This is a genomic window from Pseudomonas sp. BNK-7 (genome assembly GCF_048072025.1).
Taxonomy (GTDB): Bacteria; Pseudomonadota; Gammaproteobacteria; order Pseudomonadales; family Pseudomonadaceae; genus Aquipseudomonas; species Aquipseudomonas danubii.
In genome coordinates this window covers 4555057-4611930 of sequence record NZ_CP182252.1, presented here as the reverse complement: position 1 = coordinate 4611930, position 56874 = coordinate 4555057, and the positions used below count along the sequence as shown (strand labels likewise).

49 protein-coding genes and 1 pseudogene (2 of these 50 cut by a window edge) are annotated in these 56874 nt (G+C 63.5%); 16 read left to right on the top strand and 34 right to left on the bottom strand.

The genetic code is table 11. The features are described 5' to 3' along the window. The 12 genes in view from ACMGF8_RS20905 to ACMGF8_RS20850 are tightly spaced (at most 57 nt apart) and all read right to left on the bottom strand, a layout consistent with a single transcriptional unit that may run on beyond the window. A protein-coding gene (locus tag ACMGF8_RS20905) for a lipopolysaccharide biosynthesis protein (RefSeq protein ID WP_102863536.1) crosses the window boundary here: on the bottom strand, window positions 1-16 show its start. Its footprint begins 1292 nt before the window's first position; only the first 16 of its 1308 coding nucleotides appear in the window; it begins with the start codon at window positions 14-16; the stop codon falls past the left edge of the window. Then, entirely contained in the window at window positions 13-1011 is a 999-nt protein-coding gene (locus tag ACMGF8_RS20900; protein ID WP_102863537.1) for a polysaccharide deacetylase family protein, read from the bottom strand. The genes ACMGF8_RS20905 and ACMGF8_RS20900 overlap by 4 nt, the downstream gene beginning before the upstream one ends. Before the next feature lies 1 nt (window position 1012). Then, window positions 1013-2149, bottom strand: a complete 1137-nt coding sequence (locus ACMGF8_RS20895) for a glycosyltransferase (protein WP_207816433.1) — start codon at window positions 2147-2149, stop codon at window positions 1013-1015. Beyond that, on the bottom strand, window positions 2142-3107 hold the full coding sequence (locus tag ACMGF8_RS20890; RefSeq protein ID WP_207816434.1) for a glycosyltransferase: 966 nt from the start codon (window positions 3105-3107) through the stop codon (window positions 2142-2144). The genes ACMGF8_RS20895 and ACMGF8_RS20890 overlap by 8 nt, the downstream gene beginning before the upstream one ends. Before the next feature lie 27 nt (window positions 3108-3134). Then, entirely contained in the window at window positions 3135-4496 is a 1362-nt protein-coding gene (locus ACMGF8_RS20885) for an O-antigen ligase family protein (RefSeq protein ID WP_207816435.1), read from the bottom strand. Further along, window positions 4493-5620 carry a glycosyltransferase family 4 protein gene (locus ACMGF8_RS20880; RefSeq protein ID WP_115580083.1) on the bottom strand — a complete coding sequence of 376 codons (1128 nt, stop codon included), beginning with the start codon at window positions 5618-5620 and terminating at the stop codon, window positions 4493-4495. The genes ACMGF8_RS20885 and ACMGF8_RS20880 overlap by 4 nt, the downstream gene beginning before the upstream one ends. Further along, window positions 5605-7197 (bottom strand): GumC family protein, encoded by a 1593-nt coding sequence (locus ACMGF8_RS20875; RefSeq protein ID WP_207816436.1) that lies wholly within the window; start codon window positions 7195-7197, stop codon window positions 5605-5607. The genes ACMGF8_RS20880 and ACMGF8_RS20875 overlap by 16 nt, the downstream gene beginning before the upstream one ends. Window positions 7198-7208: 11 nt before the next feature. Further along, window positions 7209-8228, bottom strand: coding sequence for a polysaccharide biosynthesis/export family protein (locus ACMGF8_RS20870; RefSeq protein ID WP_102863543.1), 1020 nt, complete (start codon window positions 8226-8228; stop codon window positions 7209-7211). Between the two features lie 22 nt (window positions 8229-8250). Further along, complete coding sequence (locus ACMGF8_RS20865; RefSeq protein ID WP_102863544.1) at window positions 8251-8895, bottom strand: CpsD/CapB family tyrosine-protein kinase; 645 nt, start codon at window positions 8893-8895, stop codon at window positions 8251-8253. 1 nt (window position 8896) lies between these two features. Next, window positions 8897-9649 (bottom strand): sugar transferase, encoded by a 753-nt coding sequence (locus tag ACMGF8_RS20860; protein ID WP_102863545.1) that lies wholly within the window; start codon window positions 9647-9649, stop codon window positions 8897-8899. 57 nt (window positions 9650-9706) lie between these two features. Next, window positions 9707-10726, bottom strand: a complete 1020-nt coding sequence (locus ACMGF8_RS20855; protein ID WP_102863546.1) for an NAD-dependent epimerase — start codon at window positions 10724-10726, stop codon at window positions 9707-9709. Continuing rightward, entirely contained in the window at window positions 10723-12075 is a 1353-nt protein-coding gene (locus ACMGF8_RS20850; RefSeq protein WP_180988575.1) for a UDP-glucose dehydrogenase family protein, read from the bottom strand. The genes ACMGF8_RS20855 and ACMGF8_RS20850 overlap by 4 nt, the downstream gene beginning before the upstream one ends. A 647-nt stretch (window positions 12076-12722) precedes the next feature. Here ACMGF8_RS20850 and ACMGF8_RS20845 point away from each other — a divergent pair. Further along, window positions 12723-14024 carry an OprD family porin gene (locus ACMGF8_RS20845; RefSeq protein WP_102863588.1) on the top strand — a complete coding sequence of 434 codons (1302 nt, stop codon included), beginning with the start codon at window positions 12723-12725 and terminating at the stop codon, window positions 14022-14024. A 117-nt stretch (window positions 14025-14141) separates the two neighbouring features. On the opposite strand, the gene ACMGF8_RS20840 is transcribed toward ACMGF8_RS20845, so the two are convergent. The 7 genes from ACMGF8_RS20840 to ACMGF8_RS20810 form a co-directional block, all read right to left on the bottom strand. Further along, the gene (locus tag ACMGF8_RS20840) at window positions 14142-15086 is read right to left on the bottom strand and encodes a carbohydrate kinase family protein (RefSeq protein ID WP_207168061.1); all 945 of its coding nucleotides are present in this window, start codon (window positions 15084-15086) and stop codon (window positions 14142-14144) included. A 13-nt stretch (window positions 15087-15099) separates the two neighbouring features. Further along, window positions 15100-16593 carry a xylulokinase gene (xylB, locus tag ACMGF8_RS20835; RefSeq protein ID WP_115580080.1) on the bottom strand — a complete coding sequence of 498 codons (1494 nt, stop codon included), beginning with the start codon at window positions 16591-16593 and terminating at the stop codon, window positions 15100-15102. Continuing rightward, complete coding sequence (locus ACMGF8_RS20830) at window positions 16590-18083, bottom strand: mannitol dehydrogenase family protein (RefSeq protein ID WP_207165853.1); 1494 nt, start codon at window positions 18081-18083, stop codon at window positions 16590-16592. Before ACMGF8_RS20830 ends, xylB begins: the two co-directional genes overlap by 4 nt. A 31-nt stretch (window positions 18084-18114) precedes the next feature. Beyond that, on the bottom strand, window positions 18115-19218 hold the full coding sequence (locus tag ACMGF8_RS20825; protein ID WP_115580078.1) for an ABC transporter ATP-binding protein: 1104 nt from the start codon (window positions 19216-19218) through the stop codon (window positions 18115-18117). Window positions 19219-19242: 24 nt separating this feature from the next. Further along, complete coding sequence (locus ACMGF8_RS20820) at window positions 19243-20073, bottom strand: carbohydrate ABC transporter permease (protein ID WP_207165852.1); 831 nt, start codon at window positions 20071-20073, stop codon at window positions 19243-19245. A 10-nt stretch (window positions 20074-20083) separates the two neighbouring features. Continuing rightward, window positions 20084-21010 carry a carbohydrate ABC transporter permease gene (locus ACMGF8_RS20815; protein ID WP_207165851.1) on the bottom strand — a complete coding sequence of 309 codons (927 nt, stop codon included), beginning with the start codon at window positions 21008-21010 and terminating at the stop codon, window positions 20084-20086. Between the two features lie 157 nt (window positions 21011-21167). Then, window positions 21168-22439 carry an ABC transporter substrate-binding protein gene (locus ACMGF8_RS20810; RefSeq protein WP_242553948.1) on the bottom strand — a complete coding sequence of 424 codons (1272 nt, stop codon included), beginning with the start codon at window positions 22437-22439 and terminating at the stop codon, window positions 21168-21170. 388 nt (window positions 22440-22827) lie between these two features. Between ACMGF8_RS20810 and ACMGF8_RS20805 the strand changes: the two genes are divergently transcribed. The 6 genes from ACMGF8_RS20805 to ACMGF8_RS20780 all read left to right on the top strand — a co-directional run bounded on the left by ACMGF8_RS20805 (window position 22828) and on the right by ACMGF8_RS20780 (window position 29631). Continuing rightward, window positions 22828-23850: an AraC family transcriptional regulator gene (locus ACMGF8_RS20805; protein WP_102863555.1), complete on the top strand. Its 1023-nt coding sequence runs from the start codon at window positions 22828-22830 to the stop codon at window positions 23848-23850. A gap of 203 nt (window positions 23851-24053) precedes the next feature. Beyond that, complete coding sequence (locus tag ACMGF8_RS20800; protein WP_102879294.1) at window positions 24054-25718, top strand: AMP-binding protein; 1665 nt, start codon at window positions 24054-24056, stop codon at window positions 25716-25718. A 14-nt stretch (window positions 25719-25732) separates the two neighbouring features. After that, on the top strand, window positions 25733-26494 hold the full coding sequence (locus ACMGF8_RS20795; protein WP_110595733.1) for an SDR family NAD(P)-dependent oxidoreductase: 762 nt from the start codon (window positions 25733-25735) through the stop codon (window positions 26492-26494). Between the two features lie 12 nt (window positions 26495-26506). Further along, window positions 26507-27697, top strand: a complete 1191-nt coding sequence (locus ACMGF8_RS20790; protein WP_102863558.1) for an acetyl-CoA C-acyltransferase — start codon at window positions 26507-26509, stop codon at window positions 27695-27697. Window positions 27698-27709: 12 nt separating this feature from the next. Then, entirely contained in the window at window positions 27710-28837 is a 1128-nt protein-coding gene (locus ACMGF8_RS20785) for an acyl-CoA dehydrogenase (RefSeq protein ID WP_250330543.1), read from the top strand. Between the two features lie 20 nt (window positions 28838-28857). Then, window positions 28858-29631 carry an enoyl-CoA hydratase gene (locus ACMGF8_RS20780; protein WP_102863560.1) on the top strand — a complete coding sequence of 258 codons (774 nt, stop codon included), beginning with the start codon at window positions 28858-28860 and terminating at the stop codon, window positions 29629-29631. A 62-nt stretch (window positions 29632-29693) separates the two neighbouring features. Here the strand turns inward: ACMGF8_RS20780 and ACMGF8_RS20775 are convergent, their stop codons facing one another. Further along, complete coding sequence (locus ACMGF8_RS20775) at window positions 29694-30458, bottom strand: SDR family oxidoreductase (RefSeq protein ID WP_016964234.1); 765 nt, start codon at window positions 30456-30458, stop codon at window positions 29694-29696. A gap of 271 nt (window positions 30459-30729) precedes the next feature. On the opposite strand from ACMGF8_RS20775, the gene ACMGF8_RS20770 reads away from it, so the two are divergent. The 5 genes and pseudogenes from ACMGF8_RS20770 to ACMGF8_RS20750 form a co-directional block, all read left to right on the top strand. After that, window positions 30730-32907 (top strand): effector protein Tle3 domain-containing protein, encoded by a 2178-nt coding sequence (locus ACMGF8_RS20770; RefSeq protein WP_416757040.1) that lies wholly within the window; start codon window positions 30730-30732, stop codon window positions 32905-32907. After that, entirely contained in the window at window positions 32907-34493 is a 1587-nt protein-coding gene (locus ACMGF8_RS20765; protein ID WP_416757039.1) for a type VI lipase adapter Tla3 domain-containing protein, read from the top strand. Before ACMGF8_RS20770 ends, ACMGF8_RS20765 begins: the two co-directional genes overlap by 1 nt. Before the next feature lie 50 nt (window positions 34494-34543). After that, window positions 34544-36709, top strand: coding sequence for an effector protein Tle3 domain-containing protein (locus ACMGF8_RS20760; RefSeq protein WP_416757038.1), 2166 nt, complete (start codon window positions 34544-34546; stop codon window positions 36707-36709). Beyond that, window positions 36709-38295 carry a type VI lipase adapter Tla3 domain-containing protein gene (locus ACMGF8_RS20755; protein WP_102864977.1) on the top strand — a complete coding sequence of 529 codons (1587 nt, stop codon included), beginning with the start codon at window positions 36709-36711 and terminating at the stop codon, window positions 38293-38295. Before ACMGF8_RS20760 ends, ACMGF8_RS20755 begins: the two co-directional genes overlap by 1 nt. A 55-nt stretch (window positions 38296-38350) precedes the next feature. Next, window positions 38351-38515 (top strand): annotated as a pseudogene (locus tag ACMGF8_RS20750) (DUF2875 domain-containing protein); the annotation flags it as partial. A 178-nt stretch (window positions 38516-38693) separates the two neighbouring features. On the opposite strand, the gene ACMGF8_RS20745 reads toward ACMGF8_RS20750, so the two are convergent. Further along, complete coding sequence (locus ACMGF8_RS20745) at window positions 38694-39845, bottom strand: acyl-CoA dehydrogenase family protein (RefSeq protein WP_102864978.1); 1152 nt, start codon at window positions 39843-39845, stop codon at window positions 38694-38696. 4 nt (window positions 39846-39849) lie between these two features. Beyond that, window positions 39850-40956, bottom strand: a complete 1107-nt coding sequence (locus tag ACMGF8_RS20740) for an enoyl-CoA hydratase/isomerase family protein (RefSeq protein ID WP_102864979.1) — start codon at window positions 40954-40956, stop codon at window positions 39850-39852. A gap of 264 nt (window positions 40957-41220) precedes the next feature. On the opposite strand from ACMGF8_RS20740, the gene ACMGF8_RS20735 reads away from it, so the two are divergent. After that, window positions 41221-42084: a LysR family transcriptional regulator gene (locus ACMGF8_RS20735; protein WP_102864980.1), complete on the top strand. Its 864-nt coding sequence runs from the start codon at window positions 41221-41223 to the stop codon at window positions 42082-42084. A gap of 134 nt (window positions 42085-42218) precedes the next feature. Here ACMGF8_RS20735 and ACMGF8_RS20730 read toward each other — a convergent pair whose 3' ends face one another. From ACMGF8_RS20730 to arnB, 11 genes are all read right to left on the bottom strand, one after another. After that, window positions 42219-42923 carry an HPP family protein gene (locus tag ACMGF8_RS20730; RefSeq protein ID WP_102864981.1) on the bottom strand — a complete coding sequence of 235 codons (705 nt, stop codon included), beginning with the start codon at window positions 42921-42923 and terminating at the stop codon, window positions 42219-42221. Window positions 42924-43207: 284 nt separating this feature from the next. Further along, window positions 43208-43723, bottom strand: a complete 516-nt coding sequence (locus ACMGF8_RS20725) for a GNAT family N-acetyltransferase (protein WP_102864982.1) — start codon at window positions 43721-43723, stop codon at window positions 43208-43210. Between the two features lie 42 nt (window positions 43724-43765). Beyond that, window positions 43766-45391, bottom strand: a complete 1626-nt coding sequence (locus tag ACMGF8_RS20720; RefSeq protein WP_102864983.1) for an ArnT family glycosyltransferase — start codon at window positions 45389-45391, stop codon at window positions 43766-43768. Beyond that, window positions 45392-46756, bottom strand: a complete 1365-nt coding sequence (locus ACMGF8_RS20715; RefSeq protein ID WP_102864984.1) for a UDP-glucose dehydrogenase family protein — start codon at window positions 46754-46756, stop codon at window positions 45392-45394. Further along, a complete protein-coding gene (gene arnF, locus ACMGF8_RS20710; RefSeq protein WP_305949491.1) occupies window positions 46753-47166 on the bottom strand; it encodes a 4-amino-4-deoxy-L-arabinose-phosphoundecaprenol flippase subunit ArnF in 414 nt (137 codons plus the stop codon). The genes ACMGF8_RS20715 and arnF overlap by 4 nt, the downstream gene beginning before the upstream one ends. Beyond that, window positions 47163-47507: a 4-amino-4-deoxy-L-arabinose-phosphoundecaprenol flippase subunit ArnE gene (gene arnE / locus ACMGF8_RS20705; RefSeq protein ID WP_416757037.1), complete on the bottom strand. Its 345-nt coding sequence runs from the start codon at window positions 47505-47507 to the stop codon at window positions 47163-47165. The genes arnF and arnE overlap by 4 nt, the downstream gene beginning before the upstream one ends. Further along, on the bottom strand, window positions 47504-49153 hold the full coding sequence (gene arnT, locus ACMGF8_RS20700; RefSeq protein ID WP_416757036.1) for a lipid IV(A) 4-amino-4-deoxy-L-arabinosyltransferase: 1650 nt from the start codon (window positions 49151-49153) through the stop codon (window positions 47504-47506). Before arnT ends, arnE begins: the two co-directional genes overlap by 4 nt. Further along, window positions 49150-50034 carry a 4-deoxy-4-formamido-L-arabinose-phosphoundecaprenol deformylase gene (arnD, locus tag ACMGF8_RS20695; protein WP_250330299.1) on the bottom strand — a complete coding sequence of 295 codons (885 nt, stop codon included), beginning with the start codon at window positions 50032-50034 and terminating at the stop codon, window positions 49150-49152. Before arnD ends, arnT begins: the two co-directional genes overlap by 4 nt. Next, a complete protein-coding gene (gene arnA / locus ACMGF8_RS20690; RefSeq protein ID WP_115580064.1) occupies window positions 50034-52040 on the bottom strand; it encodes a bifunctional UDP-4-amino-4-deoxy-L-arabinose formyltransferase/UDP-glucuronic acid oxidase ArnA in 2007 nt (668 codons plus the stop codon). Before arnA ends, arnD begins: the two co-directional genes overlap by 1 nt. Then, on the bottom strand, window positions 52037-53056 hold the full coding sequence (gene arnC, locus ACMGF8_RS20685) for an undecaprenyl-phosphate 4-deoxy-4-formamido-L-arabinose transferase (RefSeq protein WP_102864990.1): 1020 nt from the start codon (window positions 53054-53056) through the stop codon (window positions 52037-52039). Before arnC ends, arnA begins: the two co-directional genes overlap by 4 nt. Before the next feature lie 5 nt (window positions 53057-53061). Further along, window positions 53062-54201, bottom strand: coding sequence for a UDP-4-amino-4-deoxy-L-arabinose aminotransferase (arnB, locus tag ACMGF8_RS20680; protein WP_102864991.1), 1140 nt, complete (start codon window positions 54199-54201; stop codon window positions 53062-53064). A gap of 476 nt (window positions 54202-54677) precedes the next feature. Here arnB and ACMGF8_RS20675 point away from each other — a divergent pair, with 476 nt between their 5' ends. Next, entirely contained in the window at window positions 54678-55622 is a 945-nt protein-coding gene (locus ACMGF8_RS20675) for a site-specific integrase (RefSeq protein WP_102864992.1), read from the top strand. An 11-nt stretch (window positions 55623-55633) separates the two neighbouring features. On the opposite strand, the gene ACMGF8_RS20670 is transcribed toward ACMGF8_RS20675, so the two are convergent. Further along, window positions 55634-55846 carry a FecR/PupR family sigma factor regulator gene (locus ACMGF8_RS20670; protein WP_102864993.1) on the bottom strand — a complete coding sequence of 71 codons (213 nt, stop codon included), beginning with the start codon at window positions 55844-55846 and terminating at the stop codon, window positions 55634-55636. A 224-nt stretch (window positions 55847-56070) separates the two neighbouring features. Between ACMGF8_RS20670 and ACMGF8_RS20665 the strand changes: the two genes are divergently transcribed. Beyond that, a complete protein-coding gene (locus ACMGF8_RS20665) occupies window positions 56071-56526 on the top strand; it encodes a glucosaminidase domain-containing protein (RefSeq protein WP_240322003.1) in 456 nt (151 codons plus the stop codon). Continuing rightward, window positions 56520-56874: the 5' portion of a hypothetical protein gene (locus tag ACMGF8_RS20660; protein ID WP_207165843.1), read on the top strand. Its footprint extends 116 nt past the window's final position; 355 of the gene's 471 nt are visible here — the first part of the coding sequence; its start codon is at window positions 56520-56522; the stop codon falls past the right edge of the window. The genes ACMGF8_RS20665 and ACMGF8_RS20660 overlap by 7 nt, the downstream gene beginning before the upstream one ends.

Genomic DNA, 56874 nt, shown 5'->3' with positions numbered 1-56874 from the left:
AGCCGCCGCGCTTCATGCCCGGGCTCCCTGGAGCAGGCGCCAGGCCAGCAGCCCGGGGCGTCCGGCGCTGGCGTGGCTGACATCGATGCGGGGCAGGGCCAGCAGCGGATTGCCATCGGCCTCGATCAGCCCCGGGCGGGTGCCCAGGGCATAGCGATAACCCAGTTCGGCCACCGCTGCGCGCACCTCGGGATTGTGATCGCCATTGGGGTAGCAATAGACCCCCAGCGGCGCCTGACAGTGCTCCTGCAAGGCGTGGTGGGAGCGCTGCAGATCGGCCCGCATCGCGGCGCCGTCAAGCCGGGTGAGAATGCCGTGGCTGGCACCATGGGGACCAAAGCGCACCAGTGCCGAGCGTTCCAGGCGCTGGACCTGGGCCCAGTCCAGGCTGTGGGGCGCGCTGTCGTCGGGGCAACTGTCGGCCAGGGCTTGCAGGGTCTGGGGCGGCAGGCCTTTGAGCTGTTGCAGATAGCCCCCGAGGATGCTGCTGCGAGCGCGGCTGGCGCCGGGTTGCAATAGCTCCGGTGGTGGTGCCAGTGCCAGGGCCCGCAACTGTGTCAACAGCGGTTGAGCGGCGGCGCTGTCGGCCTGTTGCCACAGGGTTTCACCAATGGACTCCCACCAGAAACCCTGGCGCTTGCCGATGAAGTCCGTGGACAGGAAGATGCTCGCCGGCATCTCGTAGCGCTCCAGCAGGGGATAGGCGACCTCGGCATTGTCCCGCCAGCCATCATCGAAGGTCAGGGCCACCCGGGGCCGGTCGCCCGCAGGCAACTCCAGCAGGTGCTGCAGGGGCACACAGTCGAAGTGCCGACGCAGCCAGCGCAGCAAGTGTTCGAAATGCCCCTGACCGACGCACAGCGGCGCCCGATGGGGCAGGCTGGCTTGCGCGGAATCGGCCACTACCCGGTGCAGCATCAGCACCGCGCCGGCGTCGCTCAGGCGGATACGGCCGAAGCTGTGCAGATAGGCGCTGCCCAGCAGACGCTTGAAGGATTGTTTGATGGCCATGTCAGCGATTCTGTTGTGGGTTCCACAGGGCGTAGCGCCGCCCGCGGAGAAACTGCCAGAGGCCCATGCTCATGCCGGCCAGGGTCACCAGCACGAAGCCGGCGAGACGAAATACCTTGGGCAGGCGCCCGCGACTGTCCAGCAGCCCCATCACGCCGGCCGCGTAACCCAGCAGTTGGGCCGCCAGGCCCAGGCTGTAGAAGGCGCCGGCGTTCCACAGCCACAGATTGCTCAACAGCAATGGCAGCAACAGCACCGGGGCCAGGCGGCGGATCAGCTTGTGGCTGATCAGGGCAATGGCGTAGGCACCGTGGCGCAAGGGGTTCATCAGTTCGCGGCGCTGAGCCAGGCTCTGCAGGCCGCCGACCGTGACCCGCAGGCGCCGGCGATATTGCTTGCCGGCTTCGTCCACGCCCTGGTCCAGGACCTGGGCCTCCTCCACATAGACGATGCGCTTGCCGGCCACCGGGGCGCAGGTGCTGATGAAGAAGTCATCGTTGACCTCGGCGGGAATGCGCTGGAACAGCTCGCGGCGCAAGGCCAGCAGCGCGCCGTCGGCGGACACCATGCAGCCGGTGCGGTTCTCGGCCTGGCGCAACCAGGCTTCGTAGTGCCGGTACAGGCTGTCGCCCAGGCTCAGGTTGTGCCCCGGGTCGGGGATGATCATGTGCCCACCGCAGGCGCCAACCTGTGGGTCGGCCAGGGGCGCCAGGAGCTTGCCCAGGGTGTCGCCGGACCATTGGTTGTCGGCGTCGGTGAACACCAGGATGTCGTTGCGCGCCAGTTCCACTGCGGCGTTCAGGGCCCCGGCCTTGCCCACCCGGGGCAGGTCCAGGACCAGCACCCGCGAGTCGCGCACCGCCAGGGCGGTGGCCACGGTATCGTCGCTGGAACCGTCGCTGGCGAGGATGATCTGCAGGTCCGTGGCCGGGTAGTCCTGCTGCAGCAAGGTGCGCAGCTTGTGCTCGATGTGCGGGCCTTCGTTGTGGGCGGCGATGATCACGCTGACCGACAGCGGCTCACCCGTCTGCAGCGGGCGCGGCCGCACGAACAGGCTGAGTAGGGCCAGTAGCAGCGGATAACCGATCCAGGCATAGAAGGGCAGTAACAGGCACAGCCAGAAAATAGTGTTAGCCACGGTCAGGTCTCACGACAGAACGGTTGAACAGACCCTGCACCAGGGCCACGGCGCCCAGGTGCAGGCGCACCCAATGCAGCAGCCAGAGTTGCAGGACAAACAGCAGATCGCGTTGGCGCAGCCCCTGGCGCAGGGCCAGGACCAGAGGCGCCAGGGAACCCAGCAGCAGGCATAGCGCGGCGGCGCCCGGCTGGCCCAGCAGCAGGCCGAACAGCGCCAGCAGGCTCAGCAAGGCACAGCTCAGGCACAGCAGGGGAAAGCGCAACAGACGCAGGTTGAGGCCGCCCCCCTGGAGCAACTGCAGGTGGCTGCCCTGGCGCCAGCGCTCCTTGCCGGCCCATTCGCCCCAACTGCCTTCAAAGCCCCAATGCAGCACCTGGGGCTCAGACAGGCTCAACTGGCGGGCGCCGGCCGCGTGCAGCCGCAGACCAAAGTCCTTGTCTTCGCCGGTGCGCAAGTGTTCGTCGAAGCCGCCGACCCGCTCGAACCAGACCCGCTTCAGGCACAGGTTGGGGGTCGGCATCCAATGCAGCAGGCGCGCCGGCTGACTGCCAGCCAGGCTGCGGCGCTGCCAGGCCCGGGCGAACCAGGGCGCGCAGTCCGGGGCGGCGCAGTCCAGGGCAAAGACCTCGGCGCGGTTGTCCGCCAGGGCCTGCTGCCAGAGTTGCAGCCAGTTGCCGGGCACCTCGATGTCGGCGTCGAGAAACGCCAGGCAATCGCCAGTGGCCACGGCGGCGCCGCGATTGCGCAAGGCGCCGATGCCCAGGCCCGGGCACAGCAGCACCCGCGCCCCCAGCTCACGGGCCCGTTGCGGCCCCTGGTCGGTGGAGCCGTTGTCCACCACGATCAACTCGTAGTCGATGGCTGCGACCCGGGCGGCGAGGATCACGCTGTCCAGGGTCCGGGTGATGTGACGTGCCTCGTTGTACATGGGCACGATCACGCTGATCCTTTGCATCTTTGCCTCCCTTGGCCAGGTTTGCATTTATGAGGTGGGCGCCGGATCTTCTTCGGCTTCGAGCCGCAGCACGCTGGACAGGGCCAGGAAGATCCACAGGTACTTGTGGTTCGGCGCGCTGAGAAACAGCAGGAACAGCGCCATGGCCAACAGGCTCAGGCCCAGGTGGGTGGCGATGTCCGCCTGTTCACGCTGGCCGCGGGCGAGGAAGCCCTGGCGCGCCCGCTCGAAGTTGCGCAGGCCCATGAGCATCAGCACCACGAAGCTCAAACCGCCGGGAATGCCCAGTTCGCTGAACAGTTCCAGGTAGGTGTTGTGGGCCCGGCGGAACAGGTCGGGCTCGTTCATGTTTTCCGAGAAGCTGCTGGCGAAGCCGGTCTGCGCGTAATGAATCGGGAAGGTGCCCAGGCCCGAGCCCAGCAGCGGGTTCTCGCGGATCATCTGGCCGCCCACCACCAGGTAGGAAGTCCGTCGGCCCAGGGAGGTGTCCGCCGAATGCGCGCCGGACTTGAGCATGCTCAGGGACTGAATTCGCGCCACGTATTCGGCTGGCAGCACGGCGATGCCCAGGGGTACGACGATCGCCACGGCGAACATGGCGAACCCCAGGTGCTTGGGCCGCAGGCCCTTGAGCCGGTCGCGGTAGTGCCACAGGCCAATGGCGATGGTGAACAGCACCACCAACAGGCCGGAGCGCGAGTCGGTCTTGGTCATCCCGGCCATCAGGGTCAGGCTGATGCCGACCCAGAACAGTCGCCCCGGCCAGTGGGACGAGCGCAGGGCGAGGAGGATCGCCGGCGGCACCGCCATGGCGATCAGCAGGGCGAAGTAGTTGGCGTCCTGCAGCAGGCCGATGGCCCGGCCGCCGACCTGGTACTTGGCGGAGATCAGCGCGATCACACAGGTGATGGCCACGCTGACCGCCAGCAGGCGACAGAGCATCAGCAGGTGGGTTTCCCGGGCGATCAGCAAGGTGACGAAGAACAGCACCAGGCCCACGGCCAGCTCCCGCAGGCTGTCCAGGGACACCAGCAGGTTTTCGCTGTACATCAGGCTCAGCAGCAGGCACAGCAGGAACGGCCCCAGGGCCCGCCACAGGTTGCTACGCAGGCGGGTATCGGGGATGTGCCGCAACAGCAGCTTGAACAGCATGATCAGGATCAGCGAGGCCCCCAGCAGCTTGGCCCCGGAGAACGCGCTGTCCTTGAACAGGCCCTCGAAGGGCACCAGGGCGCAGATGCCCAGCAGGCCCCAACCCGGGCGGCGGTAGAGCAGGGCCAGGCCCACCAGCCCGACCACCACCAGCGGCGCCAGAAACGGCCAGGGGCTGGCGAGCAGCAGCAGGCTGGCCAGGCCCAAGAGGAGGCCGAGAAACGGGGCGGCGATCATACCGGGGTGCTCTCCCTGGCCAGGCGATACAGCTCATCCCAGCTGCGGGCCAGGGTGGGCAGGTGATAGTGCTTGCGCTGGGTGACGCGGGCGGCCTGGGCCAGTTCCTCGGCCAGGGCCGGGTCATCCAGCAATTGGCCGATGCGCCGCTCCAGATCGACGCTGTCCAGGGGCTTGGCCAGCAAGCCGTTCTGCCGGTGTTGCAGGACATCGGGAATGCCGCCCACGGCAAAGGCCACCACCGGGGTGCCGGCTTGCATAGCTTCCAGCAGGATCATCGGCGTACCTTCGGTGCGCGAACTGAGCACCAGCACATTCAGGCGCTTGAGCCAGGGCTGCATGTCCTGCTGGTAACCGGGCAACAGAATGCGCAGCGACAGCCCGGCGGCGTCGATGCGCTGGCGCAGGGCCTGGTTCTGTTCGCCGTCACCGAGCAACACCGCCTTAAGCGTGGGGCGCTGCCGGCACAGGCTGATCAGTGCGTCGAGAAACAGGTCCGGGCCCTTTTCCGCGCTCAGGCGTCCGACGAAGCCCACCATCGGCTCCATCTCGTCGCGGCGTATTTCGGCCTCCCGCAGCGGCGGCCCATCCTGGTTCACCGGCAGCACCCGCTTGGGCTCGGGCAGGCCGTTGGGAATGACCCGCAGCTTGCCCTCGGCCACGCCGGCCTGGCGGTGCAACTGGGCAATGCTTTGGGCCACACAGGCCACCCGGCGCACCTGAGGGCTGCGGCACAGGCGCAGGCTGATCCAGGTGTAGAGCTTCTGTTTCAGGCTGCGCGGCGTGAAGCCGTGCTGGGTCAACACCAGGGGCAGTTGCAGGCGCCGGGCACAGACCCAGGCGAACACCTGGGCCTTGAAGTTGTGGGCGTTGAGCAGGCCGGGCTGCTGCCGCAGATGCGCCAGCAGCGCCTTCAGACAGTGGCAGTTATGGCTGGCCACACCGGCCTCGCTGAACCGCTGCAGCAAGCTCTGCGGGGCATTGATGAACACCACCCGATGCTGTCCCGGAGTGATCCGGCAATGATCCAGCAGCATGCGTTCGGCGCCATAGAAGCCGCCGCTGTGGATCAGGTGCACGATAGGCTGTGCAGCCAGGCTCAGGTCGTTCACTGTTTGGCCCAATACCAGGCCCAGCGCCAGGTCCAGCGTGGATAGGGATTGACCTGTTGCTCTTCAACCGCGTTGAGCACCATCAGTACCGGCAGGCCGAGGTGATCGCTGACCTGGGCCGGGTGCTTGAAGCGGTGATCGAAGAACTCGTAGACATAACCCAGGGCAATCGCCAGCAGCAGGCCGGTGAGCAAGCCCAGGGGAATGATCAGCATAGGCTTGGGAAAGGCCGCTTCGCTGGGTTCGTAAGGCTGGCTGAGCACCCGGGCGTTGGACAGCTCGCCACTGATCAGGCGTTCGCCGCGGCTCTCTTCGTAGCGCTGGGTGTAGGTGAAGAAGGCTTTGTGCAAGGCGTCGATTTCAGTGTCCAGTTGGCGCAGCTTGCTCAGCACTTCCTGCAGGTCGCGGACCCGGGCCTTGTAGTCGTTGATGCGCGCGGTTTTCTGCGCGATCACCGATTGGGTGATCTGCAGGTCGCTGCTGCGCTCGCGAACACGGTTTTCCACCACTTTGAGGAACTGCGCCCGGGCCCGCACGATCTGCTCGCGCTGCTGCTGCATCGGTACGCTGTCGGCGCGGTAGGTGTCGGCGGTGGTGCCGTACTGGCTCACCAGATTGGTCAGTTGTTCGCCCAGTTGCTTGATCTCGCGGTCTTCGTAGGCAACGTTGTCCACGGTGTTGGCGAAGGCGAAGGGGAAGGTGTAGTCGGTGATGCCGGCCTTGCGTGCCGCCGCCAGGTTCTTCTGCAGGTAGTCCAGGCGGCGCTGGTTCTCCAGGGCCTGGTCGCGGTAGCCGTTGAGGGACTGTTCCTCGGTGTTGATGGCATTGAGGCGGAAGGTGATCTCCTCCTTGGGGTCGGAGGCGTGGGCCGCTTCCAGCAGCGCCTGGCGCTTGCCTTCCAGGTCATCCAGGCGCGACTGGTACTGGGCCTTCTTCTGCTCGTAGAAGGCTTCGGGCAGTTCGTTGGATTGCAGGTCCTGGCGGTTCTTCAGGTAGTTGGCCAGCAGGCGCTCGACGAAGCGCGTGCCTTCGGCGGCATTGGGGCTGGCGTAGACGATGGAGATCACGTTGGAGCCGGGCAGGGTGCCGATCTTCAGGTCCTTGACCGCCTGATCGGTGAAGGCATCCAGGCTGGTGTCACGCACCGGGTCCACGGCCAGGCCGAAGAAACCGCGTATCGGGTTGATCACATGGTTGCGCAGCGGATCGATCAGGCCATTGCGGATCGGCTTGAAGATCAGCCGGGTCAACAGGCCTTCGCTGCCGCCGAACTGGCCTTCGCCGCGCAGCTGCTCGATCGTGGTACGGATCAGGGTTGGTGAACGCAGGATATTGCTCTCGGTCTCCATGTCCGCCAGGGACGGTGGGATGAACTTGTCGCTGTCCGGGGTGAGCACGGTGTTGGCGTCGGTCTGCGACAGTTTCTTGGACTGCACAATGACTTCGGCGGTGATCTCGAAGCTCTGCTTGAGCACCAGCGGCAGCACCAGCGCAATCAGGGCGAAACCGAGGAACACCCGCTTGATCAGGCGTCGATTGACAAAGAACACAAGCAGAAACTCGTGCAGGTAGTTTTCGATCTTGGTCATCAAGAGGGAACTCAGTTGTTGTTCGTTTCTTTGTTGTCGACGCGGTAGCCGAAGCTGAACCCGACACCCTGGAACATGATCACGTCCGCCAGTTGCTTGCTCAGGGCGCCGGCCTTGGCCAGGCGGGTCTTGGGCACGTAGAGCATGTCGTCCGGTTGCAGGTAGGCGAACTGCAGGGCCTTGCCGTCCAGCGCCGCATCGGCGTCATAGACCCGGGCTTCGACCTGATTGCCCTTGCGCCGCATGATCACCACCGAGTCCAGGCGCGCGGTGGGTCCGGCGCCCTTGGCCAGGGTCAGGGCTTCAAGCACCGAGATCGGCCGGCGGATCGGGTAGGCCCCGGGCTGGCCGACTTCGCCCATTACGAACACTTCGTTGGCGGCGGTGGTCTTGAGCAGCACGTCGACGCTGACCTGTCCCACTTCCTTGGCGTAGCGCTGGTTGATCAGGGTCTGCAGCTCACTGAGGCTCTTGCCCTGCAAGGACAGGCTGCCCAGCAGCGGAAAGCTGGCGCGGCCATCGGAACCCACTACGATCTCCCGGCTCAGGCCGGTGGCCGGGTTGGTCAGGCTGGTGCGCAGGTTGTCCAGCTGGGCCATGGCGTGAGAGATCGAGAAGGTGATCTGCGGCTTCTTCAGCACCTTGGCGTACTGGGCTTCCAGGGCCTGGCGCGCCTGTTCGGCGGACAGTCCGGCGACCTGGATGTTGCCCACGTAGGGCATGTCGATGCTGCCGTCGGGCAGTACCAGCTTGCTGCCCCCCAGTTCCGGCGCGGTGAGGAAGCTCACGTCCACCTGATCGCCGGGCTGCACCCGATACGGCTGCTGGCTGGTGGTGCCGATATGGAAGATCACATCGAGCACGTCCTGCGGGCGCAGCACCTGTTCGATGGGCATGACCTCGGTGAGCTGGGCCTGGTCGGCCGGGGCGCTGAGGATCTGCACCGGCATCTGCTGCGGCTCGCGGTTGACGCAGCCGCCGAGGGCGGCCAGCAACGACAGGCCCAGCAGGGAGAGTCTTGGCTTGTTCATGGTTACACGGTCCTTGTGCCGGTCAGAGACGGTCATAAACCCACTTGGGCATGTAGTACTTGCGGGCGTTGAACACGCTGCCGATCAGCTTCGCCTCGGCCTGGATCAAGCGCTGCGCCGCGGCCTGGGCCACTTCCCAGCGGGTTTCCTCGCTGCGTACCACCAGCACCACGCCGTCCACCTGAGTGCTCAGGGTGAGGATGTCGCCGCTGCTGTACACCGGGTCGCCGTCGATGATCACGAAGCGATAGTCCGCGGCCAGGGCCTGCAACAGTTCCTGCAGCAGTTCCGGGGTCAGGCGCTCGGCGTATTGCTGGCGGCGGCCCAGGGGCAGGAAATCGAAGCCCAGTTCATCGCTGCTTTCGATGCACTGCGCCAGGAGCGGCGGGGTATCGGCCAGGGCCAGGTCGAGAAAGCCGGGGCGTTCGCCCAGGTCCAGGCGCCGGGTCAGGCTGTTGTCCGAAAGGCTGGTGTCCACCAGCAGGACCCGGCCGCGGCTGGTGCGCGCCAGTTCGCTGGCCATGCTCAGGCTACTGCTGGTGATGCCGCTGTTGCGGTTGGCCGCCGTCAGCAGGATCACCCGCAGTTCCCGGTCGAGCACGGTCACCGCCAGGTTGCTTTCGCTGGGACGCTGGATCTTCAGACTGGCTAGGGTTGCTGCCGCCATTTCAACTTGCTCCATGGCCATTGAGGACCTTGAAAGGGGTTTTGATCAGGATCTTCAGGTCGAGCCAGGGGCTCTGCTGGAAGATGTAGGTCATGTCGAGGGTGACCCGACCGTCGAAGTCCACGTCGCTGCGTCCGGACACTTGCCACAGGCCGGTGATCCCGGGGTAGATGCTCAGGCGCCCGAGGTGGTGTTCCTTGTAGGTCTGGGCGTGGAACGAGGTCGGGCGCGGGCCGACGATGCGCATCTGGCCGAGCACCACGTTGATCAGGTTCGGCAATTCGTCGAGGCTGGTGCGCCGCAGGAAACCGCCGATGCCGGTGATCCGCGGGTCGCGATCGATCTTGAAGTCCACCGAATCCGGGCCGTGCTTGTTCAGGTGGCGCACCGAGTCCTTCAAGGCTTCGGCGTTGACCACCATGGTGCGGAATTTGTACATGCCGAAGCGCCGGCCACGAAAACCGGTGCGCAACTGGACGAAGAACACCGGCCCGGGGCTGGTGAGCTTGATCAACAGCGCGACCGTCAATAGCACGGGCGACAGCAGCACCAGCAGCGTCGCCGCCAGCAGCGCCGAGGTCAGGCGTTTGCTGCGTGACAGGGTCCAGGGCCGGCCGCCGTCGCGGCCGCTGATCCAGCCATGCTGCTGCAGCTCGATGGCGGCCTGGACCTTACGCCGGAACGGATCGTTGCGCCGGTCGATGCGAGCAGGCGCCGGCACCTCGGTTGCAGGCAATGAGAAGGGTCTTTCCATATCCACCGGGAATACTTCCATAGCAAAGGTTGGGTAAAAACGCCCAGGGGTGTGGGCTCAGGACGCGCCGCCCGGGTAGTAGCTCAGGTACCACTGGACGAAGTGCTTCAGGCCCTCTTCCAGGGTCACCTGGGGGCCGAAGCCGGTGAGGTTTTCCAGGGCACTGACGTCGGCGCAGGTGTTGAGCACGTCACCGGGCTGCAGGGGCAGGTACTCCACCTGGGCCTGGCGTCCGAGGAGCTTTTCCAGGGTTGCCACGTACTCCTTGAGTTCCACCGGACGCTGGCCGCCGATATTGAACAGACGCCAGGGCGCCATGCTGGTGGACGGGTCCGGTTGTTCGCGGTCCCACAGCGGGTCGCGCGCCGGCGGCTTGCCCAGCAGGCGTACCAGGGACTCGACGATGTCGTCGACATAGGTGAAGTCGCGCTGGTGCAGGCCGTAGTTGAACAGCTTCAAAGGCCGGCCCTGGCTGATGGCGTCGGCGAACAGGATCGGCGACATGTCCGGCCGGCCCCAGGGACCGTAGACGGTGAAGAAGCGCAGGCCGGTGGCCGGCACCCCGAACAGGTGGCTGTAACTGTGGGCCATCAGCTCGTTGGCTTTCTTGCTCGCCGCGTACAGCGACAACGGGTGGTCGACGTTGTCGCTGACCTTGTACGGCGTCTGCTGGTTGGCCCCGTACACCGAGCTCGATGAGGCGTAGATCAGGTGCTCCACCGGGTAGCGCCGGCACATTTCCAGCAGGTTGAGGAAGCCCGAGAGGTTGCTGTCCAGGTAGGCCTTGGGGTTTTCCAGGGAGTAGCGCACCCCGGCCTGGGCGGCGAGGTTGATCACTACTTGGGGCCGGACTTCGGCGAACAGCCGCTCCAGGCCCTCGCTGTCCGCCAGGTCCAGGCGTTGCAGGGGGAAGTGTCCCACCTGCTGTTCGACCCAGCGCACCCGGTCGCGTTTGAGCTGGGGGTCGTAGTAGTCGTTGAAATTATCCAGTCCGGTGACCTGATGCCCATCCTTGAGCAAGCGCAGTGCGGTATGGGCGCCGATGAAACCGGCGGCCCCGGTGATCAGGATATTCATGCGCGCAGCGCCTCCGGTACGCGGTAGGGCAGGCCGATGCTCAGGTAATGCAGGCCGGCGTCCGCTGCCTGTTGCGGGTTGTACAGGTTGCGGCCGTCGACGATCAGGCGATCGTTGAGGGTGTCGTGCAGCAGCTTGAAGTCCACCACGCGAAAGGCTTTCCACTCGGTGCAGATCACCAGGGCGTCTGCGCCTTGCAGGGTGTCGTCACGGGTTGCGCACAGCTGCAGGTCGTCGCGGTAGCCGTACAGCCGTCGGCATTCGGTCATGGCTTCCGGGTCGTAGGCATGGACCTTGGCCCCGGCCTGCCACAGCGCTTCCATCAGGTAGCGGCTGGTGGCTTCGCGCATGTCATCGGTGTTGGGCTTGAAGGCCAGCCCCCACAACGCAATGACCTTGCCCTTGAGGTTGTCCCCCAAGTGCGCCTTGAGCTTGCGAAACAGCACATGGCGCTGCTGTTCATTGACGTCACGCACGGTCTTGAGCATGTGCGGCTCCAGCCCGTGGCTTTCCGCGGTGTGGATCAGCGCCCGCAGGTCCTTGGGGAAGCAGGAGCCGCCGAAACCGGCGCCGGGGTAAATGAAGTGGTAGCCGATGCGCGGATCGGCGCCGATGCCCTTGCGCACGGCGTTGATGTCCACCCCCAGGCGTTCCGCCAGGTTGGCCATTTCGTTCATGAAGCTGATGCGGGTGGCGAGCATCGCGTTGGCGGCGTACTTGACCAGCTCGGCGCTGCGGTTATCCATGAACATCAGGCGGTCATGGTTGTGGTTGAACGGTGCATACAGCTCGCTCAACTGCTGGCGGGGCCGTTCGTGGGAACAGCCGACGACGATCCGGTCCGGACGCATGCAGTCGGCCACCGCCGAGCCCTCCTTGAGGAACTCCGGATTGGAGACCACGTGCACCCGCAGTTGGGACTTGCCCAGGTCCGCCAGTTGTTCGGCGACCGTCTCGATCACCAGGTCAGCAGTACCCACCGGTACGGTGGATTTGATCACCAGGGTCTTGTCGCTGTGCATCAGACTGGCAATGTTGCGGGCCACCGCCAGGACATGGTCCAGGTCCGCCGAGCCGTCTTCGTTGGAGGGCGTGCCGACTGCGATGAAAATCACCTGGCCATGGCCCACTGCATCGCTGGCCTGGGTGGTGAAGTGCAGTCGGCCGGCCTTTTGATTCTCTTCGATCAGGGTCGCCAGACCCGGCTCGTGAATCGGAGGAATGGAACGTTGCAGCTGGGCAATCTTATGGCTGTCGATATCGACACAGACCACGTTATGCCCGACATCGGCGAGGGCAACTGCTTGCACCAGACCGACATAGCCAGTACCAAAAACGCTGACTTCCAAGGGAACGACCTCGTCCATGATGAGTGTTGGGGTGAGGGCATGCCTCACCTTCTGAAAAGGCGTGTGGCACATGGCCGCTATCACGCTCTTTTTTTGACACTACCATAAGGCTGAGACGTTTAATTGACGTTTTGCAGTGATGCATAAATGACGCCGGCGTTTTCGGCGAATCTGATGTTGATAACAAATCCTTTTAAAACAATAAGTTAGATTGATTAATGATGGTCATAATGGAAAGCGTCAAATACTTGATCAGTTGTTCAGAAAGAATAATAAAACCGACGAACGGTAGGCAAAAACGTAAAAAATATGATGCTTTTTCGCCACTATTGACTACTGCACTGTCTTGGTCAGGTGGTTTTCTGATTATTTAGTCAGGTTTTTTGACCGGTCTTATCGTGCTGATAGTTATCAAAATTGACAGCTTTTCTGCTGGTTATGGCTGTTCGACGGCATGGGCAGTGAGTGCAGTCGTAGCGACTGGAGGAGTCAGACTAAAGTCGGGTTGGGGGCGGGGCGGGCCATCTGCCATCATTGCCGGCCTTCATTGATTCAATCAATTCAACCTGCGGATTTTGATTCGCGGGATGGATTTCACCTGGGTCTTTCTTTACCTCGCGTCACTGATTTTCTGCTGGAGCCCGTTCATGCGTCCCCCTTTTGCGTTACTCAATCCGTGCCCGCTCCTGGGCCTCGGAGCTGTCGTCCTGTGCGCAGGATTTGCCCCGCTGGCCCAGGCCGGTGGTTTTTTCGAGGACAGCAGCGCCAAGCTGGAGTCACGTACGGTCTACTTCAATCGGGACTTTCGCGACGGTCACACCCGCACTGATCAGGGGGCTTCCAAGCGTGAAGAGTCGGCCCAGGGTTTGATCCTCAACCTGCAATCGGGCTACACCGAAGGCACCGTGGGTGTTGGCCTGGATGCCTTGGGCATGTTGGGCATCAAGCTGGATTCCAGCCCTGACCGCAGCAACAGTGGTCTCTTGCCGTCCAGTGGACACGACCCACGGGGTTCTGCGGACCAGTACGCCAAGCTGGGCTTGACCGCCAAAGTGCGAATGTCCCAGACCGTATTCAAATACGGTGCGCAACTGCCGGACCTGCCATTGCTCAAGTACAACGACGGGCGCCTGCTGCCGACGATGTTCAACGGTGCCGTGCTCACGTCCAAGGAGGTCAAGGGCCTGACCCTGACGGCTGCGCGCCTGAACCGTTACACCGCCCGGGACTCCACCGATGCCCAGGACATTCGCGTGCACTGCAAGAACAAGCGCTATGCCTGCAACACCACCGCGGACCACTTCGACACCTATGGCGTGGACTACCAGTTCAATGAGCGCCTGACCGGCCAGTACCACTACGCCGAGCTGGAAGACATCTACCGCCAGCATTTTGTCGGCCTGCTGGCCAACCAGCCCCTGGGCCCTGGCGTGCTCAAGGGTGACCTGCGCCTGCTCAAGAGTGCCGACACCGGCGCCGAGCGCGCCGGTGGCATCGATAACCGCGCCCTGAGCACCTTGCTCGGCTACAGCCTCAGCGGTCACACCCTGAGCGCCGGCTGGCAGCGCATGTACGGCGACAACTCGATGCCCTACCTGGATGGCAGCAACCCGTACCTGGTGAACTACGTCCAGGTCAACGACTTCGCCGCGATCCAGGAACGTTCCTGGCAACTGCGCTACGACTACGACTTCAAGGCCGTTGGTCTCAATGGCCTGAGTTTCCTGACCCGTTACGTCAGCGGTGACCACATCAAGGTGCCGGGCAGCCTGCGTGAAGGTCGCGAGTGGGAACGCGACAGCGAGCTCAAATACGTGGTGCAGAGCGGCACCTTCAAGGACGTGAGCCTGCGCCTGCGTAACGCCACTTACCGCAGCAACTACCAGAAGATCGCCCGTGACATGGACGAGACCCGCCTGATCGTCAGCTATAACTTCTCGTTGCTCTGACCAAGGCCCAGGAAAAGCACCACGGTGGCGCTGAAAGTTGCAGGAGCTGGCTTGCCGGCGAAGGCGTCGTCCGAATCGGCGCAAGGCTGACGGGCCTCTTCGCCGGCAAGCCGGCTCCTACAGCGGTTGCAGTTGATGGCGGTAGGGCAGGTCCGGGCCGGTGCGGGTGCAGGTCAGCGCCGCGGCCTGGACGGCAAATCGCAGCAGGCTGTCGATCTGGGCAGGGGTCAGTTGCCCCAGGCCCTGAGGCGAGTCCAGGCCCTGTTCGGTGAGCCAGGCGATCAACGCCGCCTGGAAGGTGTCACCGGCGCCCACGGTGTCGGCCACCTGCACCTGGGGCGAGGCCACCGACCAGTTGCCATGCCGTGCACTGAATACTGTGGCGCCCTGGCTGCCACGGGTCAGGAACACCAACTGCGCATGCTCTTGCAGCCAGCCCTGGATCAGTTCCTCGGGCGCCTGCCCGGGATACAACTGGGCCAGGTCCTCGTCGCTGACCTTGATCAGGTCGGCATGCTGCACCAGTTCACCGATACGCTGGCGCCACAGCTGGATATCCGGCTGCGGGTTGAGTCGCACATTGGGATCGAGACTGATCAGGCGTTGCCCCCGCTCACGGTGCACCAGGGCCAGCAGGGTGTCGGCAATCGGCTGCACCACCAGGGAAAACGAGCCGATATGCAAGCCGCGCACGCTCGGGTCCAGCTCCGGCAGGTGTTCCTGCAGAAGCTGGCGATCGGCACAGCCTTCGCCACGGAAGCTGTAGTGGGGCGAGCCGTCGGCGCCGACCGCCACCATGGCCAGGGTGGTGGGGGCGTCGAACTCCTGCAGGTACCGGGTGTTGACCCCTTCGTCCTGCAGTACCCGTCGCAGGCGTTGGCCCAGGTAATCCCGCGACAGCCCGGCCAGCAGGGCCACGTCAATGCCCATTCGGCGCAGGCCCAGCGCCACGTTGAAGGGCGAGCCCCCGGCAATGGCCTGGAACTGCACTTTATTGGCTTGGGTACTTGCGTCATCGACGCTGAAACAATCAAACAGCGCTTCGCCACACACCAGATACATAGTCATTCGCTCTTCAAAGGGTTGCCAGATGCTGTTGATAGCGCGCATACGCCGGCTCGTAGGCCTTCACCTGTTCGGCCTGGGGCCAGGTCTGGCTGTCGAGGTCGAGGCTCACGCAGCGTTTACAGAGTTGCGCCAGGCTAAAGGCCGGGTCCGTCTGCCGTCCATGGCACCAGGCCGCCTGGATCGCCGCACCCAGGGCGGCGGCTTCGGCTTCGCGGGTGCAGATCACCGGGGTGTGCATGATATCGGCGACCATCTGCCGCCATAGCGGACTTTTCGAGCCGCCGCCGATCAGGCGGATGCTCTGGCTTTGCAAGCCATTGGCCCGCAACAGGTCGAGGCCGTAGCGCAGGCCGAAGGTGGTGCCCTCCAGCACCGCGCGGCACAGGTTGGCCTGGGTCAGGTTGTCCAGGGTCATGCCCAGCAGGCTGCCACGGGCCTGGGGTAGGGCGGGGACCCGCTCGCCATTGAAGAACGGCAGCAGGCACAAGCCCTCGGCGCCGATCGGCGCCTGGCCCGCCAAGCGGTTGAAGCTGTCCAGGTCCAGCTCCAGCAGTTGGCGCACCAGGGTGGTGGCGTTGGTCAGGTTCATGGTGCAGATCAGCGGCAGCCAGCCACCGCTGGACGAGCAGAAGGACGCCACCGACGCGTGGCTGACCAGTGGCTGCTCGGCATAGGCATACAGGGTGCCGGAAGAGCCCAGGCTCAGGGTGATGATGCCCGGCTCGATATTGCCGGTGCCGATGGCCCCGAGCATGTTGTCGCCACCGCCGCTGGCCACCAGGGCCTGGGGGTTGATGCCCAGGAGCCCGGCCATCTGCGGCAGTATCGGCCCCACCGGCTGCTGGGCCTGGATCAGTTCCGGCAAGGCACGCTCCAGGCGGCCCTCGGGGTCGATGTGGGCCAACAGGGCCCGGTCCCAGTCACGCCGGCGGACATTGAAGTAACCGGTGCCGGAGGCGTCGCCGTACTCGCTGCAGCAGCGCCCGGTCAGCCAGAAGTTGAGGTAATCGTGGGGCAGCAGGATATGGGCGATGCGCTGGAACAGGGCGGGGTGCTGTTCCCGGGTCCACAGCAGCTTCGACAGGGTGTACCCCGGCGCGAGGGCGATACCCAGGCGCTCAAGAGACCCTTGCTCGCCCCCCAGGTGATCCAGCAGGCGCTGGTTCTCGGCCACGGTTTCGGTGTCGCACCACAGTTTTGCCGGACGCAGCACCTGGCCTTGGTCATCCAGCAGCACCAGGCCGTGCTGCTGGCCGGAGACCGCAAGGCCAAGAATGTCCCGGCCATCGACCCCGGCCGCCTGCAACGCCTGGTGGGTGGCGCTGATGCAGGCTTGCAGCCATTGCCCGGGGTCTTGCTCGCGTCGGCCGTTGGCGCCGCTGATCAGGCTGTGGGGGGCGGCGCCCAGGCCCAGGACGGCGCCGCTGTGGCTGTCGAGGATCAGGGCCTTGGTGCCCTGGGTGCCACAATCGAGACCCAGGTACAGCGCGGCTGTGCTCATCCTGCGCTCCGCGCTGGTTTGGCCAGCAGGCGTTCCAGGGTCCGGCTGACGCCATGCTCGCGCAGGCTGTTGAAGCAGCGCTCAAAGGCGTCGACGAACTCGGCGGACCTGGGGATCGCCGGGCCGAAGATTTCCTCCACTCCCAGCAGGCGCTGGGTCAGCAGGGTGTCGTCCGCCACCAGGGCCTGGCAGAACTCAGCCCGAGGATCGGCAATCGTGTAGCGCACGCCGTTTTCGTCCACGCCCCGCAGGTACAGGGCCCAGGCGGCCACCACCAGGGCCGCCCGCTCGGTATCGCGGCCATCGGCGATCAGGCGGTTGAGGGTGGGCACGGTGAACTTGGGAAATTTCGACGAGCCGTCGCTGCACACCCGCTCCAGCTGGTCGGCGATGGCCTGGTTGGAAAAGCGCTGGACCAGCGTGTCCTTGTAGGCCGCCAGGTCGATGCCCGGCACCGGCGCCAGTTGCGGGGTCACGTCCAGGTCCATGTAGGCGCGCATGTAGGCGACGAACAGCGGGTCGTTCATGGTTTCGTGGACGAAGCGGTAGCCCTTGATAAAACCCAGGTAGGTCAGGGCCAGGTGGCTGCCGTTGAGCAGTTTGATCTTCATCTCTTCGTAGGGCGTGACATCGTCGGTGAACTGCACGCCCACCTGTTCCCAGGCCGGGCGGCCGTTGACGAACTGGTCTTCCAGGACCCACTGCACAAAGGGCTCGCACACCACCGGCCAGGCATCGTCGATGCCGTGCTGGTCGTGCAGTTGCAGGCGGTGGGCGGTGCTGGTCATCGGGGTGATGCGGTCCACCATGGCATTGGGGAAGCTCACCTGGCTGGCGATCCAGTCGTGCAGGTCGGCGTCGCGCCGGGCGGCAAACGCCAGCAGTGCCTTGCGGGTCACGGCGCCGTTGTGGGGCAGGTTATCGCAGGACATCAGGGTGAAGGCGGCAATGCCCGCGGCGCGACGCTTGGCCAGGGCGGCACAGAGGAAGCCGAACACCGTGCGTGGCTGCTGGGGGTGGGCCAGGTCGTGCTGGATCTGCGGCAGGTGGAGCATGAACTCGCCGCTGCTGTCATCGATGCAGTAACCGCCCTCGGTGATGGTCAGGGAGACGATGCGGATCGCTGGGCTGGCCAGCTTGTCGATCAGCGCCTGGGGGTCGTCTTCGGCCAGCAGCATCTGGCTGATGGAGCCGATCACCCGCACTTCGTGGTCGTTGCCGTCCCCCAGTTCGAACAGGGTGTAGAGGCAGTCCTGGCCCGCCAGGTCGTCCCGGGCGCGGCGGTCCTCGGCGCGCAGGCCGACCCCGCAGATGCTCCAGTCCAGGCCCAGGCCCCGGTTCATCAGGGCGTCGGTGTAATAGGCCTGGTGCGCCCGGTGAAAACCGCCGACGCCGATGTGCACGATGCCCTGGCGGGTGTCGGCGGCACTGTAGGCCGGCACCTGCACCTGGGGCGGGAGCTGGCTGAGGTTCAAGCGATTGAGTTTCATGCAAGGGCTCTCGGTAATCGGGCGGCGGCCATCAGGCGGCGGCGCGCAGGGAACGGGGAACAGCGACGCCTTGGGCATCGAACAGGTGGCAGTGCTCGGGGTCCAGGCGCAGGTGCAGTTGCTCGCCACAGCGGCTGGCCAGATCACCGCGGATGCGCAGGGTCAGGGCCTCGCCGCAGGTGCTGCGCACATGGCAGAAGGTGTCGCTGCCCAGGCGTTCGGCCACGTCGCTGGTGACTGGCAGGCTGCCGGGGCCGGGCTCGCCCAGCTCCAGGTGTTCGGGGCGAATGCCCAGGGTCACCGGACTGCCGACCTTGAGCTGCGGATGGCTTTGGCTCAGGCGCAGGCGCGCTCCGGCCTGCAGTTGCACCTCGCACCCCTGGCCGTCCACCTGGCTGACGCTGCCCTTGAGAAAGCCCATCTTCGGTGTGCCGAGAAAGCCTGCGACAAACAGGTTGGCCGGGTTGTGATACAGCTCCAGGGGCGAACCCACCTGTTCCACCCGGCCGCCGTTGAGCACCACCACCTTGTCCGCCAGGGTCATGGCTTCGACCTGATCGTGGGTCACGTAGATCATGGTGGCCTGCAGCTCCTGGTGCAGGCGTGCCAGCTCCAGGCGCATCTGCACCCGCAGCGCGGCATCGAGGTTGGACAGGGGTTCGTCGAACAGGAAGATCTTCGGGTTGCGCACAATCGCCCGGCCGATGGCCACGCGCTGGCGCTGGCCGCCGGACAGTTGCTTGGGCTTGCGTTCGAGCATCGGCCCCAGTTCGAGAATGCGCGCCGCCTCGTCGACCTTCTGTTGCACCTGGGCCTTGTCGACCCCGGCCAGGTCCAGGGCGAAGGACATGTTCTTGCGCACGCTCATGTGCGGGTACAGGGCGTAGGTCTGGAACACCATGGCCAGGTCGCGCTTGGCCGGGCTGACTTGGGTGATGTCGCGCCCGTCCAGCTCGATGCTGCCGCTGCTGACTTCCTCCAGCCCGGCGATCAGCCGCAGCAGGGTGGATTTGCCGCAGCCGGAGGGGCCGACGAAGACCACGAATTCCTTGTCGTTCACTTCAAGGTCGATGCCCTTGATGATCTCGAAGCCTTCGAAGCCTTTTTGCAGGTTGCTGATTTTCAGGTGAGCCATGGGGTGTCTCCAACAATTCGAGGGTTACTTCACTGCGCCAAAGGACAGGCCGCGCACCAGTTGCTTCTGGCTGATCCAGCCGAAGATCAGGATCGGCGCGCAGGCCAGGGTCGAGACCGCCGAGAGCTTGGCCCAGAACAGCCCTTCGGGGCTGGAGTAGGAGGCGATCAGCGCGGTCAGCGGGGCGGCATTGGAGGAGGTCAGGTTCAGCGACCAGAAGGCTTCGTTCCAGCACAGGATCAGCGACAGCAGCGCGGTGGAGGCCAGGCCGCCCTTGGCGATGGGCATCAGCATCCGGAGCATTTCCTGGGCCAGGGTCGCGCCGTCCAGGCGCGCGGCTTCGAGGATGTCCCGGGGGATGTCCTTGAAGTAGGTGTAAACCATCCACACCACGATCGGCAGGTTGATCAGGGTGTAGATCACGATCAGCGCGATGCGCGTGTCCAGCAGGCCGAAACTCTTGGCCAGCAGGTAGATGGGCATCAGCACCCCCACCGGCGGCAGCATCTTGGTGGAGAGCATCCACAGCAGGGTGCGCTTGGTGTTGCGGGTCTCGTAGAAGGCCATGGAGTAGGCCGCCGGCACCGCGATCAGCAGGCACAGGGCGGTGGCGCTGAAGGAGATCACCACCGAGTTCCAGGCGAAGGCCAGGTAGTTGCTGCGCTCGTTGATGTGCAGGTAGTTCTCCAGTGTGGGGGTGAAGATGAACTGCGGCGGCGTGGCGAAGGCGTCGATTTCGCTCTTGAAGCTGGTCAGCACCATCCAGAAGATCGGGAAGAAGATCAGGATCGCGATGGCCCAGGCCAGGGTGCCCAGTAGCAGGCTTTGCAGGCGTCGGGATTGTTGCAGGGTCATGGCAGGCACCTCAGCTCTGGTCAGTCAGGTTCTTGCCGATCATCCGTACCAGGATGATCGCGGCGATGTTGGCGATGACCACGGCGATCAGGCCGCCGGCGGAAGCCATGCCCACGTCGAACTGCACCAGCGCCTGGTTGTAGATCAGGTAGGCCAGGTTGGTGGAGGCGTAGCCCGGGCCGCCGTTGGTGGTGGTGAAGATTTCGGCGAACACCGAGAGCAGGAAGATGGTCTCGATCATCACCACCACGGCGATGGGGCGCGCCAGGTGGGGCAGGGTCAGGTGCCAGAAGATCGCGATAGGGCCGGCACCGTCCAGGCGTGCGGCCTCTTTCTGTTCCTGGTCCAGGGACTGCATGGCGGTCATCAGGATCAGGATGGCGAACGGCAGCCACTGCCAGGAGACGATGATGATGATCGACAGCAGCGGGTAGTGGGCCAGCCAGTCCACTGGCTGGGCGCCGAACAGCTTCCACAGCGCCGCCAGAATCCCCGAGACCGGGTGGAAAATCAGGTTCTTCCAGATCAGCGCGCCCACCGTGGGCATGATGAAGAACGGCGAGATCAGCAGGACCCGGACAATGCCCCGGCCGAGGAATTCGCTGGCCTCCAGCAGGGCACTGATCAGCACTCCGAGCACCACGCTGATCAGCAGCACGCTGCCCACCAGCAACAGGGTGTTGGTGGCCCCGGGCACAAAGCCCGAGTCGCTGAGGAAGTAGCTGAAGTTCTCCAGGCCCACGAACTGGTTTTCACCGGGGTACAGCAGGTTGTAGCGGATCAGCGAGAAGTACAGGGTCATGCCCAGGGGCACGATCATCCACAGCAGCAACAACGCCACCGAGGGGCTGACCAGGAACCAGCCGGGGCTGGCCAGGCGACGCTTGCGGGGGGCCGCCTGCACTGGCAGATGGAGCTTGGCAGTCGAGGTATTCATGAGGATCACAACCAGTTGGGTATGAGGGGGCGCGACACTGCGCTGGCGTGGCCGGGCTGCGCGTAGGAGCTGGCTTGCCAGCGAAGGCGTCCTTGAACACTGCGCAAGACTCAAGGGCCTCTTCGCCGGCCAGCCGGCTCCTACCAGGCGTGCCGGGTTATTTCGGGTAGCCGGCGCGCTTCATTTCCCGCTCGGTGCTCTGCTGCGCGGCTGCCAGGGCCTGGTCCACGGTGGTCTGGCCGATCAGCGCCGCGGAAAACAGCTTGCCGACCTGGGTGCCGATGGCCTGGAACTCGGGAATGGTCACCAGCTGGATGCCGATGTAGGGCACCGGCTTGAGGGTTGGTTTGCTCGGGTCCACCGCCTTCAGCGATTCCAGGGTGATCCGGGCGAACGGCGCGGCGCTCATGTAGGCCTGGCTGTAGGTGGAGGCGCGGGTGCCCGGCGGCACATTGGCGATGCCGTCCTTCTCGGCCACCAGGGCTGCGTATTCCTTGGAGGTGGCCCAGGTGGTGAAGGTCTTCGCGGCGTCCTTGGCCTTGGAGCTGGCGGGGATCGCCAGGGACCAGGAGTACAGCCAGGCGCTGCCCTTGTCGGTGACCTGGTGTGGCGCATAGGTGAAGCCCACCTGCTGGGCGACCTTGCTCTGGCTCTGGTCGGTGACAAAGGAGCCGGCGACGCTGGCGTCGACCCAGATCGCGCACTTGCCGCTGTTGAACAGCGCCAGGTTTTCATTGAAACCGTTGCTGGAGGCCCCGGGCGGGCCGGACTTCTTCATGTTGTCGACGTAGAAGGTCAGGGCGTTCTTCCACTCCGGCCCGCTGAATTCGGGCTGCCATTGCTCATTGAACCAGCGCGCGCCGTAGCTGTTGGCCAGGGTGGTGATCAGGGCCATGTTCTCGCCCCAGCCGGCCTTGCCCCGCAAGCACAGGCCGTATTGCTCCTGCTCGGGCTTGTTGAGCCTGGCGGCGAATGCGCCGATCTGCTCCCAGGTCGGCCGCTCCGGCATGCTCAGGCCGGCCGCCTGGAACAGGTCGGTGCGGTAGTAGGTCATGGAGCTTTCGGCATAGAACGGCAGGGCGTAGAGGGTGCCCTTGACCGACAGCCCTTCACGGACCGAAGGGAAGACATCGTCCAGGTCATAGGCGGCGGGCAGGTCCTGCATCGGTTGCAGCCAGCCCTTGGCGCCCCAGAGTGCGGCTTCGTACATGCCGATGGTGAGCACGTCGAACTGGCCGCCCTGGGTGGCGATGTCGGTGGTCAGGCGCTGGCGCAGGACGTTTTCTTCCAGCACCACCCAGTTCAGCTGGATGTCCGGGTGCTGGCTCTCGAAGGTTTTCGACAGCCGTTGCATGCGGATCATGTCGCTGTTGTTGACGGTGGCGATGGTCAGGGTCTGGGCGCCGAAGGTGACGCTGCTGAGGGTCATGCAGGTGCTGAGGAGCAGGGCTTGGGTGCAAGGTTTCATCGGTCACTCCTCTTCTGCGCCAGTGCTGACGACAGAAGGACGGTTATTGTTGTTATGTCTTCCGCCAGAGAGGAAGAATGTGGGCTGATTACAGCCCTCAAACGCGGCGCTGACAAATCATCCATGACACTGGAGTTGATACTTTTTTGCACTGCTTTGCTGGCGCTGCCAGGGCTCGGGTCTCGATTTGCAGGGCTTGCCCCGGGTTCAAGCCGCTACGGAGCCCGCGAATCCGTATCGGTTTCAAGGGGGGCGGGAGGCGACTCTTAGCCCAAAGCCCACTGGCATTTTTCCGATCACTGCCTAAGATGGCCGTCCTAAACCCCGATCCAGGAAACCCTTGGCCACGATGTCCGAAAAAGACACCATCTCCATGCAACTGGTGCGTGAGGCGCTGCTGCAAAGCTGCGCTCCGGGCGCGGCCACCGATGAAGTGCTGCACAAGGTCGGCATCGATCCGGCGGGCTTGCAGCAGGGCCGGGCACGGGTCCCGGCCAGTGCCTATGCGCGGCTCTGGCGCCTGCTGGCTCGGCGTCTGGATGACGAGTTCTTCGGTATGGACCCGCGCAAGCTGAAGTCCGGCAGCCTGGCCTTTCTCTGTCGCTCGGCCATGGCCCAGCCGACCCTGGCCATGGGGCTGGATTCGGTGCTGGGCTTTCTGTCGCTGATGTTCGAGCGCCTGCCGGCGCAACTGGTGCACCAGCAGAGCCTGGCGGAAATCGTCCTGCTGGAGGATGAACACGAGCCGCGGCGGGCCTTTACCTACTTCACTTACTGGATGATCGTCCACGGCGTGGCCTGCTGGCTGGCGGGTCGGCGGATTCCGATCCTGGCCATCGAACTGCGTTGCCCGCAGCCGGATTTCTGCGACGACTACCGGGTGATGTTCTCCGACAACCTGCGCTTTGACCGGCCGCGCACGCGGATGATCATCGCCGCCGACTGCCTGGACCTGCCCATCAAGCGCAGCGAGGCGGAACTCAAGCGCTTTCTGGCCCATGCCCCGGCCAATATCCTGGTGAAATACCGCGATCCTGAAAGCCTGGCCAGCCGCATCAAGCAGCAACTGCGGCAATTGCCGGGGGAGCAGTGGCCGGAGAGTGAAAGCCTGGCCCAGAGCCTGTGCATGTCCGCCTCGACCCTGCGCCGGCGCCTGGCGGAAGAGGGCCAGAGCTACCAGGCCCTCAAGGACAGCGTGCGCAAGGAACTGGCGATTGTCTGGCTGGCGGAGCCGCAACTGAGTTTCGCCGAGATAGCCGGGCGCCTGGGGTTTGCCGACACCAGCTCGTTCTACAAGGCGTTTCGCAAATGGTCCGGCTCCAACCCCGGGCACTATCGCAGCCTGATCCTCAACGACCCGGACCTCTCGTAGGAACCGGCTTGCCGACAAAGGGGCCGCTAGCCATGCGCCGCTCCGACAGATCCGGCCATCTCGCCGGGGCAGCGCGGGCGCTTGGCCAAACCGGTCACGCAACTTGATAGCTTTGACCATTGTTCCGCAAGGGCTCTGGCGCCAGTATTTCCCCGGTTTTCATGAGGTTCCCATCCTAATAAGAACAGCGAGGGATTCTGGCAATGCGCAATTACCTGTCCGCTATCAAAGAGTTCAACTATCAGCACACCGTCGACGCCGCCCTTGCAGGCTCGCTGTCGGCGCTCAATGCCTGTGTCGAATGCTGTGACCGGCATGCATTGCCCGGTCGTATCGCGCTGTTCTGGGAAGGCCGGGACGGCAGCAGCGCCACCTACACCTTCACTGAACTGCAGGACAAGGCCGCTCGCCTGGCCAATTTCCTCCTGGCCCAGGGGGTCGGCAAGGGCGACAAGGTCGCCGGACTGTTGCCGCGCAATGTCGAACTCTTGATCACGGTGCTTGCCACCTGGCGTATCGGCGCGGTGTACCAGCCGCTGTTCACTGCCTTTGGCCCCAAGGCCATCGAGCATCGCTTGAACAGTTCCCAGGCCAAGGTGGTGGTCACCGACGGGGTCAACCGACCCAAGCTCCTGGAGGTCGCCGATTGCCCCACTGTCGTCACAGTGGGAGGCGCCAAGGGCCAGGGCATCGTGCGCGGCGATTTCAGTTTCTGGGCCGAGCTGGAACAGTACCCGGCCCAGTGCGAACCGGTGCTGCTCAGTGGTGAAGACCCCTTCCTGCTGATGTTCACTTCCGGCACCACCGGCCCGTCCAAGGCCCTGGAAGTGCCGCTCAAGGCCATTGTCGCGTTCCAGGCCTACACCCGCGACGCCGTGGACCTGCGCCCGGAAGACGCCTTCTGGAACGTCGCCGACCCGGGCTGGGCCTATGGCATCTATTTCGGCGTCACCGGGCCCCTGGGCCTGGGCCACCCGATCACTTTCTACGACGGCCCCTTCACCCTGGAAAGCACCTGCCGGGTGATCAACAAGTACGGCATCACCAACCTCACCGGTTCGCCCACGGCCTACCGCCTGCTGATCGCCGGCGGCGACCAGTTCGCCCGGTCGATCAAGGGCCGCCTGCGCATCGTCAGCAGCGCCGGCGAGCCGCTGAACCCGGAAGTGATCCGTTGGTTCGCCGAGCAGCTGGACGTGGTGATCCACGACCACTACGGCCAGACCGAGCTGGGCATGGTGCTGTGCAACCACCACGGCCTGGACCACCCGGTGCATGTCGGCGCCGCCGGCTTTGCCTCGCCGGGCCACCGCATCGTGGTGCTGGACGAAGAGTACCGGGAGCTGGGTGTCGGTCAGCCGGGGATCCTGGCCATCGACCGCAGGCAGTCGCCGATGTGCTGGTTCGCCGGTTACGCCGGGGTGCCGACCAAGGCCTTTGTCGGCGATTACTACCTCAGCGGTGACACCGTCGAGCTGAACCAGGACGGCAGCATCAGCTTTGTCGGCCGCAGCGATGATGTGATCACCACCTCCGGCTATCGGGTGGGCCCTTTCGATGTGGAAAGCGCCCTGATCGAACACCCGGCGGTGGTGGAAGCGGCGGTGGTAGGCAAGCCCGATCCCGAACGCACCGAGCTGGTGAAAGCCTTTGTGGTGCTCAGCGAGCAGTACCGCGCCACCCCGGAGTTGGCCGAGGAGTTGCGCCAGCACGTGCGCAAGCGCCTGGCGGCCCATTCCTACCCCCGCGAAATCGAATTTGTCAGCGACTTGCCGAAAACCCCCAGCGGCAAATTGCAGCGCTTTATCTTGCGCAACCAGGAAATCGCCAAGGCTCAAGAGGCCGCGGCGTCAACAGCTACCGCATGAACAGGATTTGAATGATGGACATTGCAAACCAGGTGTTTCTCGTCAGTGGCGGTGCGTCCGGCCTCGGTGCCGCCAGCGCTGAAATGCTCGTCGCCGCCGGCGCAAAAGTGATGCTGGTGGACCTCAACGCCGAGGCCGTGGCGGCCAAGGCCCAGCAACTGGGCTGCCAGAGCGTGGTGGCGGACATCAGCCAGGAAGCGGCGGCCGAAGCGGCGGTGCAGGCCACGGTCAAGGCCTTTGGCAAGCTCAACGGGCTGGTCAACTGCGCCGGTATCGTGCGGGGCGAGAAAATCCTCGGCAAGAATGGCCCCCACGCTCTGGCCAGCTTCAGCCAGGTGATCAACGTCAACCTGATCGGCAGTTTCAACCTGTTGCGCCTGGCCGCGGCGGCCATCGCCGAAAGCACTGCCGACGCCGAGGGCGAGCGCGGGGTGATCATCAACACCGCCTCCATCGCCGCCTTCGACGGGCAGATCGGCCAGGCCGCCTATGCGGCGTCCAAGGGTGCCATTGCCAGCCTGACCCTGCCGGTGGCCCGTGAGCTGGCACGCTTCGGCATCCGGGTGATGACCATCGCCCCGGGGATCTTCGAAACCCCGATGATGGCCGGCATGAGCGACGAAGTACGGGCCGGGCTGGCCGCTGGCGTGCCGTTTCCGCCGCGCCTGGGCAAACCCGCCGAGTACGCCGCGCTGGTGCGGCATATCATTGAAAACAGCATGCTCAACGGTGAGGTGATCCGTCTCGACGGTGCCTTGCGCATGGCCGCCAAGTAAGGAGGAATTCTCATGTCCATTGCCCACGATCCGATTGTCATTGTCAGCGCCGTCCGCACCCCCATGGGCGGTTTCCAGGGTGAACTCAAAGGCCTCAGCGCCCCGCAACTGGGGAGCGAGGCCATCCGCGCCGCGGTGCAGCGCGCCGGCATTGCGGCTGACGCAGTAGAAGAAGTGCTGTTCGGCTGCGTGCTGTCTGCCGGCCTCGGACAGGCCCCGGCGCGCCAGGCCGCCCTGGGCGCGGGCCTGGACAAAGGCACCCGTTGCACCACCCTGAACAAGATGTGCGGTTCCGGCATGGAGGCCACCATCCTGGCCCACGACATGCTGCTGGCCGGCAGCGCCGAGGTGGTGATCGCCGGTGGCATGGAAAGCATGTCCAACGCCCCATACCTGCTGGACCGTGCCCGCAGCGGCTACCGCATGGGCCACGGCAAGGTCCTGGACCACATGTTCCTCGATGGCCTGGAAGACGCTTACGACAAGGGCCGCCTGATGGGCACCTTCGCCGAAGACTGCGCCGAGGCCAACGGTTTCACCCGTCAGGCCCAGGATGAGTTTGCCGTGGCTTCCCTGACCCGCGCCCAGCAGGCGATCAAGGACGGTCTGTTCAAGGACGAGATCGTTCCTCTGCAGGTGATGATCGGTAAAGAGTCGAAGCTGATCAGCGATGACGAGCAGCCGCCCAAGGCCAAGCTGGACAAGATCGCCACCCTGAAGCCGGCGTTCCGCGACGGTGGCACGGTGACCGCGGCCAACTCCAGTTCGATCTCCGACGGTGCCGCGGCCCTGGTGCTGATGCGTCGTTCCGTAGCCGAGCAACGCGGCCTCAAGCCCTTGGCGGTGATCCATGGCCACTCGGCCTTTGCCGACACCCCGGGGTTGTTCCCGGTGGCGCCGGTGGGTGCCATCGAGCGATTGATGAAAAAGACCGGCTGGTCCTTGCAGGACGTGGACCTGTTCGAGATCAACGAAGCCTTCGCTGTGGTCAGCCTGGTGACCATGAGCAAGCTGGAAATCCCCCACGCCAAGGTCAACGTCCACGGCGGCGCCTGCGCCCTGGGCCACCCCATCGGCGCTTCCGGCGCGCGGATTCTGGTGACCCTGCTGTCGGCCCTGCGCCAGAAAGGCCTCAAGCGTGGCGTGGCCGCGATCTGCATCGGCGGTGGTGAAGCCACGGCCATGGCCGTTGAATGCCTGTAACGAGGAATCCCGATGTTGCCCAATGACGAACAACTGCAGATCAGCGACGCCGCCCGGCAATTTGCCCAGGAACGCCTCAAGCCTTTCGCCGCCGAGTGGGATCGCGAGCACCGCTTTCCCAAGGAAGCCATCGCCGAAATGGCCGAGCTGGGCTTCTTCGGCATGCTGGTGCCTGAACAGTGGGGTGGCTGCGACACCGGCTACCTGGCCTATGCCATGGCCCTGGAAGAAATCGCCGCCGGTGACGGTGCCTGCTCCACCATCATGAGCGTGCACAACTCGGTGGGCTGCGTGCCGATCCTCAAGTTCGGCAATGACGAGCAGAAAGAGCGTTTCCTCAAGCCCCTGGCCAGCGGCGCCATGCTCGGCGCCTTCGCCCTGACCGAGCCCCAGGCCGGCTCCGATGCCAGCAGCCTGAAAACCCGGGCTCGTCGCGATGGCGATCACTATGTGCTCAACGGCTGCAAGCAGTTCATCACCTCGGGGCAGAACGCCGGGGTGGTGATCGTGTTCGCGGTCACCGACCCGGCGGCCGGCAAGCGCGGCATCAGCGCCTTTATCGTGCCCACCGATACGCCGGGCTATAAGGTCGCGCGCATCGAGGACAAGCTCGGTCAGCACGCCAGCGACACCTGCCAGATCCTTTTCGAGGATGTGAAGGTGCCGCTGGCCAACCGCCTGGGGGAGGAGGGCGAGGGCTACAAGATCGCCCTGGCCAACCTTGAAGGCGGGCGCGTGGGCATTGCCTCGCAGTCGGTGGGCATGGCCCGGGCGGCGTTCGAAGCGGCGCGTGACTACGCCCGTGAGCGCGAGACCTTCGGCAAGCCGATCATCGAGCACCAGGCCGTGGCGTTCCGCCTGGCGGACATGGCCACCCAGATCGCCGTGGCGCGCCAAATGGTGCACTACGCTGCCGCCCTGCGCGACAGCGGCAAGCCGGCCCTGGTGGAAGCCTCGATGGCCAAGCTGTTCGCCTCGGAAATGGCCGAGAAGGTCTGTTCGGCGGCGTTGCAAACCCTGGGCGGTTATGGCTACTTGAGCGACTTCCCGCTGGAACGCATCTACCGCGACGTGCGCATCTGCCAGATCTACGAAGGCACCAGCGACATCCAGCGCATGGTCATTTCGCGCAATCTCTGACTTATAGCAGGAGCTGATTCATGAGCTACGAAACCATTTTGTTGGACATCAAGGACCGTGTCGGTCTGATCACCCTCAACCGTCCCCAGGCGCTGAACGCCCTCAACGCGCAGATCGTCGGCGAGGTGAACCAGGCCCTGGACCGCCTGGAAGCCGACCCGCAGATCGGCTGCATCGTCATCACCGGCTCGAAGAAAGCCTTCGCCGCCGGTGCCGACATCAAGGAAATGGCCGAACTCACCTACCCGCAGATCTACCTCGACGACCTGTTCAGCGACAGCGACCGCGTGGCCAACCGGCGCAAGCCGATCATCGCCGCGGTCAACGGCTTCGCCCTGGGTGGCGGCTGCGAACTGGCCTTGATGTGCGACTTCATCCTGGCCGGTGACAACGCCAAGTTCGGCCAGCCGGAAATCAACCTCGGCGTGCTGCCGGGCATGGGCGGCACCCAGCGCCTGACCCGCGCCGTGGGCAAGGCCAAGGCCATGGAAATGTGCCTGACCGGACGCTTTATCGACGCTGTGGAAGCCGAGCGTTGCGGCATCGTCGCGCGCATCGTCCCAGCGGACGACCTGGTGGAAGAAGCCCTGAAAGTCGCCGCCCTGATTGCCGCAAAATCGATCCCGGTGAGCATGATGATTAAGGAAAGCGTGAACCGCGCCTTCGAAGTCAGCCTGTCCGAAGGTGTGCGCTTCGAACGCCGGGTGTTCCACGCGGCGTTCGCCACCCAGGACCAGAAAGAGGGCATGGCCGCCTTCATCGCCAAGCGTGATCCGCAGTTCAAGGATCAGTAACCGCACCGCCCCTGGCAGGACGCGGCGTCCATCCAGCGTCCCAGCAGCCTCAACCGCAGACCCTAGCTGCGGTTGATGGAGACTCCCCCCTCAACCAGCATCGCTGTCCCGCTGACGAAACTGGCGGCGTCCGACGCGAGGAACAGCGCCGCGCGGGCAATTTCCTCGGGACGGGCGAGGCGCTTGAGGGCATGCAGGTTTTCGACAAAAGCGCGTTTCTCAGGCGTGTCGGTGGCTGCTCGGCCCATGGGCGTGTCGGTGCCTCCGGGCAGTAGCGCGTTGGCGCGAATGCCATGGGGGCCTTCTTCAGCCGCGATGACCTGGGTCAAGCCGATCAGCGCGGCCTTGCTCGCGGCATACGCCGCCATGCCGGGAAAACCGACGTGGTGCCCGACAAAGCTGGAAGTGAAAATGATCGACCCTGCGCCCCGGCTGCGCAGAGCCGGCAACTGGTACTTGGCCCCAAGAAAGGCACTGGTCAAGTTGCAGTCGAGCACGGCCTGCCACTGGTCCAGGGTCAGCTCGGAGACGGACCGGGTTTCACCGGTCATTCCGGCGTTGTTGAACGCGATATCCAAGCCACCGAAACGCTCCAGCGCCAGCGCCACAAGGCGCTCGGCCAGTGCCTCGCTGCGAATGTCACCGGCAACCCCAAGTGCCTCGCCACCGGCTTGCTGGATCTGGGCCACCAACGCATCCAGGGCGTCGCCCCGACGGCCGGTCACTATCAGGCGCGCGCCCTCCTGGGCGAACAGCCGGGCGGCAGCCTGACCGATTCCCGACGTGGCCCCCGTGACAATCGCGACTTTGTCTTGCAGTTGTTTCATGATTGACCTCCTTTGCCTGAGCGTTGGGCCAACCCTAGGCCGCGGCGAACGGCGCGGAACTCCGGATCTTGCGTTGAATATCTTTTTCAACGCACCGCGCTGATCGCCGGCAAATCGATGTTTTTTGCCTCGGCGGCACCTGTGACAATCAGGCGCCCCGAGTCCGAGTGCCTTTCAGAGAACTCCTAGATTTATCGTCCTGGTCCTTTGTTATGGTGCGGCGCCGGCTTTGTTTTGCGCCGCATCAGTGCCATCAAGGAGGACTAGCACAATGAATGACGCCGTTCGGATGAGGACCATTTGCACCGGCCAGGCAATCACTATGCCAGGCGGTGGCGACGTCCACCTGATCGCGCCGCCGCCCAAGCCCTGCGTGACCATCGTGGTGCACGGTGTCAACGACCTGGCCGGTTGCTACGAGCGCATCGAGCGCGGCCTGTGCGAGGGGCTCAACGAGCGCCTGGACATGTCGCCGACCTTGCCCAATGGCGTGAGCAACCCGGGCTTTCTGCGTCCGGCCAGCTACAGCCTGCCCGAGGACGATGACGGCAAGGCCCGCAACCCCGACGCGGTGTACTACCGGCGCAAGTTCGCCGCCGCGGCCAACGGCGCCGACACCCGCAGCGTGGTCATACCGTTCTACTGGGGCTTTCGCGAGGAAGAGCGGCACATCATCAAGGACGCTCCCCACGGCGAGTGGATGGATCGCAACAGAAACCGCCTGGACAAGGCGGGCACCAAGGAAGGCGGACAATTCGCCAATGCCACCACCAACCTTCCGGACATGTGGGGCGAGGGCTTCAACGGTTATCCATTCGGCATCGTCCCGCTCAACTTGATCGGTGGAACGCGAACTCACCCGTTGTTTGCCGCCGCGGGGCGTCGTTACATGGTGCTGGCGGCGATGCGTCTGGCAATGCTGATCAAGATCATCCGCAAGCGCTACCCGAACGACACGGTGAATCTGGTGGGCCACAGCCAGGGCACCTTGCTCGGGTTGTTGGCCCATGCCTTTCTCAAGGATCAGGACGAGCGGCCGGCTGATGGCTTCATCATGCTCAACTCGCCTTACAGCCTGTTCCAGCCCAATACTGAAAAGACCCAGAAGTGGCTCGAACAACAAACCACACCGGCGCGTATTGCCACCCTCAAGGGTATTCTCCAGTTCGTTGCCCAGAGACCGAATCCGGTTCCGGCACTGTCCAGCGTCGCGCTGAGAAACTGCCAGGGCTATGGCGCCATTGGTGGGCCGGGTTGGAGCGGCGGTCCCGCGTCGCACAGCACAATCGATGGGCAGCGCGTCTCATTCAATGAACGTGACAACCGTGGCTGCACTTACCTTTACTTCACTCCTCAGGACCAAACCGTGGGCCTGGGCAACGTCCAGGGTATCGGTTGGCAGGGCGTCGGCGACACCGTGGATGGCCTGCCGGCGCGAACGCAGCTGCCGCTGAGTTTCCATCAGCGGATCTTTACCTTGCGCAAGCGCAACAACGAAAAGGAAGCCGTCGGCAAACAGGTTCCCCCCTACATCTACCCACTGCTGCTTGAGGGGGAGGCAACCTGGGAGGACACCGGTTTAGGGCTGCTGGATCGCAGCGCAAGGGCCAATCTCAAACCGGGGGCACGGGTGATGTTGACGGCTCCACAATTGCCCATACCGGCAGAAACCGATTTCGCCACTGATGGCGTCATGACTGCGCCTGGTGAGGATTCGGACAGTGGCGTGTACCAGATAATGGACACACTGGACCCCATCGATGCTGCTATTGGCCTGAGCAATGACAAGTCGCTGCGTATCAAGTCGGCCTGGCGCCCGAAGGACACGCAATACGCCCGTCAGGAGACGATGGCGGAGGCCATTGCCTTCAAGCATGGCCGTGATGTCGCGAGCGTTAAAAAGGCCCGCGACGAGATCTACGAGGTGTCCCAGCACGCTCACGTGTTTGCGGTACGGGCGATGGGTGATGGCCAGGTCCTGGTGACGCGTGGAGAGACTCCCTATGAGGCTCGTTTGCGCCTGCAAAGGGAGGCGTATCAAGAGCCGCAGTCGTTTCACTCGGGGATTCCTAACAACCCGGAACACAGTCGACGAGTCCTGGCCTATGACGTGGCGATTGGAGCAGGTGAGAGCGTGGATGATGTGACGTTCTATGCGTATTTGTGTCGGGTGGCGGATTGGCGGTTGGATTGGAAGAGTACTCGAGCTAACGGTAGGGAACAGCGTGACTTAGACATAGCTAGTGACTTACCCAGTGAGAGGGTAGAGCAGATGTACCTTCAAGAGGAGCGCATGAATCAGAATCTGATCAACTCCACTGTGGAATACCGGTTGACTGGAGTACTGCCGGATATCGTGCTTAAGACCGATATGCCCTCCTTGGTTGCCACGCAGACTTGGGGTGGGGAAAAGTTCGGTCATCCCATTCGTTTCGGAGGGAAGGTCTGATGCGCTCCATAATCCCGTATTTATCCATTGCCTGCTTGTTATTGAACGCTCCTCTGGTCCAAGCGTCCGACAAGTCGCTTATGACTACCCGTTGTTTTGCCAATTCGACCGAGCCCGCCAAAGCCTACATCCCTGCCAAGAAGGCCGCCTCAATGTCCAATGACAGTCGCTACCGTGCACCAACCGTCTCGCCTCGCCTGGAAACCCTGGATGTGCTCAGCATTGGTGTGAGTCTAGATGTCTTTCGCCAAGGAGATATTTGGAAAACCTTGCAAGAGCAAAATGCGAGAGAACCAGAGTCCCTGCACGTTGGCAGTATCCTGCCCATGGACCCGAAGAAGTATCCGGTGACCGCACATGACAAGGATATGGCTTCTGAAAAGCGCGAGACGGATGCCCTTGAATTAGGGCTACGAGATTTTCTGGAGAAATGGCCTATTCCTACCGTCACGGTGGTCCGTGGTTGGAATCCCCAGACCGCCAATCTGCGTTTCTCGCCAGAAAGAACCCGAGAAAGCCTGTCTGTCATGGTCAACAACATGCGAGTACCGGCAGGGTTGCATTGGCATCGTATTCGTAATCTGCAAAACGGCATCGTATGTAACGACACCCCTGAAGCTTTGGTAGAAAATCTGTTTCGGCTTTTCGAGCAAAATCCCGGCCTTCCTGCATTGCTTGTATATGCCAATGAAGGTTTCAACATGGCTTTGGCGTTGAGCAGCAAAGCTAATAAACCCATCGGGGTAGGAACCGGCCCACGACAACCAGGTGAACTCACTGATGCCATGGTCGCCCTGGTCATCGGCCGCCCCGAACGTGTCGAGTGGCTGCGCTATTACGCTCCCTTCACCAAGGTCAACAAGAACAAAATCGATCCCGAGTTCACCGGTTGGGGCTGGCGTAAACCTGCTGTCGAATTCCAACCTTCGGAATTCATCCCGCAACCTTGGACCGAGCGTGCTTTTGAACAGTGGGATGCCTTGCCAGTACTGGCCCGGATTCATCGCCCGGTCACGGTTTCCCTGCAGCGCCCGGATAACGGCGAGCGCCTCAAGCGCGAAGCCTTGACCACGCAACTGGCCGCTGGCTGGAAAAAAGCCACTGATGCCGTTACACCAGCGCCGGCCCGGGTGTTCTACGACGGCGGCCTGAACAGCACGCCACTGGCCGAATTGCTTCCTGCGTTGACGGCTGCTCGCAGCTCTCTGGACCTGCTCGACTCCCGCGAGGGCTACGATCTGACCCAGCGCCTGGGCGATACCGGCGCCGCCTCGCCGTTTGTGGGCATCGCGCTGGCGACCATGGCCAGTTACCAGAATGCCGACACCAGCGTGGTCATGCCTCTGCGTCGCAAGGATCAAGCGACCCTTATCACCATCACCTCGCCGACACCTGGGCAAAAGCCCGTTGGCAACAAATTTGGCATCAACCTGATGCCCCAAACCGCCAGTAGTGACGACGGTGCCCCGGTAAACCCTGCGCCGGTTGCTCCTGCGGCATCGCGGATGCCGGTTGTGGAAGAGGACTACACGCTGGAAGAGTTTCTGGCTGAGTTGAGGCCTAACAACTGGATGGATGATCTCTAGGAAGGTCGGGCTCGAAGGATCGCAGCGCAACATCAAGGAGGACCTGCACAATGAATGACGCCGTTCGGATGAGGACCATTTGCACCGCTGAAGCGATCACCCTGCCAGGCGGTGGCGACGTCCACCTGATCGCGCCGCCGCCCAAGCCCTGCGTGACCATCGTAGTGCACGGCGTCAACGACCTGGCCGGTTGCTACGAGCGCATCGAGCGCGGCCTGTGCGAGGGGCTCAACGAGCGCCTGGACATGTCGCCGACCCTGCCCAATGGCGTGAGCAACCCGGGCTTTCTGCGTCCGGCCAGCTACAGCCTGCCCGAGGACGATGACGGCAAGGCCCGCAACCCCGACGCGGTGTACTACCGGCGCAAGTTCGCCGCGGCGGCCAACGGCGCCGACGCCCGCAGCGTGGTCATTCCGTTCTACTGGGGCTTTCGCGAGGAAGAGCGGCACATCATCAAGGATGCGCCCCACGGCGAGTGGATGGATCGCAACAGAAACCGCCTGGACAAGGCGGGCACGCTGGAGGGGGGACATTTCGTCAATGCCACCACCAACCTGCCGGACATGTGGGGCAAGGGCTTCAACGGCAAGCTGTTTGGCTTCATTTCCCTGGATCTGTTTGCCGGCGAGCTGACTCACCCGTTGTTCTCCGCGCCTGGACGTCGCTACATGGTGCTGGCGGCGATGCGCCTGGCGATGCTGATCAGGATCATCCGCAAGCGCTACCCCAACGACACGGTGAATGTGGTGGGCCACAGCCAAGGCACGCTCATCACGTTATTGGCCCATGCCTTTCTCAATGAGGACAAGGTGCGGCCGGCCGACGGCGTGGTGATGATCAACTCGCCCTACAGCCTGCGCGAACCCAACATGGAGAAGCTTCAGGGCTTCGGCGCGCAGCAGACGGCCGAGGCCCGCCTGGCGACCCTTGACGCCATCCTCAAGTTCATGACCGCAGCGCCCAATCCGTACCCGGCCTTGTCGAGTATCGCCCTCAAGAACTGCCAGGGTTATGGCGCTATTGGCGGGCCTGGCTGGAGCGGTGGCAGCGCCTGCGAAACCACGATTGACGCCAAGCGCATTGCCTTCAACGAGCGCGATAACCGAGGCAGTGTCTACCTGTATTTCACCCCTCAGGACCAGACCGTTGGCCTGGCCAACGTCCAGGGGATCGGCTGGCAGGGTGTTGACGAGCAGCTGTATGGCAAGCCACTGCGCCGGACCTTGCCGCTGAGTTTTCACCAGCGAATCTTTACCCTGCGCAAGCGCGGTGGCGAAAAGGAACTGATCGGTCTGCGCACGCCGCCCCATGCCTACCCATTGCTGCTCAAGGGGGAGAACACCTGGGAAGACGCCGGTCTGCCGTACAAGCAGCGGATGTCCGTGGCCCGCGCCTCCCTTGAGCAAGGGAAGTCGGTGATGCTGACCGCACCGTTATTGCCAGTGCCCGTTGAAACCAACTTTGACGCCGATGGCACGGTGGTCATGCCGGGAGCGGACTCCAACAGCGGTGTCTATCAGATCAAGGACAAACTGGCGCCCATCGACGCCGCCATTGCGATCAGCAATAAAGCCTGGACCCCCGAAAGCACCCAGCACAGCCGGCTGGAGGCGATCGATGAGGCCGTCGCCTTCAAGCACGGACGCGACATTGCCAGCGTTCAAAAGGCCCTCAACGAAGGCAAGGAGATATCTGAAACCACCCACGTGTTTGCCGCCCGAGCGACCGATGGCGGCAAGGTGCTGGTGACGCGTTCGGAAACTCCCTACGAGGCACGCATGCGCCTGCAAAGTGGCGGCAAGGACAAGGAGCACGAAGAGGCGCTGTCTTTCCACTCGGCCATTCCAAACAACCCTGAACACAGCCGTCGAGTGCTGGCGTATGACGTGGCGATAGGGGCGGGGGAGAGTGTGGATGATGTGACGTTTTATGCGTATTTGTGTCGGGTGGCGGATTGGCGATTGGATTGGCAGAGAACACGAGCTAGTGCTAACTCTCAGTTTGAGACAGAACAGGACCTTCCAGATGAAGCGGTATCGGAATTCTTTCTTCAAGAAGACGCTAGTAGCCGGGAATTGATTAACTCCACAGTAACGTACCGGAAGAGTGGTGCATTGCCGACGGCTGTCGGAGATGACATGCCTTCCTTGATAGCAGCACAGTCTCTAAAGGAGCAAAGAGCGGGACACGCCGTTCGTTTTGGGGGAAGCGCCTGATGCGTCGAGAGCTTAAATTTTGGTTTTTCACTGCTGTGTTGCTGACCTGCCACTTGGTTCAGGCAGCCGAAACTTCACTGACATCGACTCGTTGTTTTGCCAGTGCGGCCACGTCTGTGACTACCTATACCTCGTCCAGGAAGGACTCAATCATGACCGTTGAACCTCGTTACCGTGCCCCCACTACGTCGCCTCGTTTGGAAACCCTGGATGTACTCAGCATTGGCATAAGTCTGGATGTGTTCAGGCAGGGGCAGATTTGGAACGAGTTGCAGGAAAAAAACTTAAAACAAGAGGAAGCACTACATGTAGGGAGCATCCTACCTATGGATCCGAAGAAGTATCCAATAACCGCCGATGATAAGGATATGGCATATGAAAAACGGGAAACGGATGCACTGGAGCTGGGATTAAGGGATTTTTTAGAGAAGTGGCCGATTCCCACTATTACTGTGGTTTCAGGTTGGAGTCCTAAAACTCCGAACCTTCGTTTTACACCTGAAAGAACCCGGGGCAGCTTATCTGTCATGGTTAATGACATGCGAACGCCTGCGGGACTTCATTGGCATCGCATTCGTAACCTGCAGGATGGCATCATCTGTAATGACACTCCTGAAACTTTGCTGGAAAACCTGTTCCAACTGTTCGAGCGTAACCCTGACCTTCCTGCTGTATTGGTCTACACCAATGAAGGCTTCAGCATGTCCTATGCGCTTTCTGCCAAAAAAGCCCCATTGATTGGTGGATCAGGGCCACGTAAACCAGGTGAACTCACCGATTCAATGGTCGCCCTGGTCGTCGGTCGCCCCGAACGTGTCGAATGGCTGCGCTATTACGCCCCCTTCACCAAGGTCAACAAGAACAAGATCGATCCCGAATTCACCGGTTGGGGCTGGCGTAAACCGGCGGTGGAGTTCCAACCTTCGGAGTTCATCCCGCAGCCCTGGACCGAGCGCGCTTTTGAACAATGGGACGCCTTGCCAGTGCTGGCCAGGATTTATCGCCCGGTCACGGTTTCCCTGCAGCGCCCGGATAACGGCGAGCGCCTCAAGCGCGAAGCCTTGACCGCTCAACTGGCCGCTGGCTGGAACAAAGCCACTGACGCCGTTACACCAGCGCCGGCCCGGGTGTTCTACGACGGCGGCCTGAACAGCACGCCACTGGCCGAATTGCTTCCTGCGTTGACGGCTGCCCGCAGCTCGCTGGATTTGCTCGACTCCCGTGAGGGCTACGACCTGACTCAGCGTTTGGGTGATACCGGCGCCGCCTCGCCGTTCGTGGGTATCGCGCTGGCGACCATGGCCAGTTATCTGAATGCCGATACCAGCGTGGTCATGCCTCTGCGCCGTAAGGACCAAGCAACCCTTATCACCATCACCTCGCCGACACCGGGGCAAAAGCCCATTGGCAACAAATTTGGCATCAACCTGATGCCTCAAACCGCCAGCAGTGATGACGGAGCCTCGGTAAACCCTGCGCCGGCTGCTCCTGCCGCATCGCGGATGCCGGTTGTGGAAGAGGACTACACGCTGGAAGAGTTTCTGGCTGAGCTGAGGCCCAAGGACAATTGGATGGATGATCTCTAGCGCTGGCTGATCAAGCTGCGCTGAAGACCTGAGTCAAAGGGAGAGGGCTGTTTCGATGCACCGCATAGTGTTGTTGATGGGCTGCCTGTTGTTACTCAGTCACTGGGTTCAAGCCGCTGAACAGCCCCTGAGCTCTGGACGTTGCTTTGCCAGTTCGGCCACGCCCGTGGCGGCTTATACCTCAGCCAGGAAGGCTTCCACCATGACCGTTGAACCTCGATTGTTGTAGAAAGCCGCTTGCGAAGGGGCAGGCTTGTGTAGGCGCTGGCTTGCCAGCGAAGGCGTCCAGCAGGGCGCCGCCAAACTCAAAGGCCTCTTCGCCGGCAAGCCGGCTCCGGGGGAGCAGCCATGAAAAATCGCAGCCTGGGCTGCGATTTTTTTGTGGGCGGCGTTAGCGCCTAGAGTTGATAGTGCTTGAACTCGCGGGCAATCAGCAGGCGCTGGATCTCGCTGGAACCTTCGTAGATCTGGGTGATCCGCGCATCGCGGTAGTAGCGCTCCACCGGATAGTCCTCCAGATACCCGTAGCCGCCATGGATCTGCATCGCCGAGGAGCAGACCTTCTCGGCCATTTCCGAGGCGAACAGCTTGGCCTGGGAGGCTTCGGACAGGCACGGCTGGCCGGCGCTGCGCAGGCGCGCGGCGTGCAGGATCAGCAGGCGTGCGGCATTCAGGCGGGTGTGCATGTCGGCCAGCAGGTTGGCGATGCTCTGGTGCTCGATGATCGGTTTGTCGAACTGCACCCGTTCCCGGGCGTAGGCCAGGGCCGCTTCAAACGCGGCGCGGGCGATGCCCAGGGCCTGGGCGGCGATGCCGATGCGACCGCCTTCGAGGTTGGACAGGGCAATGGCCAGGCCCTTGCCCCGTTCGCCCAGCAGGTTGGCTTCGGGGATGGTGCACTGGTTGAGGGTGACTGCGCAGGTGTCGGAGGCGCGAATACCCATCTTGTGTTCGGTGCGGTCGACGATGAACCCCGGGGTGTCGGTGGGCACCAGGAACGCCGAGAGACCTTTCTTGCCCAGTTCCGGGTCGGTCACTGCAAAGACGATGGCCAGTTGGGCGCGCTTGCCGTTGCTGACGAACTGCTTGGCGCCGTTGATCACCCACTGGCCATCGCGCAGCTCGGCGCGAGTGCGCAGGTTGTGGGCTTCGGAACCGGCCTGGGGCTCGGTCAGGCAGAAGCAGCCGATGGCTTCTCCGCTGGCCAATCGCGGCAGCCACGCGTGCTTCTGTTCCTCGCTGCCGTAGTTGAGGATCGGCCCGCAGCCCACCGAGTTGTGGATGCTCATCAGCGCGCCGGTAGCACCGTCGCCGGCGGAGATTTCCTCCACCGCCAGGGCATAGGCCACGTAGTCCAGGTAGCTGCCGCCCCATTCTTCGGGAACCACCATGCCCAACAGGCCCAGTTCGCCCATCTTGCGCACCAGGGCGTCGTCGATCCAGCCGGCCTTTTCCCAGGCCTGGGCATGGGGCGCGATCTCGCCCCGGGCAAAATCCCGGGCCATGTCGCGGATCATCACTTGTTCTTCGGTCAATTCGATGTCGTGCATGAGTTCAGCTCCCGCTGCCGTCGAAACCGCTGAAGAAACTCGCTACCCGTTCAGCCTCAAGGGCTGCCAGGGTCGGCGGATTCCAGAGGGGGGTCTTGTCTTTGTCGATGATCAGGGCGCGTACGCCTTCCATCAGGTCACCCCGCTCGAACCATTGACGGTCCAGGTGCAGCTCCAGGGCGAAGCACTGTTCCAGGCTCAAGTGGCGGCCGTGGCGCAGCATCTGCAAGGTCACGGCCATGGCCAGGGGCGAGCGGATTTCCAGCAAGTCGGCGGTGGTCTTGGCCCACTCGTGGCTATCGGCAATCGTCACGCTGCGCAATTGCTCGACGATGCTGGCCATGTCCGGTAGGGCGAAGAAGTGGTCGATGGCCGGGCGCAAGGCTTGCAGTGGCGCATCAGGCAAGGTCTGTACCGCCAGCTTGGCCAGCAGGCCCTGCAGGTCCTTGAGTGGAGAGTCGCTCCAGTGCAGGCGATCCAGGCGCTGGTCCAGCAGGCTCAGCTTGTCGCTTTCCAGGTGCCAGTCCGCGAGGCCGCAGTACAGGGCATCGGCGGCGCGGATCTGCACGCCGCTGACCCCAAGGTAGATGCCCAGTTCGCCGGGAATCCGTGAGAGGAAGTAGCTGCCGCCCACATCCGGGAAGTAACCGATGGCCACTTCCGGCATCGCCAGGCGGCTGCGCTCGGTGACCACTCGCAGGTCGGCGCCTTGCACCAGGCCCATGCCGCCGCCGAGGACAAAGCCGTCCATCAGGGCCAGCACTGGCTTGCGGTAATGGTGGATGGTCAGGTCCAGGGCGTACTCCTCGACGAAGAAATCCTCGTGCAGGGTATCGCCGCTCTGGTAGCTGTCGTACAGCGAGCGGATGTCGCCGCCGGCGCAGAAAGCCTTTTCACCGGCGCCGCGCAGCACCACCGCGTGAATCAGCGGGTCCTGGGCCCAGGTGTCCAGTTGTTGCTGCAAGGTACGCACCATCGAGAGGGTGATGGCATTGAGACCGGCGGGGCGGTTGAGGGTCAGGTGACCGATGTGGTTGCGCACCTCGACCAGTACTTCGCCGGGGGTGGCGTCGAGGTCCTGTGTCGCCTGGGATGAAACCTGAGCAGTCATCACTAACTCCCTGCTTTTATTGTTTTTTATATGAGGCTCGCGCGCGAGCATCGACGGATCGTAACAGTGCAATTTTGCCCAGTACAACCCCGAAAACTGCAGGTTGACTGTGCATTTTTGCATGTTGAAAAAGCCGCCCTCAATCTTGCGCCAGCGCTCTGGCCCGCAGCGCCCGTACCGATCCGGCGAATGTCCGCGGCCTAAGGGCACGACGGCGCGAGCGCCGCTACAATGGCGCTCGAATTTTTTTGCCGGCGAGGCACCATGGACATCGATCTGGCCCGCACCTTCCTGGAAATCGTCCGCAGCGGCAGCCTGATCGCCGCCGCCGAACGCCTGCACCTGACCCAGACCGCCATCAGCGCCCGGGTGCAGAACCTGGAAGGCCAGCTCAACTGCAAACTGCTGGTACGCAACCGCGCCGGCGCCCGACCCACCGCCGATGGCGAGGCCTTTATCGCCTATGCCAATCAGCTGGTGCAGACCTGGGAGGCCGCCCAGCGTGACCTGCCGTTGCTGGCGGGCTATCGCAATGTGCTGCACATCGGCGGTGAGTTGAGCCTGTGCAATCCGCTGATGCTCAATTGGGTAAGAGGCCTGCGCCAGGCACTGCCCAACCATGCGGTACGCACCCAGATTGCCGAAGGCGCGAGCCTGCAACGGCAACTGGAGTTGGGCGTACTGGACGCGGCGCTGGTGTTCCAGCCGCTGTATTGCGCGGGATTGCAGGTCGAGCAATTGCTGGAGGAGAAATTGATCCAGGTGCGCCTGGCGGGGCGTCCCGAGCCTTATGTGTACATCGACTGGGGCGATGATTTTCGCCGTCAGCACGACGCCGCATTGCCGGAACAGGCCAAGGCCGCGGTGGGCTTCAACCTTGGGCCCCTGGCGCTGCAGTTCATCCTCGACGCCGGTGGCAGTGGCTATTTCCGCACCCGGGTGGTGCAGAGCTACCTGGACAGCGGTGTGCTGGAACGAGTGGAGAGGGCCCCGGAGTTCAGTTTTCCCACTTACCTGCTGTATGCCCGGGAGCGCGACTCGGTGCAGCTGCAGCAGGCTTTTGCGGTATTGCGCGAGGTGATCGAACAAGACCACGACTGGTCCCAGCGCTGGTCGCCGATGGTTTGAACCAACTGACTTGAGCCTGGCATCGCACTTGCAGGAACCGGCTTGCCAGCGAACAGGCCCTTGAAGCGTGCGCCGCTTCTGAAGCTGTCTTGGCTGGCAAGTCAGCACCAGCCAGGGCGAAGGTTAGGGCGCTATCAGGGCCGCGAGGACAGGACCTGGCCAATGCTGCGCCGGCGGGCGTGGGCTTCGCTGGCGTGGATCAGTTGCTCAAGGTCTTCAGGGGTGACGTCGAAGAATTCTTCCATCTCGGCCAGGGCCTGCTTGAGGTCTTCGGCGGTGATCGCCAGGCTGTCGGCGGGGGCCGCCGAGGGCAGCAGCATTGGTGTATCGCTCGGGCCCTTGGGGTAACGAATCCGCGTCAGGTTGTTGTAGGCCAGGGCACTGGCCAACAGGCTGGCCGCCGCGAGCATCACCGGACCCAGTTCCCGCCACTCCAAAGCCACGCTGGCCGGGTCTGCCAGCACCAGGGTCAGGGCCAGGGCGCCGGCCGGGGGATGCAGGCAACGCAACCAGCACATCAGCACCAGGGCCATGCCCGCCGCGAGGCAGGCGCTGCCCAGGGTCCGCCCCAGGACATGAGCCACCAGCAAGGCCACGACCCCGGCGCACAGGTAGCCGCCGAGGATCGACCAGGGCTGGGCCAGGGCCCCGGAAGACACGGCAAACAACAACACCGCCGAGGCCCCCAGCGGACCGATCAGGTGCAGCGCCACCGGCATGCCGAACACCTGGGCGCAGAGCCAGACACTGAACAGGGTGCCCAGGGCCATGCCGATGGCGGCGCGGCTCCATTCCAGGGGGCGGGTATTGATGGCGGCGGGTTTCCAGCGGGCAAACATCGGCAAGAACGGTCCAGGGCTGAACGACGGGCAAAAAGAAGGGCTTGCCTGGATCACCAGAAAGCCCTTGAACGTTCCAACATTTGGGGGAGGAACGGGCACAGTGTGCCGAGCATTGGTGCAGCTGACAAATTCATAATAATGCCGTTTAAGTGCATTTATTTTGCTGTATGACGCACCGGCTTGCCGGCGAAGGGAGCTAAGAGGGCTTGGAGTTGGGGGCGGGTCTTGAGGGCGCTTTCGCTGGCAAGCCAGCTCCATAGCCAGCTGTGGCAGTGCGTTTTTTACAAGGTCAGGCGCATGGCGCAGCGGCGTGATTCGGGCAGGCCGTGCTGTGTTTCGTCGGCCAGGACCTGGCGCAGGCGCGGGCTCAGTTGTGCAGGTTGCAGAGTGACAAAGCCCTGGCGCTGGTAGAAAGGTTCGTTCCACGCCAGTTCGCGGAAGGTGCTGAGGGTCAGGGCCGTGAGCTGCTGTTCCAGGGCGAACTCGCGCGCCGCCTGCAACAGGCGCTTGCCAATGCCTTGGCCCTGGTGGCCAGTGGCAACGGAAATTTCCCACACATGCAGTTCCTGGTCGCAGACCTGTGCAGTGAGAAAGGCGCAGCGGGTGCCGTCCTCTGTCAGCGCAACCCAGACCGGGTGCTGTTGGATGTTTTCTCTATGGCTCTGGGCATCGGCCACCTCGGCGTCGGCCAGCCAGGCCAGTTGCGGATCACTGCGAAACAGTGCCGCAGCCGAGGTTTCAATGGCGGGGAGGAAGGCCGCGTCAGCCACCCGCGCCCGGCGGATCTGGATAGTCATGGGCGCGAGTGTAAGGAGCCGCCAAGGGGTTGCGCAACGCTTTCAGGGTGGCGTGGCAGCGCTCTTGGGCAGGTGCAGCAAGACGAAGTCGTTCTTGTCGAAACGCCCGCTCAGCACCGGAGTCAGCCCGGCCAGGGGCGTGCCTTGCAGGCTGGGCAGGTCGCTCTGATCAAGAATCACCCAGGCCGGGGCCGGCACTTGGGCCAGGGCGGCAGCCTGATCGGTGAACTGTGGCTGCAGGTCTCGATCCAGGTTGACCATGAACTTGATCGCCTTGGCGTCCTTGCCCATGCGGTGCAGGACTAGCGGTGCCGGGTCGGCCTCGATCAGTTGCATGGCGCCGAGGCTGAAGGCGCGAGTGTTATAGAGACGGTGCTCCACCGGTTCGAAGACCCCGATGTAACAGGCCCAGACCGCCAGCACCGCGCTGTAGGCCAGGCCCACGGCGCGCCACTGGCGCTTGAACAGCAATCCCAGTGACAGCGCTTGCAACAGGCCGAGGATCAGCAGCATGGGCAAGAGGTGGGTGAGCTGTTCAGGGAATTTGCGCCGCAGTACCAGCAGTCCCACCATCAGCAACCCGGGCAGCAGCACCCACAGGCCCTGGATCAGCACCCGCAGCCAGCCCATGACCCGCCCGCGTCCGGCCTGGAACGGATAAGCCGCAACGATCGCCGCCATGGGCAGCATCGGCAGCAGGTAGCGGGCCTTTTTCGCTTGGGGAATCGACAGGCCGATCATCACGATCAGCCCGGCAGCAGTGCACAGACGCAACAGTTTCAGGGCCGGGCCCTGTTCCGCAGGGCGATTGAGCAGCACCGCAACCCAAACCAGGATCGCCAGGGGATAGGCCAGGGCGTAGTTGCCCAGGGAACTGGTGAAGTAGTAGAAGACGTCGCTGGAGCCTTCGCTGCCGTCCATGCGTCCCATGAACTGCATGCGGATCACCTCGTCGACAAAGGCCTGGCCACCGCTGAGCTTGGCCAGCCACAGCAGCAGGCCGACGCAGGCCACCAGCAGCAACAGCGCGCTGAAACCGACGCCGAACAAACGGCGCCATTGACCGCCCAGCAGGTAGTAGCTGCACAGCATGCCGGTGGGAATCACCAGGCCGATGGGGCCGCGAATGGCAAAGCCCAGCACCAGCAAGAGGAAGATCCAGCCCAGGTGCCGACGGGCACCGAAATGGTCGTGGGCATAGCCGAGGTAGAACACCGCCAGGGATACCGCGGCGAGCATCTGGTCCAGGGAGACGGCACGGGTTTCGCTGATAAAGGTATTGCTCAGCAGCAGCAAAGCCACGCTGAGCAGGGCCCAGGTGCGGGAGTAGGGTGCCAGCAGGCGATAGATCAGACTGACGATCAGCGCCGAAGCAATGGCCGTCGGCAGCCAGGCGGTAAAGCTGGTGACCTGCCCGGTGGGCAGGGAAAACAGCCACACCAGCAGGGTCGAGGCGCTGGAATAGTCAGCGTAGGGCTGGCCATAGGTGGTAGGGAAGAACCCCGGCCCATGGCGCAGCATCTCCTTGGCGAAGAGCACAAAGCGCGAGTCGAAGCCGATGACCGAATCGTGGCCGGCGCCGGCGCAGAACAGCAGCAAGGCCAGCAGCCCCAGCCCCAACGATTGCCAAAGTAATGTGTTCGCAGGGGAACTGGAGTGCGGGTTCATTCAGGCCTCGGTGGACCACTGCTGGTGTGGAATCGGCAGGTTGCGCGATTCACCGCGACCGATCGGGAAGTAGGTGAAACCGTTGCGCGCCAGGTGCTCGGCGTCGTACAGGTTGCGTCCATCGAAGATCACCGGGGCCTTGAGACGCTGCTGGATCAGGTCGAAATCCGGCGCCTTGAACTGCTGCCATTCGGTGCAGATGATCAACGCGTCGGCGCCATGGAGCACCGATTCCGGAGTGCCCATGAGCATCAGGCGCGATTCGTCCGGGTACAGACGCTGGGTTTCCTGCATGGCTTCCGGGTCGAAGGCCCGGACTTCAGCACCGGCCGCGAACAGCGCGTCCAGCAGCACCCGGCTCGGTGCGTCGCGCATGTCGTCGGTGTTGGGCTTGAACGCCAGGCCCCAGAGGGCAAAGGTCTTGCCTTCAAGGTCGCCTTTGTAGAACGCCTTGATGCGTTCGAACAGCTTGTTTTTCTGCCGCTCGTTGATGGCTTCCACCGCTTGCAACAGGTCACTGGAGCAATGGGCTTGCTCGGCGCTGTGGATCAGGGCGCGCATGTCCTTGGGGAAGCAGGAGCCGCCGTAGCCGCAACCGGGGTAGATGAAGTGATAGCCGATCCGCGAGTCGGCGCCGATGCCCAAGCGCACCGATTCGATGTCCGCCCCCAGGTGCTCGGCCAGCTCGGCGATCTGGTTGATGAAGCTGATCTTGGTGGCCAGCATGCAGTTGGCCGCGTACTTGGTCAGCTCGGCGCTGCGCAGGTCCATGAACATGATGCGGTCGTGGTTGCGGTTGAACGGCGCGTAAAGGTTGCGCATCACGTCGCGCACTTCCTCGCGTTCACAGCCGATGATGATCCGGTCCGGACGGCGGCAGTCGGTGACGGCCGAGCCTTCCTTGAGAAATTCCGGGTTGGAAACGATATCGAACTGCAGCGGACGGCCGTCCAGGACCTTCTCTATGTGCGCCTTCAAGGTGTCGCCGGTGCCCACCGGCACCGTGGATTTTTCCACCAGGATCACCGGCTTCTCACGGTGGCGGGCCACTGCGTCGCCTACCGACAGCACATAGCGCAGGTCCGCCGAGCCGTCTTCGCTGGACGGCGTGCCCACGGCAATGAACAGCACCTGGCCGTGTTGCACCGCGAGCTTTTCATCGGTGGTGAAGTGCAGGCGCTTGGCTTCGAGGTTTTCCTTGACCAGGCTGGCCAGCCCCGGCTCGAAGATGCTCACGTAGCCTTGTTGCAGCTGTTTGACCTTTTGCTCGTCGATGTCCATGCAGATGACATCGTGGCCGACTTCAGCCAATACGGCGGCTTGTACGAGGCCGACGTAACCACTTCCAAATACACTGATTTTCATGGGGTATTCCTGGGACTTGTTGCGGGTGCAGATCGAGAGTTGATGGTGATGACCCCAAGGATGACCAGGGCCACCCCGAGGCTTTTGCCAAGCGTGAAGGGTTCGTTGAACAGCGGCAGGCTGGCGGCCAGCAGGTAGACCAGGGCGTAGCTGATGCTGAGCAGCGAATAGGCCCGGCCCAGCGGCAGGTCGCGCAGGGCCAGGAGCCAGCAGAGCATCGACAGGGCGTAGGCACCGATGGCCGTGATCACCACCGCCAGGGCGGCGAGATCGACGTTGCCAATACTCAGCGCCGACAGCCACTGATCCGGGGCGGGCAGGCGGGTCATGCTCCAGCGCATGCCCAACTGGGCGCCGCTGACCAGCGCCACACTGCCCAGGGCGAAGGCAAAACCCTTGACCCGGCTCATGCGTGGCGACTCAACAGCAGCACGCCACCGATGACCAGGGCCACGCCGAGCCAATGGCGGCGGTCGATGGGCTCATGGAAGACGAAGCGGGCGATCAGGGTGATAAACACGAAATTCAGGCTGAGCATCGGGTAGGCCACGCCCACCTCCATGCGTTGCAGCACCAAAAGCCACACCAACAGGCCCAGGCCGAGGCTGAACAGGGCCAGCCACAGCCAGCCCGAACGCAGTTTTTGCAGGATGCTGGAGGGCTGGTCACGCCAGCTTTCCACGGCGAACTTCTGCGCCACCTGGCCCAGGCAGGTCAGAGCGCAGGCGAGCAACAGCAACAACAGGCTCATGGCTGACTCTGGGGAATGATGAAGATCACGATATTGCCTTGCTCGTAGCGCTTGGCATCCTTGGGCAGCAGCTCGACTTCATGTTCCTCGTCGCTGCTCTTGACCCGCATCACCACGCCGATCGAGCCTTGCTTACGGGCTTGCTCGATCCACGGCTGGACTTGGTTCAGGTCGACCTTGCGCGCCGCAGTGTCCTCGTAGCCCAGGCCGTACTTCACTTCGCCCTGGGTGTTGTAAAGGGTCACGTCGGGGCGACGCAGGCGCCAGGCCAGCGCAGCGGCAGCGCCCAGGTCGTTGCTCAGCAGGGCCTTGGCCTGGCCCAGTTCGGCCACGTGATCGATGATGAACTGGTCGGGAATCTTGTTGTAGACCACCTTGTTCGGCAGCGCCGCCGGGGCCAGGGCCACCAGCAGGAGGCTGCCCAGGGCCGGGGCGGCCCACAGGCTCAAGGGGCGCATGGCCTGCAACAGGTTGCTGATGATCCAGCCCAGCAACAGGATGTACACCAGGACCAGGTGCTGGGGTTCGTCCACATACACCGGCTTCTTCAGCTGGAAGTACACCAGGGCCAGCAGGGCCAACAGGCCGGCCAGCAGGTTGAGCACACCATTGAGGCTGAGGATCCGGGTCGTGCCGGTGGCCAGACGGTCCGTCAGGGTGTGCCCCATCAGCAGGGCCACAGGCAGCAGGCAGGGCAGAATGTAGGCCGGCAGCTTGCCTTTGCTCAGGCTGAAGAAGGCCAGGGGCAGCACCAGCCACAGCAGCAGGAAGCCGCTGCTGTTCAGCCGCCGTTGTTCCCAGGCCTGCTTAAGGCTGGCCGGCAACAGCAGCACCCAAGGCACGCAGAAGCCCACCAGCAACGGCAGGTAATACCACCAGGGCGAGGCGTGCTGCGCGTCTTCACCGGCAAAGCGGCGGATGTGCTCATGCCAGAAGAAGAACCGCCAGTAGTCCGGCTCCTGGGCATGCACCGCCAGGGCCCAGGGCAGGCTGACCAGAATCGCCACCAGCACGCCGATGCCGCCATAGGTCAGCAGCGAGCGCAGGCGCTTCTGCCAGATGGCATAGGGCAGGGCCACCAGCACCGGCAGCAGCCAGGCCAGAAAGCCCTTGGTCATGAAGCCCATGCCGCAGGCCAGGCCCAGCAGCACCCAGGCGCCGATCTGTCCGCGTCGGCTCTGGCAGTCGAAGGTGAACCACAGTGCCACCAGGCTCAGGTTGACCCAGAAGGTGAACTGCGGATCGAGGTTGGCGTAGCCGGCCTGCAGCGCCACCACGCTAAAACTCATGTAGAGCAGGGCGCTGGCCAGGCTCTTGCGCGGGTCGTTCCACAGGCGCCGGGCCAACAGGTAGGCCAGGACCACGCTCAAGCCGGTGCTCAGGGCCGACGCCACGCGCACGCCAAACAGGTTGTCGCCAAACAGCGCCTGGCCGATGGCGATCATCCAGTAGCCGGCCACGGGTTTTTCGAAATAGCGGATGCCCATGAAGTGCGGCGACGCCCATTTGCCGGTCAGGAGCATTTCCTGGCTGATCTGTGCGTAGCGGGTTTCATCGGGAATCCACAGGCCGTGGCTGGCCATGGGCAACAGGTAGAACAGACCGAAAGCGATCAGCAGCAGCGGCAGGGCCCAACGTCTGGTCATGCGCCTTGCACTCCCAGCCAGCCTTCCCGGCCTTGCAGTGCGCCACGCACGACCTTGCCTGCCGGCAGGCTGGCCAGATCCGCCGGGAGCATCTGCCCCAGGGGTTGAAAGTGGATGTCGCGTTGCTTGGCGCTGGCCAGCAACTGGCGGAAATCATTGGCCATGAGAATCCCTTCTACTTCTGCATGCACGGTGTAGACATTGAGGTTGTCCGGACTGAACCGGTCGAGGATGTAGCGGTTGAAATCCTTGGCGGCCACCACCGGCCCGACCACTTCGTCGAAGGTCGGCAGGTCCACCGGAATCTGTGGGGCGCCCAGGCTGCCGTCCGCCAGTCTTGGCCGGAACAGGCTCTGGCCACGGCAGTCGCTGTTGTAGCGAAAGCCGAACTGTTGCTTGGCTTCGATGACGCGTTCATCGGCGCGCCAACCGGCAGACGCCGAGCAGCTCACCGCTTGCCCGAGAATATCGTTGAGGCTGTCGACGCCACGGCGGATCTGTTCGATCAGCTGTGCCTGACTCCAGCGCCCGGTGTTGGCCTGCCAGCCGTGATGATCCCAGGCGTGCAGGCCGACTTCATGACCGGCGGCCAGGGTCTGGCGCATCAAGTGCCCCAGGTCGCGGCCGATGGGTTTACCCGGCCAGGCCGTGCCGGCCAGGAGAATGTCCCAGCCGTACAGGCCCGCGGCATTGGAGCGCAGCATTTTCCAGAGGAACTGCGGACGGATCAGGCGCCACAGGTGGCGCCCCATGTTGTCCGGCCCGACGCTGAAGAAGAACGTGGCCTTGACCCCGGCTTCCTCCAGCGATTCGAGCAGCCGTGGCACCCCCTCCCGGGTGCCGCGGTAGGTATCGACATCAATGCGCAGACCTGCTTGCATCAGCGAGCTTCTTCTTTGGAACGATCGGCGATTTCCAGCATGGCTTCGCGCAGGAAGAAGTCCAGGGTGTTGCCGATGGTTTGGCTCATCTCCACGGTCGGCTCCCAGTTCAGCAGGCGCTTGGCGTTGGCGATGCTGGGCTTGCGGTGTTCCACGTCCTGATAGCCGGCACCGTAGAACGCCTTGCTCTCGACGTCGCGGAAACCGGCGAACGGCGGGAAGTTGCTGCGCAGCGGGTGAGCTTCGAACTGACGCAGCAGTTCTTCGCCCAACTGGCGGATGCTGGCTTCGTTGTCCGGGTTGCCGATGTTGATGATCTGGCCGTTGCAGCAGTCGTTGTCGTTGTCGACGATGCGCGCCAGGGCTTCGATGCCGTCGGCGATGTCAGTGAAGCAGCGCTTCTGCTCGCCACCGTCGAACAGACGGATCGGGGTGCCTTCCACCAGGTTGAGGATCAGCTGGGTGATGGCGCGGGAGCTGCCGATACGGGCCGAGTCCAGGCGGTCCAGGCGCGGGCCCATCCAGTTGAACGGACGGAACAGGGTGAAGTTCAGGCCCTTGGCGCCGTAGGCCCAGATCACCCGGTCCAGCAACTGCTTGGACACCGAGTAGATCCAGCGCTGCTTGTTGATCGGACCCACGATCAGGTTGGAGCTGTCTTCGTCGAAGTTGTTGTCCTGGCACATGCCATAGACTTCCGAGGTCGATGGGAAGATCACTCGCTTGTTGTACTTGACGCAGTAGCGAACCAGCTTGAGGTTCTCTTCGAAGTCCAGCTCGAACACGCGCAGTGGGTTGCGGGTGTATTCGATCGGGGTGGCGATGGCCACCAGCGGCAGGACCACGTCGCACTTCTTGATGTGATATTCGATCCACTCGGAGTGGATGCTGATATCGCCTTCGACGAAGTGGAAGTTCGGATGGCTGCGCAGGCGCTCGATGGCGTCCGAGCCGATGTCCAGGCCGTAGACGTCGTACTTGTCGTCACGCAGCAGGCGCTCGGACAGGTGGTTACCGATAAAACCGTTGACACCGAGGATCAGCACACGGGTGCGGCGTGGCTTGCGGCCGGACTCGGCACCGCGCAGCAGGGAGCCGTCCACCAGACCCAGCTCATTGGCCAGTTGCGGGCCACCCAGGTACAGGCCGTTGGCGTTGCGCTGGCCGGAGGTGATCACCAGGGAGTCTTCGCCACAGGCGATGCGCAGCGGGTCGACGCTGATGACCCGCCCCGGGGCCTGGCCTTCGTTGCCCTTGGCAACTTCGGCGCTCCAGACGATCAGCTTGTGCTCGCCGACGGCGCAGAAGGCGCCCGGGTAAGGCTGGGTCACTGCGCGTACCAGGTTGAACAGCTCTTCGGCGGGGCGCTTCCACTCGATCTTGCCATCGGCTGCGGTACGGCGACCGTAGTAGCTGGCCTTGGATTCGTCCTGGGCGGTCTCGGTGATCTTGCCCTGGGCCAGCGCCGGCAGGGTGTCGCCTAGCAGGCTGGCAGCGGCGTCACGCAGTTTGTGGTGCAGGCTCAGGGCGGTGTCGCTGCGTTCGATGGCCACGCGCTGCTGGGCGATGATGGCCCCGGCGTCGGCACGCTTGACCATGCGGTGCAGGGTCACGCCAGTCTCGGTTTCGCCCTTGACCAGCACCCAGTTGGCCGGTGCGCGGCCGCGGTAGCTCGGCAGCAGCGAGCCGTGCAGGTTGAACGCACCTTTGCGGGCGGTGGCCAGCAGGGGTTCGCTCAGCAGATTGCGGTAGTAGAAGGAGAACAGGTAGTCCGGGTCGAGTTTGCTGATGCGCTCGATCCACAGCGGGTGGTTGGCATCTTCCGGGGCATGCACGGCAATGCCTTTGCGGGCGCACAGCTGGGCGACGGAGCCGTAGAAGGTGTTCTCCTTGGGATCGTCGGCGTGGGTGAACACGGCAGCGATCTCGTAGCCTGCATTGAGCAGGGCTTCGATGCCCGCACAGCCAATATCGTGGTAGGCGAAGACAACAGCTTTATTGCTCATGGCGAAACCTGATCAGTATGAGTGGAAGTTAAACCGTCGACAGTGACAGCCGGGGCGGGGACCGCCGGCTGGCTGCGCAAGACTTTTTCGATGAAGAAGCGCGGGCGGGCCCGCACGTCGCTGTACATGCGTCCCAGGTATTCACCCAAAAGACCCATGCCGATGAACTGGCCACCGGTGAACACGAACAGCACCGCAAACAGCACGAAGGTGCCGTCGCCGGCCCAGGTGGCACCGAAGATCAGCCGCAGGATGATCAGCATCAGGGCAAACAGCGCGCCGACGCCGGCCATGCCGAAACCGATGATGCTCAGCAGCCGCAGGGGGGTGGTGGTCATGCAGGTGATCAGATCGAACATCAGATTGATCAGGCGCATCGGGCTGTACTTGGAGTCGCCGTGCTCGCGCTCGGCGTGCTCTACCAGCACCTCGGTGGTGTGCCGGGCGAAGCTGTTGGCCAGGATCGGGATAAAGGTGCTGCGTTCGGTGCAGGCCAGCATCGCGTCGATGATGGTGCGGCGGTAGGCCCGCAGCATGCAGCCGTAGTCGCTCATGGCCACACCGGTGGAGCGCTGCACCGCGAGGTTGATCAGCTTCGACGGCCAGCGACGGAAGGCCGAGTCCTGGCGGTTGTTGCGCACAGTGCCGACCACGTCGTAGCCGAGCTCGGCCTGGGCCACCAGGCGCGGGATTTCTTCCGGCGGGTTCTGCAGGTCGGCGTCGAGGGTGATGACCACGTCACCGCGGCACTGCGCGAAGCCGGCCATGATCGCCGCGTGCTGACCGTAGTTGCGGTTGAGGATCACCGCCACTACGGGGCTGCCTTCGCGCTCGGCGGCTTCTTGCAGGAGGGTCGCCGACTGGTCGCGGCTGCCGTCGTCCACCAGGACGATTTCAAAGTCGTGCTTGAGCTGGCGGCAGGCCGCTTCGGTGCGACGCAGCAGCTCCGGCAGGCTCTGTTCTTCGTTGTAGACCGGAATCACGATCGACACGAACTGGATTGGGTAAGGTTTCAAAGGCTTCAGTCCAGGAGGTTGGCAATGGCATCGGAGACCCGTTCGACATCGTCGAGGGTCATGTCCGGGAACAGTGGGATCGAGCATAGACGCGCCGAGTTCCATTCGGTGTGTGGCAGCCGCACATCGGCGAAGCGCTGTCGATAATAGGTATGCAGGTGAGTGGCGATGAAGTGGATGCCGGTGCCGATGTTCTGCTCCTGCAGGCCCTTCATGAAGGCTTCACGGTCCAGGCCGCAGCGTTCGGCGTCGATGCGCAGGATGAACAGGTGCCAGGCGTGCTGCTGCGGGTACTGGGGCAGGTGCAGGGGTTGCACCGGCAGGCCTTCGAGGCGCTCCAGGTAAGCCTTGGCCAGCACTTCGCGCTTGGCGTTGATGTCGTCCAGGCGCTGCAGCTGTACCAGGGCGATGGCGGCGTTGATGTCCGCCAGGTTGTACTTGAATCCGGGCTCGATCACTTGGGCCTGGGGCTTGCGACCGTGGGTCAGGCGATCGTAGGCGTCCACCCCCAGACCGTGGAACTTGAGCATGCGCACCCGGTCGGCCAGGGCTTGGTCGTCGCTGACGAACATCGCACCTTCGGCGCAGGTCATGTTCTTGATGGCATGGAAGGAAAAGATCGCCGTGCCCCGCGCGCCGATGGCGCGGCCGCGATAGGTGGTGCCGGCGGCGTGGGCGGCGTCTTCGATCACCGGGATGCCGTGCTTGTCCGCCAGGGCGTACAGCGGGTCCAGGTCGAAGGCGGCGCCGGCGTAGTGCACCGGGATGATGGCCTTGGTCCGTGGCGTAATGGCCGCCTCGATGGTGGCGGCGTCGCTCATCAGGGTGTCGGGATCGACATCGACGAATACCGGGGTCGCCCCCAGCAGGCAGATCATGTTGGCGGTGGAGACCCAGGTCTGCGACGGAGTGATGACTTCATCCCCCGGACCGATGCCCAGGGCCAGCAGGGTGATGTGCATGGCGCCGGTGGCCGACGACAGGGCCACGGCGTGGCGGGCGCCAACGCGGTCGGCGAATTGCTGTTCAAGTTCCTGGTTTTTCGGGCCGGTGGTGATCCAGCCGGAGCGCAGAACCTGCTCCACTGCAGCTATCTCTTCGTCGCCGATACTCGGGCGCGAGAAAGGAAGGAAAGCCTGGTTCATGGTTACCTCGGGTTTAGCTGATGCCGGAAATACGGGGTGATGCGAACGAACGATTGATGGAGCGCGGGGAGGTCATGCAGTCATCAAGGCTCATCCAGTTATTGGGCCGGGGTGGCGATCCATGCAGCGTTTGAGTAAAGAAGGTATTTGTTAAAAGTAAATGCAGATCAAGGTGTTATCTTGACAACCTGATAAAGCACTGCGTTCGGCAGGAGGCTTGTTGGTGGCTGAGATTAAGCGGAAAAATGTGAAACGAATATGAAAAATAGGGCAAAAGTCCGTTTTTCCGCGGGCCAGACAGCTAGTGTTCAGTTTGTTGTCAAGGTTGTAGCGCGACGGGGTGCCGGCAGCCATTTCAAGGGCTTGAAGAAGCACTTTAAAGCGCGCTTGCAGGAGGCTTTGAACGGTGTCTTGAACTTGGCCATGAACGGCGCAGGGAACTGCGCTCCGGCATCGTCTTTGCCTTCGGGGGGAGCATGACTTCGCAGGAACAACCGGCCGTTGCCGACAACGCGCACAAGGCCAACCCGTTGCGCCTGTACCTGGCCCGTCTGGCGCCGTCCAGCCAGTCGACCCTGCGTTACGTGCTGCAGGACGCCGCCGATCGTCTGGGGTATGACGAACTCAACCTTGAGGACATCCCCTGGCACCACCTGCAACCCGAACAGGTCACGGCGCTGGTGGCCACATTGCGCCGTGACGGCTACGCCCCGAATACCTCGTCGCTGTACGTCAATGCCCTGCGCGGGGTGATGAACGAGGCCTGGCGCAGCAGTCTGATCAGCCAGGACCATCTGCTGAAAATGCGCTCGGTCAAGGCCATGGGCGGTACACGCCTGTCCCGGGGGCGCAATCTCAAGCGTGGGCTGATCCAGGACCTGATGGCGGTGTGTGCCGCCGACCCGCGGCCCCAGGGCGTGCGCGACGCGGCCATCATCGCGGTGCTCTATGGCTCGGGCATGCGCAAGTCCGAATCGGTGAACCTGGACCTGGCCCAGGTGGACTTCGTCCAGCGCAGCCTGCAGGTGCTGGCCAAGGGCAACAAACAGCTGATCAAGTACGCCCCGGCCTGGGCCTTCGACAAGCTCCAGGCCTGGCTGGACCTGCGTCGCGCAGACTTGCCGGCGGGCCTTGAGGACGACGCTTTCCTGTTCAACCGGATTCGTCGCGGTGGTCATATCACCCGTGAACGCATCAGCAAGCACGCCATCTACTACATCGCCCGCCAGCGGGGCGCCCAGGTTGGCGTGCGCATCATGCCCCACGACTTTCGCCGTTCGTTCATTACCCGGGTGATCGAGGAACATGACCTGTCGATCGCCCAGAAGCTGGCGCACCACACCAATATCCAGACCACCGCCAGCTACGACATGCGTGATGACAATGAACGACGTCGGGCCATCGACCGCTTCGACCTGTGAGTGTCAGCCGTTCAACAGGTCGGCCGGGAAGGGGACAGATGCCCGGTCAGGTCCCAGGCCTCGAGCATTTTGGCGTACTCAAAGGCGTGGCTTGGGTCACTCTGCAGCCAGTCTTCGAACGCCTGGCGTTCATCCAGGCTGCAATCGGCCTCACGCAGGCGGATGCACCAGTGGGCGGCCTGCATCATCAAGTATTCATCTGCTTCACTGGCAGGACTGTTCATCGTGCGGTCCTTGTTCAAAGTGGCGCCGCTCATGAGGAAGAGGCGCGGCACGTAGAAATCACTTGCAATCTAGAGTGTATAACGAGAAAAAAGCGTCAATTTTTTGCCTGAAATCAGTCATTGGTATCGATGAGTAGGCCTGAGGCAAGGCCTGGATGCTGCTCTATAATCGGCATGTTTCACCTGTGGCAAATGGAATCGACCAGTCAAATGAGGGAGCAATCTTGAGCGCCAAACTGTGCAACAACACCAATGCTGTGACCTTTGTCAGCAAATACAAGGCAGCCTGCCAGCCGATCGCCGATCAACTGGACCTGCCGGTGGAAAACATCCTTGGCCTGGCGGCCCAGGAGAGCCAGTACGGCGCCGGACGCATTGCCCGCGAGCTCAACAACTATTTCTCCTTGCATGCCCCAGCGCCCCTGCAGAGCGGGGCCGAGGCGCCTCAGGGCAACGCCAGCATCAAGGTGGCGAAGTTCGACTCGTTCCAGAAGTGTGCCCAGTCCTTCGCCTTGCGCTATGGCTCGTCGGTGCGCAGCAAGCGCGACCCCATGGAGTTCGCCCAGGCCCTGGTGCGCAGCGGCTACAACAGTGGCGACGCGGCCTCCGGTGGCCGCAACGGATTTGCCGAGTACCTGGCGAAGATCATTGTCGCGGTCAGAGGGCGCATGGCGTGCTGAGAAAAAATCCCCACGCATGGCTGCTGGGCCTGCCCCTGGCCTGCGCGGCACTCGTCGCCTGTGCCGGTACCGTGCTGCAGCCGGATGAGGTCAAGGCCACGGGCCTGACCCGCGAGCAGGCCCAGGAAGTGCTGCTGGTAGCCTTGAAGCATCAGGACTATCAACTGAGCAAACCCGGGGTCTTTGTCGATGGTGACCTGCAGGACGACAGCGGCCAGCCGCCGCATCCGGGTTACTTCGACTTCAGCCTCGGCTACAACGATCCCAAGGCCGGCGCCACTGAGTACTGGGGGCTGTTCTCGGTGAGCACCGCCACCGGCGATGTCTGGGAAATCAACAGCTGCAAGC

Excerpts from the sequence above, each read along its gene's own strand:
- ACMGF8_RS20900 (WP_102863537.1), bottom strand. The coding sequence starts at position 1,011 with ATGGCCATCAAACAATCCTTCAAGCGTCTGCTGGGCAGCGCCTATCTG.
- ACMGF8_RS20890 (WP_207816434.1), bottom strand. The coding sequence starts at position 3,107 with ATGCAAAGGATCAGCGTGATCGTGCCCATGTACAACGAGGCACGTCAC.
- ACMGF8_RS20885 (WP_207816435.1), bottom strand. The coding sequence starts at position 4,496 with ATGATCGCCGCCCCGTTTCTCGGCCTCCTCTTGGGCCTGGCCAGCCTG.
- ACMGF8_RS20875 (WP_207816436.1), bottom strand. The coding sequence starts at position 7,197 with ATGACCAAGATCGAAAACTACCTGCACGAGTTTCTGCTTGTGTTCTTT.
- ACMGF8_RS20870 (WP_102863543.1), bottom strand. The coding sequence starts at position 8,228 with ATGAACAAGCCAAGACTCTCCCTGCTGGGCCTGTCGTTGCTGGCCGCC.
- ACMGF8_RS20865 (WP_102863544.1), bottom strand. The coding sequence starts at position 8,895 with ATGGCGGCAGCAACCCTAGCCAGTCTGAAGATCCAGCGTCCCAGCGAA.
- ACMGF8_RS20860 (WP_102863545.1), bottom strand. The coding sequence starts at position 9,649 with ATGGAAAGACCCTTCTCATTGCCTGCAACCGAGGTGCCGGCGCCTGCT.
- ACMGF8_RS20855 (WP_102863546.1), bottom strand. The coding sequence starts at position 10,726 with ATGAATATCCTGATCACCGGGGCCGCCGGTTTCATCGGCGCCCATACC.
- ACMGF8_RS20845 (WP_102863588.1), top strand. The coding sequence starts at position 12,723 with ATGCGTCCCCCTTTTGCGTTACTCAATCCGTGCCCGCTCCTGGGCCTC.
- ACMGF8_RS20840 (WP_207168061.1), bottom strand. The coding sequence starts at position 15,086 with ATGTATCTGGTGTGTGGCGAAGCGCTGTTTGATTGTTTCAGCGTCGAT.
- xylB (WP_115580080.1), bottom strand. The coding sequence starts at position 16,593 with ATGAGCACAGCCGCGCTGTACCTGGGTCTCGATTGTGGCACCCAGGGC.
- ACMGF8_RS20830 (WP_207165853.1), bottom strand. The coding sequence starts at position 18,083 with ATGAAACTCAATCGCTTGAACCTCAGCCAGCTCCCGCCCCAGGTGCAG.
- ACMGF8_RS20825 (WP_115580078.1), bottom strand. The coding sequence starts at position 19,218 with ATGGCTCACCTGAAAATCAGCAACCTGCAAAAAGGCTTCGAAGGCTTC.
- ACMGF8_RS20820 (WP_207165852.1), bottom strand. The coding sequence starts at position 20,073 with ATGACCCTGCAACAATCCCGACGCCTGCAAAGCCTGCTACTGGGCACC.
- ACMGF8_RS20815 (WP_207165851.1), bottom strand. The coding sequence starts at position 21,010 with ATGAATACCTCGACTGCCAAGCTCCATCTGCCAGTGCAGGCGGCCCCC.
- ACMGF8_RS20810 (WP_242553948.1), bottom strand. The coding sequence starts at position 22,439 with ATGACCCTCAGCAGCGTCACCTTCGGCGCCCAGACCCTGACCATCGCC.
- ACMGF8_RS20805 (WP_102863555.1), top strand. The coding sequence starts at position 22,828 with ATGTCCGAAAAAGACACCATCTCCATGCAACTGGTGCGTGAGGCGCTG.
- ACMGF8_RS20800 (WP_102879294.1), top strand. The coding sequence starts at position 24,054 with ATGCGCAATTACCTGTCCGCTATCAAAGAGTTCAACTATCAGCACACC.
- ACMGF8_RS20795 (WP_110595733.1), top strand. The coding sequence starts at position 25,733 with ATGGACATTGCAAACCAGGTGTTTCTCGTCAGTGGCGGTGCGTCCGGC.
- ACMGF8_RS20790 (WP_102863558.1), top strand. The coding sequence starts at position 26,507 with ATGTCCATTGCCCACGATCCGATTGTCATTGTCAGCGCCGTCCGCACC.
- ACMGF8_RS20785 (WP_250330543.1), top strand. The coding sequence starts at position 27,710 with ATGTTGCCCAATGACGAACAACTGCAGATCAGCGACGCCGCCCGGCAA.
- ACMGF8_RS20780 (WP_102863560.1), top strand. The coding sequence starts at position 28,858 with ATGAGCTACGAAACCATTTTGTTGGACATCAAGGACCGTGTCGGTCTG.
- ACMGF8_RS20775 (WP_016964234.1), bottom strand. The coding sequence starts at position 30,458 with ATGAAACAACTGCAAGACAAAGTCGCGATTGTCACGGGGGCCACGTCG.
- ACMGF8_RS20770 (WP_416757040.1), top strand. The coding sequence starts at position 30,730 with ATGAATGACGCCGTTCGGATGAGGACCATTTGCACCGGCCAGGCAATC.
- ACMGF8_RS20765 (WP_416757039.1), top strand. The coding sequence starts at position 32,907 with ATGCGCTCCATAATCCCGTATTTATCCATTGCCTGCTTGTTATTGAAC.
- ACMGF8_RS20760 (WP_416757038.1), top strand. The coding sequence starts at position 34,544 with ATGAATGACGCCGTTCGGATGAGGACCATTTGCACCGCTGAAGCGATC.
- ACMGF8_RS20755 (WP_102864977.1), top strand. The coding sequence starts at position 36,709 with ATGCGTCGAGAGCTTAAATTTTGGTTTTTCACTGCTGTGTTGCTGACC.
- ACMGF8_RS20745 (WP_102864978.1), bottom strand. The coding sequence starts at position 39,845 with ATGCACGACATCGAATTGACCGAAGAACAAGTGATGATCCGCGACATG.
- ACMGF8_RS20740 (WP_102864979.1), bottom strand. The coding sequence starts at position 40,956 with ATGACTGCTCAGGTTTCATCCCAGGCGACACAGGACCTCGACGCCACC.
- ACMGF8_RS20735 (WP_102864980.1), top strand. The coding sequence starts at position 41,221 with ATGGACATCGATCTGGCCCGCACCTTCCTGGAAATCGTCCGCAGCGGC.
- ACMGF8_RS20730 (WP_102864981.1), bottom strand. The coding sequence starts at position 42,923 with ATGTTTGCCCGCTGGAAACCCGCCGCCATCAATACCCGCCCCCTGGAA.
- ACMGF8_RS20725 (WP_102864982.1), bottom strand. The coding sequence starts at position 43,723 with ATGACTATCCAGATCCGCCGGGCGCGGGTGGCTGACGCGGCCTTCCTC.
- ACMGF8_RS20720 (WP_102864983.1), bottom strand. The coding sequence starts at position 45,391 with ATGAACCCGCACTCCAGTTCCCCTGCGAACACATTACTTTGGCAATCG.
- ACMGF8_RS20715 (WP_102864984.1), bottom strand. The coding sequence starts at position 46,756 with ATGAAAATCAGTGTATTTGGAAGTGGTTACGTCGGCCTCGTACAAGCC.
- arnF (WP_305949491.1), bottom strand. The coding sequence starts at position 47,166 with ATGAGCCGGGTCAAGGGTTTTGCCTTCGCCCTGGGCAGTGTGGCGCTG.
- arnE (WP_416757037.1), bottom strand. The coding sequence starts at position 47,507 with ATGAGCCTGTTGTTGCTGTTGCTCGCCTGCGCTCTGACCTGCCTGGGC.
- arnT (WP_416757036.1), bottom strand. The coding sequence starts at position 49,153 with ATGACCAGACGTTGGGCCCTGCCGCTGCTGCTGATCGCTTTCGGTCTG.
- arnD (WP_250330299.1), bottom strand. The coding sequence starts at position 50,034 with ATGCAAGCAGGTCTGCGCATTGATGTCGATACCTACCGCGGCACCCGG.
- arnA (WP_115580064.1), bottom strand. The coding sequence starts at position 52,040 with ATGAGCAATAAAGCTGTTGTCTTCGCCTACCACGATATTGGCTGTGCG.
- arnB (WP_102864991.1), bottom strand. The coding sequence starts at position 54,201 with ATGAACCAGGCTTTCCTTCCTTTCTCGCGCCCGAGTATCGGCGACGAA.
- ACMGF8_RS20675 (WP_102864992.1), top strand. The coding sequence starts at position 54,678 with ATGACTTCGCAGGAACAACCGGCCGTTGCCGACAACGCGCACAAGGCC.
- ACMGF8_RS20670 (WP_102864993.1), bottom strand. The coding sequence starts at position 55,846 with ATGAACAGTCCTGCCAGTGAAGCAGATGAATACTTGATGATGCAGGCC.